Source organism: Aeromonas sobria (assembly GCF_006243315.1).
GTDB classification, from domain to species: domain Bacteria; phylum Pseudomonadota; class Gammaproteobacteria; order Enterobacterales; family Aeromonadaceae; genus Aeromonas; species Aeromonas sobria_A.
Map to the genome: position 1 here is coordinate 1 of NZ_NKWE01000019.1, position 57671 is coordinate 57671.

Annotated in this window: 53 protein-coding genes and 4 pseudogenes (1 of these 57 running past the window's edge); 12 read left to right on the forward strand and 45 right to left on the reverse strand. The window is 56.5% G+C overall.

Annotated elements, in window-relative coordinates; translation table 11 throughout:
* The 6 genes and pseudogenes from CF137_RS04865 to CF137_RS04890 form a co-directional block, all read right to left on the reverse strand.
* A pseudogene (locus tag CF137_RS04865) lies at positions 1–533 on the reverse strand (IS5 family transposase); the annotation flags it as partial.
* Positions 534–834: 301 nt separating this feature from the next.
* Positions 835–1863: pseudogene (locus tag CF137_RS04870) on the reverse strand (IS110 family RNA-guided transposase).
* Between the two features lie 103 nt (positions 1864–1966).
* A pseudogene (locus CF137_RS04875) lies at positions 1967–2215 on the reverse strand (transposase); the annotation flags it as partial.
* Positions 2216–2282: 67 nt separating this feature from the next.
* Positions 2283–2480, reverse strand: a pseudogene (locus tag CF137_RS04880) (NAD-dependent epimerase/dehydratase family protein); the annotation flags it as partial.
* Positions 2481–3069: 589 nt separating this feature from the next.
* Positions 3070–6219 (reverse strand): efflux RND transporter permease subunit, encoded by a 3150-nt coding sequence (locus tag CF137_RS04885; protein ID WP_139718230.1) that lies wholly within the window; start codon positions 6217–6219, stop codon positions 3070–3072.
* 17 nt (positions 6220–6236) lie between these two features.
* On the reverse strand, positions 6237–7430 hold the full coding sequence (locus CF137_RS04890; protein WP_139692390.1) for an efflux RND transporter periplasmic adaptor subunit: 1194 nt from the start codon (positions 7428–7430) through the stop codon (positions 6237–6239).
* A gap of 140 nt (positions 7431–7570) precedes the next feature.
* Between CF137_RS04890 and CF137_RS04895 the strand changes: the two genes are divergently transcribed.
* The 6 genes from CF137_RS04895 (at position 7571) to CF137_RS04920 (ending at position 11611) form a co-directional block, all read left to right on the forward strand.
* Entirely contained in the window at positions 7571–8209 is a 639-nt protein-coding gene (locus tag CF137_RS04895) for a TetR family transcriptional regulator (protein ID WP_139718231.1), read from the forward strand.
* 115 nt (positions 8210–8324) lie between these two features.
* Positions 8325–8888, forward strand: coding sequence for a methyltransferase domain-containing protein (locus CF137_RS04900; protein ID WP_139718232.1), 564 nt, complete (start codon positions 8325–8327; stop codon positions 8886–8888).
* A 192-nt stretch (positions 8889–9080) separates the two neighbouring features.
* Positions 9081–10262, forward strand: a complete 1182-nt coding sequence (locus CF137_RS04905) for a dicarboxylate/amino acid:cation symporter (RefSeq protein WP_139718233.1) — start codon at positions 9081–9083, stop codon at positions 10260–10262.
* A 234-nt stretch (positions 10263–10496) separates the two neighbouring features.
* A complete protein-coding gene (locus tag CF137_RS04910) occupies positions 10497–10811 on the forward strand; it encodes a DUF134 domain-containing protein (protein ID WP_139718234.1) in 315 nt (104 codons plus the stop codon).
* The gene (locus CF137_RS04915) at positions 10808–11383 is read left to right on the forward strand and encodes a NifB/NifX family molybdenum-iron cluster-binding protein (protein WP_139718235.1); all 576 of its coding nucleotides are present in this window, start codon (positions 10808–10810) and stop codon (positions 11381–11383) included. Before CF137_RS04910 ends, CF137_RS04915 begins: the two co-directional genes overlap by 4 nt.
* Positions 11384–11425: 42 nt before the next feature.
* Positions 11426–11611, forward strand: a complete 186-nt coding sequence (locus CF137_RS04920) for a hypothetical protein (protein ID WP_139718236.1) — start codon at positions 11426–11428, stop codon at positions 11609–11611.
* A 206-nt stretch (positions 11612–11817) separates the two neighbouring features.
* On the opposite strand, the gene CF137_RS04925 is transcribed toward CF137_RS04920, so the two are convergent.
* The gene (locus tag CF137_RS04925; protein ID WP_139718237.1) at positions 11818–12933 is read right to left on the reverse strand and encodes an HD domain-containing phosphohydrolase; all 1116 of its coding nucleotides are present in this window, start codon (positions 12931–12933) and stop codon (positions 11818–11820) included.
* 264 nt (positions 12934–13197) lie between these two features.
* On the opposite strand from CF137_RS04925, the gene rimO reads away from it, so the two are divergent.
* Positions 13198–14526 carry a 30S ribosomal protein S12 methylthiotransferase RimO gene (rimO, locus tag CF137_RS04930; protein WP_139718238.1) on the forward strand — a complete coding sequence of 443 codons (1329 nt, stop codon included), beginning with the start codon at positions 13198–13200 and terminating at the stop codon, positions 14524–14526.
* Between the two features lie 246 nt (positions 14527–14772).
* On the opposite strand, the gene CF137_RS04935 is transcribed toward rimO, so the two are convergent.
* The 29 genes from CF137_RS04935 to fliE form a co-directional block, all read right to left on the reverse strand.
* Positions 14773–15159, reverse strand: a complete 387-nt coding sequence (locus CF137_RS04935; RefSeq protein ID WP_139718305.1) for a DUF2802 domain-containing protein — start codon at positions 15157–15159, stop codon at positions 14773–14775.
* A gap of 19 nt (positions 15160–15178) precedes the next feature.
* Entirely contained in the window at positions 15179–15667 is a 489-nt protein-coding gene (locus tag CF137_RS04940) for a chemotaxis protein CheW (protein ID WP_042020306.1), read from the reverse strand.
* A 69-nt stretch (positions 15668–15736) separates the two neighbouring features.
* Positions 15737–16603: a chemotaxis protein CheW gene (locus tag CF137_RS04945; RefSeq protein ID WP_139718239.1), complete on the reverse strand. Its 867-nt coding sequence runs from the start codon at positions 16601–16603 to the stop codon at positions 15737–15739.
* Positions 16600–17394 carry a ParA family protein gene (locus tag CF137_RS04950; protein WP_042020303.1) on the reverse strand — a complete coding sequence of 265 codons (795 nt, stop codon included), beginning with the start codon at positions 17392–17394 and terminating at the stop codon, positions 16600–16602. The genes CF137_RS04945 and CF137_RS04950 overlap by 4 nt, the downstream gene beginning before the upstream one ends.
* Before the next feature lie 4 nt (positions 17395–17398).
* Complete coding sequence (locus CF137_RS04955; protein ID WP_139718240.1) at positions 17399–18316, reverse strand: flagellar motor protein MotB; 918 nt, start codon at positions 18314–18316, stop codon at positions 17399–17401.
* Between the two features lie 2 nt (positions 18317–18318).
* Positions 18319–19056, reverse strand: coding sequence for a flagellar motor protein (locus CF137_RS04960; protein ID WP_162515848.1), 738 nt, complete (start codon positions 19054–19056; stop codon positions 18319–18321).
* A 2-nt stretch (positions 19057–19058) separates the two neighbouring features.
* Complete coding sequence (locus CF137_RS04965) at positions 19059–20174, reverse strand: protein-glutamate methylesterase/protein-glutamine glutaminase (RefSeq protein ID WP_139718241.1); 1116 nt, start codon at positions 20172–20174, stop codon at positions 19059–19061.
* Between the two features lie 32 nt (positions 20175–20206).
* Entirely contained in the window at positions 20207–22384 is a 2178-nt protein-coding gene (locus tag CF137_RS04970; protein ID WP_139718242.1) for a chemotaxis protein CheA, read from the reverse strand.
* Positions 22385–22395: 11 nt separating this feature from the next.
* Positions 22396–23136, reverse strand: coding sequence for a protein phosphatase CheZ (locus CF137_RS04975; RefSeq protein WP_101319331.1), 741 nt, complete (start codon positions 23134–23136; stop codon positions 22396–22398).
* Between the two features lie 12 nt (positions 23137–23148).
* Positions 23149–23520 (reverse strand): chemotaxis response regulator CheY, encoded by a 372-nt coding sequence (cheY, locus tag CF137_RS04980; protein ID WP_005298814.1) that lies wholly within the window; start codon positions 23518–23520, stop codon positions 23149–23151.
* A gap of 123 nt (positions 23521–23643) precedes the next feature.
* Positions 23644–24363, reverse strand: coding sequence for an RNA polymerase sigma factor FliA (locus CF137_RS04985; protein WP_101324034.1), 720 nt, complete (start codon positions 24361–24363; stop codon positions 23644–23646).
* Positions 24356–25240, reverse strand: coding sequence for a MinD/ParA family protein (locus tag CF137_RS04990; RefSeq protein ID WP_042020291.1), 885 nt, complete (start codon positions 25238–25240; stop codon positions 24356–24358). Before CF137_RS04990 ends, CF137_RS04985 begins: the two co-directional genes overlap by 8 nt.
* A complete protein-coding gene (flhF, locus tag CF137_RS04995; protein ID WP_042020290.1) occupies positions 25233–26657 on the reverse strand; it encodes a flagellar biosynthesis protein FlhF in 1425 nt (474 codons plus the stop codon). Before flhF ends, CF137_RS04990 begins: the two co-directional genes overlap by 8 nt.
* A gap of 16 nt (positions 26658–26673) precedes the next feature.
* The gene (flhA, locus tag CF137_RS05000) at positions 26674–28776 is read right to left on the reverse strand and encodes a flagellar biosynthesis protein FlhA (RefSeq protein WP_101324033.1); all 2103 of its coding nucleotides are present in this window, start codon (positions 28774–28776) and stop codon (positions 26674–26676) included.
* Between the two features lie 107 nt (positions 28777–28883).
* Positions 28884–30014, reverse strand: coding sequence for a flagellar biosynthesis protein FlhB (flhB, locus tag CF137_RS05005; protein WP_101346474.1), 1131 nt, complete (start codon positions 30012–30014; stop codon positions 28884–28886).
* A complete protein-coding gene (gene fliR, locus CF137_RS05010; protein WP_042020286.1) occupies positions 30007–30804 on the reverse strand; it encodes a flagellar biosynthetic protein FliR in 798 nt (265 codons plus the stop codon). Before fliR ends, flhB begins: the two co-directional genes overlap by 8 nt.
* Positions 30801–31070, reverse strand: coding sequence for a flagellar biosynthesis protein FliQ (gene fliQ / locus CF137_RS05015; protein WP_042020284.1), 270 nt, complete (start codon positions 31068–31070; stop codon positions 30801–30803). Before fliQ ends, fliR begins: the two co-directional genes overlap by 4 nt.
* A 25-nt stretch (positions 31071–31095) precedes the next feature.
* Complete coding sequence (gene fliP / locus CF137_RS05020; RefSeq protein ID WP_042020282.1) at positions 31096–31869, reverse strand: flagellar type III secretion system pore protein FliP; 774 nt, start codon at positions 31867–31869, stop codon at positions 31096–31098.
* Positions 31856–32236, reverse strand: a complete 381-nt coding sequence (gene fliO, locus CF137_RS05025; RefSeq protein ID WP_042020280.1) for a flagellar biosynthetic protein FliO — start codon at positions 32234–32236, stop codon at positions 31856–31858. Before fliO ends, fliP begins: the two co-directional genes overlap by 14 nt.
* Positions 32233–32625, reverse strand: coding sequence for a flagellar motor switch protein FliN (gene fliN, locus CF137_RS05030; RefSeq protein ID WP_042020278.1), 393 nt, complete (start codon positions 32623–32625; stop codon positions 32233–32235). The genes fliO and fliN overlap by 4 nt, the downstream gene beginning before the upstream one ends.
* Before the next feature lie 49 nt (positions 32626–32674).
* Positions 32675–33745, reverse strand: coding sequence for a flagellar motor switch protein FliM (gene fliM / locus CF137_RS05035; protein WP_101324029.1), 1071 nt, complete (start codon positions 33743–33745; stop codon positions 32675–32677).
* Positions 33746–33753: 8 nt separating this feature from the next.
* Positions 33754–34269 carry a flagellar basal body-associated protein FliL gene (gene fliL, locus CF137_RS05040; protein ID WP_139718243.1) on the reverse strand — a complete coding sequence of 172 codons (516 nt, stop codon included), beginning with the start codon at positions 34267–34269 and terminating at the stop codon, positions 33754–33756.
* Between the two features lie 57 nt (positions 34270–34326).
* Positions 34327–36267, reverse strand: coding sequence for a flagellar hook-length control protein FliK (locus CF137_RS05045; protein WP_139718244.1), 1941 nt, complete (start codon positions 36265–36267; stop codon positions 34327–34329).
* A gap of 67 nt (positions 36268–36334) precedes the next feature.
* Positions 36335–36775 carry a flagellar export protein FliJ gene (fliJ, locus tag CF137_RS05050; RefSeq protein ID WP_042020272.1) on the reverse strand — a complete coding sequence of 147 codons (441 nt, stop codon included), beginning with the start codon at positions 36773–36775 and terminating at the stop codon, positions 36335–36337.
* Positions 36776–36802: 27 nt separating this feature from the next.
* Positions 36803–38134: a flagellar protein export ATPase FliI gene (gene fliI / locus CF137_RS05055; protein ID WP_042020271.1), complete on the reverse strand. Its 1332-nt coding sequence runs from the start codon at positions 38132–38134 to the stop codon at positions 36803–36805.
* A 50-nt stretch (positions 38135–38184) separates the two neighbouring features.
* On the reverse strand, positions 38185–39006 hold the full coding sequence (gene fliH / locus CF137_RS05060; RefSeq protein WP_139718245.1) for a flagellar assembly protein FliH: 822 nt from the start codon (positions 39004–39006) through the stop codon (positions 38185–38187).
* Between the two features lie 67 nt (positions 39007–39073).
* Positions 39074–40135: a flagellar motor switch protein FliG gene (fliG, locus tag CF137_RS05065; RefSeq protein ID WP_042020268.1), complete on the reverse strand. Its 1062-nt coding sequence runs from the start codon at positions 40133–40135 to the stop codon at positions 39074–39076.
* On the reverse strand, positions 40128–41837 hold the full coding sequence (gene fliF / locus CF137_RS05070; RefSeq protein ID WP_162515849.1) for a flagellar basal-body MS-ring/collar protein FliF: 1710 nt from the start codon (positions 41835–41837) through the stop codon (positions 40128–40130). Before fliF ends, fliG begins: the two co-directional genes overlap by 8 nt.
* A gap of 46 nt (positions 41838–41883) precedes the next feature.
* Positions 41884–42201 carry a flagellar hook-basal body complex protein FliE gene (gene fliE / locus CF137_RS05075; RefSeq protein WP_033135920.1) on the reverse strand — a complete coding sequence of 106 codons (318 nt, stop codon included), beginning with the start codon at positions 42199–42201 and terminating at the stop codon, positions 41884–41886.
* Positions 42202–42355: 154 nt separating this feature from the next.
* On the opposite strand from fliE, the gene CF137_RS05080 reads away from it, so the two are divergent.
* Positions 42356–43267 carry an AraC family transcriptional regulator gene (locus tag CF137_RS05080; protein WP_193556558.1) on the forward strand — a complete coding sequence of 304 codons (912 nt, stop codon included), beginning with the start codon at positions 42356–42358 and terminating at the stop codon, positions 43265–43267.
* A 66-nt stretch (positions 43268–43333) separates the two neighbouring features.
* Entirely contained in the window at positions 43334–45085 is a 1752-nt protein-coding gene (locus CF137_RS05085) for an amidohydrolase (protein ID WP_139718246.1), read from the forward strand.
* A 91-nt stretch (positions 45086–45176) separates the two neighbouring features.
* Here CF137_RS05085 and befA read toward each other — a convergent pair whose 3' ends face one another.
* The 3 genes from befA to CF137_RS05100 all read right to left on the reverse strand — a co-directional run bounded on the left by befA (position 45177) and on the right by CF137_RS05100 (position 48664).
* Positions 45177–45962: a beta cell expansion factor BefA gene (gene befA, locus CF137_RS05090; protein WP_101319315.1), complete on the reverse strand. Its 786-nt coding sequence runs from the start codon at positions 45960–45962 to the stop codon at positions 45177–45179.
* 244 nt (positions 45963–46206) lie between these two features.
* Positions 46207–47646 (reverse strand): pyruvate kinase, encoded by a 1440-nt coding sequence (pyk, locus tag CF137_RS05095; RefSeq protein WP_042020263.1) that lies wholly within the window; start codon positions 47644–47646, stop codon positions 46207–46209.
* A gap of 163 nt (positions 47647–47809) precedes the next feature.
* Complete coding sequence (locus tag CF137_RS05100) at positions 47810–48664, reverse strand: MurR/RpiR family transcriptional regulator (protein WP_172954099.1); 855 nt, start codon at positions 48662–48664, stop codon at positions 47810–47812.
* 312 nt (positions 48665–48976) lie between these two features.
* Between CF137_RS05100 and glk the strand changes: the two genes are divergently transcribed.
* Positions 48977–49984: a glucokinase gene (glk, locus tag CF137_RS05105; RefSeq protein WP_139718247.1), complete on the forward strand. Its 1008-nt coding sequence runs from the start codon at positions 48977–48979 to the stop codon at positions 49982–49984.
* A gap of 204 nt (positions 49985–50188) precedes the next feature.
* Here the strand turns inward: glk and CF137_RS05110 are convergent, their stop codons facing one another.
* Positions 50189–50689, reverse strand: a complete 501-nt coding sequence (locus CF137_RS05110; RefSeq protein WP_101319312.1) for an SRPBCC family protein — start codon at positions 50687–50689, stop codon at positions 50189–50191.
* Between the two features lie 161 nt (positions 50690–50850).
* On the opposite strand from CF137_RS05110, the gene CF137_RS05115 reads away from it, so the two are divergent.
* Positions 50851–51273, forward strand: coding sequence for a GNAT family N-acetyltransferase (locus CF137_RS05115; RefSeq protein WP_139718248.1), 423 nt, complete (start codon positions 50851–50853; stop codon positions 51271–51273).
* Here the strand turns inward: CF137_RS05115 and CF137_RS05120 are convergent.
* The 5 genes from CF137_RS05120 to CF137_RS05140 all read right to left on the reverse strand — a co-directional run bounded on the left by CF137_RS05120 (position 51263) and on the right by CF137_RS05140 (position 56961).
* On the reverse strand, positions 51263–51781 hold the full coding sequence (locus CF137_RS05120) for a hypothetical protein (RefSeq protein WP_139718249.1): 519 nt from the start codon (positions 51779–51781) through the stop codon (positions 51263–51265). The genes CF137_RS05115 and CF137_RS05120 overlap by 11 nt on opposite strands.
* A 10-nt stretch (positions 51782–51791) precedes the next feature.
* On the reverse strand, positions 51792–52583 hold the full coding sequence (locus CF137_RS05125) for a winged helix-turn-helix domain-containing protein (RefSeq protein ID WP_240038513.1): 792 nt from the start codon (positions 52581–52583) through the stop codon (positions 51792–51794).
* Positions 52584–52856: 273 nt separating this feature from the next.
* The gene (locus tag CF137_RS05130; protein ID WP_139718251.1) at positions 52857–54383 is read right to left on the reverse strand and encodes a methyl-accepting chemotaxis protein; all 1527 of its coding nucleotides are present in this window, start codon (positions 54381–54383) and stop codon (positions 52857–52859) included.
* A gap of 63 nt (positions 54384–54446) precedes the next feature.
* Complete coding sequence (locus CF137_RS05135) at positions 54447–55178, reverse strand: substrate-binding periplasmic protein (RefSeq protein WP_101324010.1); 732 nt, start codon at positions 55176–55178, stop codon at positions 54447–54449.
* Positions 55179–55722: 544 nt separating this feature from the next.
* Positions 55723–56961: a uracil-xanthine permease family protein gene (locus CF137_RS05140; protein WP_101319302.1), complete on the reverse strand. Its 1239-nt coding sequence runs from the start codon at positions 56959–56961 to the stop codon at positions 55723–55725.
* A gap of 305 nt (positions 56962–57266) precedes the next feature.
* Between CF137_RS05140 and CF137_RS05145 the strand changes: the two genes are divergently transcribed.
* Positions 57267–57671: the 5' portion of a Hint domain-containing protein gene (locus CF137_RS05145; protein WP_139718253.1), read on the forward strand. It continues 534 nt past the right edge of the window; only the first 405 of its 939 coding nucleotides appear in the window; its start codon is at positions 57267–57269; its stop codon lies off the right edge, out of view.

Sequence of the window (57671 nt, forward strand, 5' to 3'; positions counted from 1 at the left end):
GCCATCAACTGCTTGAACCGATACATCGCCGTCTCTGCCAGCGAGCGCCGGTGATATCCCGATATCTTCTTCCAGTGCGCTAACCCTTCCTTTCGCATTACCAGTACAGCCTCATTCCGCGGGTGTCCCTTTTTCCATAACCCTGCGTTGTTCTTGCGAGGTGGGATACAAGCTGTCGCCCCTTTACGCAAGATAAGCTGATGGCTGGCTTTGCTGTCATAGGCGCCATCCGCATAAACATGTCCAAGCTTGCGCCGCAAAGAGTTGAGCAGAGTCGGCAGTACCTCGGCATCATGGACATTTTCCAGCGAGACTTCCGCCGCCACGATATCGTGGGTCACCGGGTCTACCGCCAGATGCAACTTGCGCCAGACTCGCCGCTTCTCAGCGCCGTGTTTTCTGACCTTCCACTCGCCTTCACCAAACACCTTCAGCCCGGTTGAGTCGATAACCAAGTCGGTAATGCGCCCCTTTGGGGGCTGTCTATAAGCCACCGTCACCGTACGTGCCCGCTTGCTGACACATAGATGGTTGCCCCGGTTTGCCAAGCCCTCAATCAATGAAAGTGAGTCAGGTTGAGATTGCAGCCATAGATCCGGATTTCACCGAGGCAACAGCCTCTATCCCTGATGGAATTCGCTGACTGGCTCCTCTATCAGCTAAACGCACTTATTAGTGCCCTGTGTCTGTCGGGTTTTGCCAGTCTCGGTCTGACCTGCCTCGCCATCACGTCATGATCGCCCGTGCAATCGGTGGTACTTTCTAACGCTGGTTGTTAACTCGATACTTTGTCACGCTTGCGATGAAACACAGTTCTTTTGCTGACTATTGTGCTCAGGCCGCTACTGCGTAATCAGCATCGTACTCGCGCTCATGGGCAAGTAATGCCCAGATGATGCGTGCATTCTTGTTGGCCAGTGCCACTACCGTTACATTATGGTTACGTCGCTCCATGACCCCCGCAAGCCAGCTTCCTGCGTACCCCGTCTTACGCTCAGCGACCCGGAGCACGGCGCGAGCACTGTGGATCAGCAGTGTGCGTAAATAGATGTCACCGCGTTTGCTTATCCCCAATAGGGTCGGCTTGCCGCCGCTGGAATATTGCTTGGGTACCAAGCCCAGCTAGGCTGCTAGCTGGCGGCCATTTTCGAACTGCTTTGCATCGCCGATAGACGCAACCAGTGCACTGGCCGTGAGAGGACCAATACCTGGCATCTTAGCCAGCTTCTGGCTTGCCGAGTTTTCTTTGTGCCAACACCAGATCTGCTCTTCCAGTTCATTCACCTGCTTGGTGAGCTCTTTGAGGTGCTCCCCTAAACGCTCAATTAATTGACGAAAAGTTCCGGGTAGGTCGTTCTCTGCGTCCTCCAGGATCTCGGGCAATCGTGGGCTAATGTGTGCAATACCTTTAGGGACAATGATGCCATGTTCTGCCAGCAGACCCCTGATTTGATTAGCTTGCGCCGTTCTGGCTTTGACGAACCCTTGCCTTGCGCGATGTAGCGACAACACGGCTAACTGCTCGCCATTTTTTATTGGCACAAACCGCATATTGGGTCGGGTGACGGCTTCGCAGATAGCTTCTGCATCCGCAGCATCGTTCTTGTTGGTCTTCACATAGGGCTTCACGAACTGCGGCGCCATCAGTTTGACGGTATGCCCCATTCCTTGCAGTTTATTGGCCCAGTAATGGGCACTGCCGCATGCCTCCATGCCGATCAGGCTAGGAGGAAGATTGCTAAAGAATGAGAGCATCTGATCCCGCTTCAACTGTCGCTTGAGGGTCGTCTTGCCATGTTGATCAACGCCATGTAATTGGAAGAGATGTTTTGCCAGATCGATGCCGATAGTCGTAGCTTTCATGGTGGTCGCCTCTCTCATCAGTGGGAACTTACATTCGCCACTTTGGCACTCAGATGCCGTTTTGGGGAGGGGCGACCATCCCATTAGCTATAGCACAACGGCACATTTCGAACAGCGAGTCGAGTAGTCCCTGAGTGGCCCGCAGAGTGAGGTTGAAAATCCCCTTGAGCATCAGGAAGGTACAGATGGTCTGGTCAGTGTAAAGCTGGCTGCGGCCCCGCCGCCCATGATGGTCGTGGTGAAACCAGTTGCTCATGGCCTCGGCATCAACCCAGAAGGTGAGTGAACCACGATTAATCAAAGACTTGTTGTATTGAGGCCAGTTGGTGATGGGGTGAAGCGACGTGCCCATGATGCAGACTTGAAGAGGATGGTGGTGATCAGATCACCGCGCCCTCAGTTAGTTCCATTCAAGCTGCATCGATTTGGGCAACAACGCCGATATCCACTTGTTCAAGCGCATAACGATCACTTACCGATACATCGGTTAAGGATTCCAGATTGCCAGCATAGGTGAGTTTATCAAGGTTGATAACGGAATCCTGAGTATCACGGATGATATAGCGCACAACTGCAGAGCCGATAAAGCCTGCGCCACCGGTCACTAAAATTTTCATAGGAAATATGCTCTTATAACAGAAGGAGGATTCATTTGAGATCAAGATTGTTGCTCGGGGGAAATACGATGCAGGAACTCAAAGGAGTGCATAGATATTTGCAATCTAATACATATCACCGGATGGGCAGGGCGCTCATTATTTGAGCTCAAATCGACAAAGGACATGGCTACCGCACTGGGTTGCAGCCCCCAGTTTGCTGATTTTAACCACATTGCTCAAGCTGTTGGTCATCATGTCCTCCAGCATTTAATTGTATTTTTGGCGCTATGCATCGCTAGGCGATCACAGATTTATCGTGATATTGCACACCACACAGACCCGATTTGATGGCGGATTCTATCTCGTATCCCCCCCATATGAACAGCAAAAACTACCTCATTGGGGGTCAATTTGAAGCTGAACACGAGGCCGATCACAGCCAGCTCGTACGTTCTGCTACTTACTCGAACAATCGGTAAAACGAACCTATCGGCAAGCTCAGAAAAAACAGGGCAACCCATAGGGTTGCCCTGCTTGATTGTCAGCCAGACCAAACTAAGCTGGCTGTTTATTGCTCGTAGCTCAGATCTGCCTCACCTGCCGCCCATCAGTCATGTTTTGACTCATGGGCATGGGTCAGGCGCGCTTCTTTGCTGCTGTGTTTGGTGAAGTAACGCATCACCAGCACGAAGAACAGCGGTACAAAGAAGATAGCCAGCACGGTGGCGCTGATCATCCCCCCCATCACGCCGGTACCGATGGCGTTGCGGCTGCTGGCGCCAGCGCCGGAGCTGATCACCAGCGGCAGCACCCCGAGAATAAAGGCGAGCGAGGTCATCAGGATCGGGCGCAGCCGCAGACGCGCCGCCTCCACCACGGCTTCACCCAACCCCATCCCCTTGTCATAGAGCTCTTTGGCAAATTCCACGATCAAAATCGCGTTCTTCGCCGACAAACCTATGGTGGTCAGCAGGCCCACCTGGAAGTAAACATCGTTTTCCAGCCCCCGCAGGGTGGCAGCCAGAATGGCCCCCAGCACCCCAAGCGGCACCACCAGCATCACCGAGAACGGAATGCTCCAGCTCTCGTAGAGGGCCGCCAGACAGAGGAACACCACCAGCAAGGAGATAGCGTACAGCGCGGGTGCCTGTGAACCAGCCTGACGCTCCTGGAAGGAGAGCCCGGTCCACTCGATACCCACCCCTTCCGGCAGCTGTTTCACCATCTGCTCGATGGCGGCCATGGCATCACCAGTACTCTTGCCGGGCGCCGCTTCACCGACGATCTCCATCGCCGGAACGCCGTTGTAGCGCTCCAGACGCGGCGAGCCGAAGCTCCACTCGCTGCTGGCAAAGGCGGAGAAGGGCACCATCTGACCGGCACTGTTGCGCACATACCAGAGCTTGAGATCTTCCGGGTTCATCCGGAAGGGGGCATCCGCCTGCAGGTAGACCTTCTTGATCCGGCCACGGTCGACGAAGTCATTGACGTAGGACGAACCCCAGGCTGCAGCCAGGGTGTTGTTGATATCCGCGATGGAGAGCCCCTGCGCCAGCGCCTTCTCGTAGTCGATCTTGATATCGAGCTGCGGCGTATCTTCCATCCCGTTCGGGCGCACCCGCACCAGGGTGGGATCCTGCGCCGCCATGCCGAGCAGCTGGTTACGCGCTGCCATCAGCTTGTCGTGACCGATACCGCCGCGATCCTGCAGGAAGAAGTCAAAACCGGTCGCCGTCCCCAGTTCCGGGATCGGAGGCAGGTTGAAGGCGAACACTTGCGCCTCCTTGATGCTGAACAGATAGCCCATGGCACGACCGATGATGGCATTGGCGCTGCGATCCGGGCTCTTGCGCTCGCTCCAGTCCTTGAGCTTGATAAAGGCCATACCCGCGTTCTGGCCACTACCGGCGAAGCTGAAGCCCGACACGGTCAGCACAGAATCAACGTTATCCTTCTCGTTTTTCAGGAAGTAGTCGCGCATGTCTGCCAGCACCACCTCGGTGCGCTGCTTGGTGGCACCTACCGGCAGTTGCACCATGGACATGATGACCCCCTGATCCTCTTCCGGCAGGAAGGAGGTGGGCATCCGCATAAACAGCACCGCCAGTACCGCCAGCATGGCGCCGTAGATCAGGCTGTAACGCACGCCCTGCTTGATCACCTTGCGCACGCCGCTCTGATAGCGGTTGGTACCGGCATCAAAGGCGCGGTTGAACCAGCCGAAGAAGCCGCGCTTGGCACCAAACTCGCCATGTTTCATCGGCTTGAGCAGGGTGGCGCAGAGCGCCGGGGTCAGGATCAACGCCACCAGCACCGACAGCACCATGGCCGAGACGATGGTCAGCGAGAACTGGCGATAGATGGCGCCGGTCGAGCCGCCGAAGAAGGCCATCGGCACAAACACCGCGGAGAGCACCAGGGCGATCCCCACCAGCGCGCCGGTGATCTGGGTCATCGACTTGCGGGTCGCTTCCAGCGGGGAGAGATCCTCCTCACTCATCAGGCGCTCCACGTTCTCCACCACCACGATGGCGTCATCCACCAACAGGCCGATGGCCAGCACCATACCGAACATGGTGAGGGTGTTGATGGAGAAGCCGAACGCCGCCATCACCCCGAAGGTACCGAGCAGTACCACCGGCACCGCAATGGTCGGGATAAGGGTGGCGCGGAAGTTCTGCAGGAACAGATACATAACGCAGAACACCAGGAAGATCGCCTCGATCAGGGTCTGCACCACCTCCTCAATGGAGATCTGCACAAACGGCGTGGTGTCGTAGGGGTAGACGATCTCCATGTTGGCCGGGAAGTAATCCGACAACTCATTGAGCTTGGCCCGCACCTTCTCGGCGGTATCCAGCGCGTTGGCACCGGTGGCCAGCTTGATGGCGACCGCCGCGGTGGACTGGCCATTGTAGAGCGCCTCGGCGTCATAGCTTTCGCCCGCCAGCTCGACCCGTGCCACGTCTTTGAGCCGTACCTTGGAGCCATCCTGATTCACCCGCAGCAGGATGTCGTTGAACTGCTCCACGGAAGAGAGACGAGTCTGCCCCATGATGGTGGCGGTGAACTGCTGATCTTTCACCGATGGTGTGCCGCCCAGCTTGCCGAACGCCACCTGGGCGTTCTGCGCCTTGATGGCCGCCTGCACATCAACCGGTGTCATCTGCACCCGGTTGAGCTTGTTGGGATCGAGCCACACCCGCATGGAGTATTGGCTGCCGAACAGGGTGATTTCGCCCACCCCGTCCAGACGGCTCAGGGGCTCCTTGATGTTGGAAACCACATAGTCCGCCAGATCGTCGTTCTTCATGCTGCCATCGCTGGAGATGAAGGCGGCCACCATCAGGAAGCTGCTGGAGGTCTTCTGTACCCGGATCCCCTGCTGTTGCACCTCTTGCGGCAGCAGTGACATCGCCTGCTGCAGCTTGTTCTGCACCTGCACCTGGGCGATATCAGGATCGGTCCCCGGCTGGAAGGTGAGGGTTACCGACACCCGACCCGCAGAGTCAGACTGGGAGGACATGTAGAGCAGGTGATCCAGCCCGGTCATGTTCTGTTCGATGATCTGGGTTACCGAGTCTTCCACCGTTTTGGCAGACGCCCCCGGATAGCTGGCAGAAATACTGACCGCCGGCGGCGCAATGCTCGGATACTGGGCGACCGGCAGTTTGATAATGGCCAGGCTGCCCGCCAGCATGATCACCAACGCGATCACCCAGGCAAAAATGGGTCTGTCTATGAAAAATCGAGCCATGAGGCGACTACTCCATCCTACTTGTTGGCCGGGGTGTTGGAAGACGCCTGAGCAGACGGTGCATCAGCACCCTGCTCAGCGGGATTAACCACGGCGCCCGGTCGTACTTTCTGCAAACCAGCCACGATCACCCGCTCGCCAGAGGTGAGCCCTGACTCCACCACCCAGTTGCTGCCGACGACCCGGCTCAGCTGCACGTTGCGCAGCTCCACCTTGTTGTCAGTGGTCACTACCATCACGGTGGCTCCGCCATTGGGGGTACGGGAGACCGCGGTTTGCGGCACCAGCAGCCCTTGCGCCCGCTCACCCTCTTGCAGGGTGGCACGCATAAACATGCCTGGCAGCAGCAGTTGATGAGGGTTGGGCACAATCACCCGCAGGGTCACCATGCCGGAGGTCTCATCCACGGTCACGTCGGAGAACTGCAACGAGCCCTCTTCGCCATAGGTGCTGCCATCTTCCAGCTGGAAGGTCACCTTGGCCCCTTTCTGCTCGTCCTGGGTCAGCTTGCCCTCGGCGACCAGTCGCTTGAGGCGCAGCAGATCAGCGGTGGACTGGCGCACATCCACATACATGGGGTCGAGCTGCTGGATGGCAGTGAAGCTATCCGCCTGCTGGGCTGTCACCAGCGCACCCTCGGTCACCGCAGATTTGCCGATGCGACCACTGATGGGGGCTGTGATGCGGGTGTAACCGAGATTGATCTCGGCGGTGCGCAGGGCAGCCTTGCTCGCCATGATCTCCGCCTTGGCCTGCTTCCAGCTGGCATCGGCGTCGTCATAGTCCTGACGACTGATGGAGTTGACCTTGAGCAGCTCCTGATAACGTTTGGCTTTGAAGCGGGCACTCTGCTCGTTGGCCTCGGCCTTGGCCACATTGGCCCTGGCGCTGGCGACCGCCGCCTGATATACAGCCGGATCGATCTGATAGAGCAGATCACCCGCCTTCACATCGCTCCCCTCGGTAAAGAGGCGCTTGAGGATGATGCCGCTCACCTGCGGACGCACTTCGGCCACCCGCAGCGGGGCGCTGCGGCCGGTCAGCTCAGTGGTCAACATCAGCGGGCCACTCTGCAGGGTCACCACGTTGACCGCAGCGGGGGGCATGCCGCCCTGTCCTTGGGGCGCGCCGCCCTTGTCACCACAACCTGCCAGCAAGCCTGTAGCCAGCAAGGCAAGACCAACTGAACGAGCAAGAATATGTTTATGCATGAAACACCTGAGCCTTTGCCAGTCAATGAACAATCAGGGCCACATGGGCCCTGTTGGTAAATAGTCTAAAGTTGAGGCAATATACATACATTCATAAATGTATGTAAGTGACTTTTTACTTGCATGAGGCACAGATTTCAATGGCCAGACGAACCAAAGAAGAGGCGCAGCAGACCCGCGGCCATATCATGAACACGGCGCTGGATCTGTTCTGCTCTCAGGGCCTGGCCAAGACCAGCCTGACCGACATCGCCAGGGCGGCCGACCTGACGCGCGGAGCCATCTATTGGCACTTCAAGAACAAGGACGAGCTCTTCATTTCGCTCTGGGAAGAGCTCTGCAGCCCCCTCGCCCACCAGCTCGATGCCTGCCTCAATACCGATGAGGCGGATCCGCTGGGACAACTGCGTCTCTTCTTCGAAGGGGTGCTCCACAATTTCATCCACAATCCGGCCCAGCGGCAGATGTTCACCATCCTGTTCAATCTCGAATCGCTGGAAGGGGAAGCCATCTCCCTGCGCGAACATATCCGCAGCCAGTCCGGCCACTTTTTTCAGGATCTGGAGACAACCTTGGCCAATGCGATACGACGGGGCCAGCTGCCTGCCAACCTCAACCTGCAGCGCGCCGCCACCCTGCTCCACTGCACCCTGGATGGCTACATCATCAACTGGCTCCACTTTCCGGGGCGGATCGACCTGCAGGGCGAGTCCGGCTTCCTGATAGAGAGCATGTTCACCATGCTGGCCCAGCCCAACGGGCCTGCTTGCGGCCGCTAACGGCAACCGGCAACCGGCAACCCCAATGTGCCCCCACAAACCGGGGCCTGACCGCGCACTTTGGCAGTCAGGCCCCGATTTGTTAAAGTGTGCCCCCCTGCTTGAGGTAACCCCTGTGCCACACTCTGACGCCATCCCCGCTTCCCAACCATTGAACGACCAGCACGCCCACGCTCGGGCCACCTTTATGGCGCGCCTCAAACCCGGCGCTCACCTGCTCAATGGTCAATGCGGCACGGGGGAGGATCTGCGCTGGCTGCGTGCTGAAGGGTATGTGGTCACTGCCTGTGAAGAGGGGTTGGCCGACGCCAAAATCGCCTCGCAGCAATCCGGACAAGCGGTGCGGGTCGGCACCTTGGCTCGGATGCACTCGGTGCTCCCTTACGATGGCATCTGGCTGAGTCGCCCTCTTGATAGCGAAGCGGCCACCCTCGCCCCCCTGTTGCAACAACTGGCGACCCTGCTCAAAGCGGGCGCCCCGCTCTGTTTCCCCTTGCAGCCAAGCGGCGAGATGAGCCACGACCAGCTAACGCCGCATCTGCAGCAACTGGTCACCACATCCGGGATAGCGCTGCAACCGGCCCCAATGGGGGCCGCATCTGCCAGCACACCACCATACGCCAGTCAAAACGCCAGCCACTACGTCATGTTGCTGCGTGGCGATCATCCGGCCATCTAACGGGCTAATTCATCACGGATTTTTCAGTTCAACGCCAAACCGACAGCCAGTCGGCGATCTTGGCTATCGACAATATTTAACTCGGCGTTAACGCAGCAAAGGCAGACATAACACGGTTTATGTGTTAGAAAGTGTGATTAATATAAAAATTTAATAACAAAACAGACAATACAACCAACTCCGGATTTCCTTATGAAACTTGTCCTGAAACTCATTGCTGGCATCCTTGCCGGTCTCTTGCTCGGTCTCTACGCCCCTGAGTGGGTGGCGCGCGTGCTGTTTACGGCCAAGACGGTGATAGGTCAGCTGATCACCTTCACCATTCCGCTCATCATTCTGTTCTTTATCATGAGCGGCATCGCCAGCCTGCCGAAAAACTCCGGCAAGCTGCTGGGCAAAACCGTGGCCCTCTCCTACTGCTCCACCATTCTGGCGGGGCTGTTCGCCTTTACCGTGGCGAGCCACCTGATCCCGCAGCTCACCACCGCGGCCGAGCCCACCACGGCCACGGCTATCAAGCTCGCCTCCTACGTCAATCTGGAGATCCCGCCGCTGTTTGGCGTGATGTCGGCCCTGGCCGCTGCCTTCGTGTTCGGCATCGGCATCAGCGCCACCCAGGCCACCGATCTGCGCCGGGTCGCCGATCAGGGCCGTGACATCATCGACCGCCTGCTGGCCAAGGTGATCATCCCGCTGCTGCCGTTCTATATCGCCGGGGTCTTTGTCGAGATGACGGTAGAAGGCACCGTATTCGCCACCCTGAAAACCTTCGGCGTGGTGCTGGTGATGGCGATCCTGATGCACTGGATCTGGCTCTCGTTGCTGTTTATCGGCACCGGTCTGGCCCTTGGCCGCTCACCGGCCCAACTCATCAAGAACATGCTGCCCGCCTACTTCACCGCGCTGGGGACCATGTCGAGCGCCGCCACTATTCCGGTCGCCCTGCAATCGAGCAAGAACAACGGGGTGAGCGACGGTATCGCCAACTTTACCGTACCGCTGTGCGCCACCATTCACCTCTGTGGCTCCACCATCACCCTGGTGACCTGCGCCACCGCGGTGATGTTCCTCTCCGAGCATCTGGCCATTCCGGGCATCGAGACCATGCTCCCCTTCATCATGATGCTGGGGGTGATCATGATTGCCGCCCCGGGCGCCCCGGGTGGTGGCGTGATGTCGGCGCTGGGCCTGCTCACCTCCATGCTGGGCTTCGGTGAAGCGTCCATCGCCCTGATGATCGCCCTCTATCTGGCGCAAGACAGCTTCGGCACCGCCTGCAACGTCACCGGTGACGGCGTGATTGCCCTGTGGGCGGATCGCTTCGCCAACGGCAACGAGAGCGCAGCCCCTGTGGCCGAGGCCGAACAGGCGTAAGCTCGCCGGGAAGGCACCCGCCATCCGCTGTAAAAACCACAGGCCCGAACCATGTTCGGGCCTGTGTCGTTTCTGCCTCCTTCTCTGCTCTTCCCGGTTCTTCTCTGCCTTTCTCTTTCCCCCTTTACCCCTCTCTGCCGTAAACAGCACTGGCGCAGCCCCCTGCACCCGACAAAAATATTGGCATATGCCAGATACAGGCGTATATGTAGCATATGCCAATTAGGAGCCACCATGCCAAGACCCAAGATTGCCCGCCAGATCTGTGGCCGCCCCGCCAACAGCTGCTTCAAACCCAACGGCCGCCCCATGCATCAGCTGGAGCAGGTCACGCTGGCCCCTGACGAGTTCGAGGCGCTGCGCCTCGTCGACCTTCAAGGAATGCAGCAGCAGGAGGCCGCCCTAGTGATGGGCGTCTCCCGTCAGACCCTGGCCAATATCCTGAAAAAAGGGCGCAACAAGGTGGTGGAGTGTCTGAGTCTGGGCAAGGCGTTGATGATGCAACCCGCCGAGCCCGACCACCCAGCCAGTGGAGAAGAGCCGACATGAATGCAGTAACAACCATAACCACAAGCCCCTGCAACAGCGCCCTGATGCTGAGTCAGGGCATGCTAGCCGGGCACTTTACTCGTGCCGAGCAGTTGCAGATCCTAAGCCCCGAGGGGAACGTCATCATAACCCTTGCCAATCCGGCCGCCGCCGAAGGCTGTCACGGCAAGCAGGGATTGCTCGACGCCCTCGCCCATCATCAAGTGAGTCAGGTGGTGGTGCGCAATATCGGCGAGCGGATGCTGGGGCGCCTGCTGGCGGCCAATATCCGGGTGCTGCAGTGCCTCTCTGCCCGCCTGCCGCTGCCCGCGCTGCTGGCCCCCGCCAATCTGCAACTACTCACAGATGCCAGTCAGGGCCGCCCATCTCGCCGTCATCAGAGCAAGTCGGCGATCCGTGCCATCCAGCCTGTTGGCGCAGGCCATGCCAATTGCCATGGTGGCTGCAACAGTGGATCCGATCACTGTTGCGCCAGTGTTGGCAATCAGGCAGATAGCCCGCGGCAAGGCCATACTTGTTGTCACGGCAGTGAGGGCGCCCATCAACAGAGCGGTTGCTGTCATCAGCATTAATGCCATCACAGTGCATGTCATCACCACCAAGGAGAAAAGATCATGTCCATTTGGTTGTTGAGTCTGCTCGCCTCGTTCGTGCTGATCCTGGCCATGGGCACCATCATCTGGTGGCGCCAATACCAGCTTGCCCAGAAGCGAGCAGATAAAGAGGTGCGCCCCTGTGGCTGTTCCAGCGCCTGCGCTGATCATCTCTACCAAATCAACGAGCCGCCGCCCAAGTCATAAGCAGGCAGCTAATGGCGCGCTCAATGGCACGGCCACTGATACAAACCGATAAGCAAAGGGGACGCCTGATCGCGTCCCCTTTACTTAAAAGCAGCTGTTTATCACAGCTCGCCCTCTATCTACTTTTCCGACGGTAATCCCCCCGACAACCTTACCCACTCTGTTTTATGTTGCCCTTTTTAGCCCGCACTCTTTACCAAAGTGGGTCAATCCTCCTCGGCACCGGCTTCTGTTGAGGCAACCGGATCCTGGTACTGCAGATAGATGGCGTGAAAAGCGGCTTTGTTGTGCACTGCTGCTGCGACACAGACAGGATCAAACTGGCTACCGGCATGCTCCTCCAGATAGGCAAACGCCGTCTCGAATGGCCAGGGCTGCTTGTAGGGGCGCCCACTCGCCAGGGCATCAAACACATCAGCCACGGCGACAATACGGGCCTCCAGCGGGATAGCCTCCCCCGCCAGCCTCTGCGGATAGCCAGTGCCGTCAAAGCGCTCATGATGAAAGGTGATGATATTGCTCAGCATGTCGGTGTGATGAATGCCATCGAGGCCAAACTCGTTGATCATCAGGCTGATCATCTCCCGCCCCTTGCCGGGATGGATCTTCATGGTCTCGAACTCTTCCGGCGTCAGCTTGCCCGGCTTGAGCAGGATGGCATCCGGCACCGCAATTTTGCCGATGTCGTGCAGCTCAGAGAAGAGATAGATAAACTCCACCTCCTCATCGCTCAGTCCACAGGTCGGGGCCAGCGTCTTGGCGATCAGCCTGGAATAAGCCGACATCCGGTGCAGATGGTTGGCGGTCTCCTCATCCCGATAACGACTGAACTCACGGGCAGTCGCCAGCACACCACCAAGGGTATGAATTGAACCAAACTCTACTGCGATGATGGCAGACAGCACCTGGGCATAGGCTGACAGCTCTCTGCGGATCGGCTCATCGAAATAACCCGGTTCTATTGCATCGCAAAACAGAAAACCAAACAGCTTGCTGTTGAACAGCAGTGGCTCGGTATAACTGGAGGCATAACCCGCATCCAGCAGCTTGCGGCTGTGCTCCGAACCTGAGTGGCGCAGCACATCGAGATTGCCGATCACCCGGGGCTGCTTGTGCTCCGCCAGATAGCGCAGGGAAGGTACATCACTCAGCTTCACTTCATACTGCACCAGCGGAGAGTGCCCCTCGGTGCTGTGGGCGAAGGTCTTGAGCTGATCCGTATGCTGGTCGTAAATCGCGATGGCCACCCGACCCAACTTGTCAAAGCGCTGCCTGAGCGTGGCGTGCAGATTCTGCACTCTCTCGTCAAATGAATGTTCCATCCCCATCTCCATCCGTACAGCTTTGATAGGAGTATAGTGACCCCCATCCTGGCGGACCTGTCATATTAACCACGAAATCAATAGTAGTGGTGCGCACAGCAGGACTAATCGCCCTCACATCACGCCATCACTGGCATTAGCCGGTACGATTTGACCCTATCGAAGATATTGTTCGGTTCTGCCATGCTGGCTGTATAGTTTTTGGTTAACCATTCCGGTAAAATTCGCGCCCTTAAAGAAGAGCCACCTAAGAGTGATTGAGCGATGTCCAACACAAAACAGGCCCCCAAAGTAGGATTCGTCTCCTTGGGTTGCCCCAAAAATCTGGTCGATTCAGAACGCATCCTGACCCAGCTGCGTACCGAAGGGTACGATGTGGTGCCCAGCTATGACGATGCCGAGCTGGTCGTCGTCAACACCTGCGGCTTTATCGACAGCGCGGTGCAAGAGTCGCTGGAAGCGATCGGTGAAGCGTTGGCCGAAAACGGCAAGGTGATTGTTACCGGTTGCCTCGGCGCCAAAGAGAACCAGATCCGCGAGATCCACCCCAAGGTGCTCGAGATTACTGGTCCCCACGCCTATGAAGAGGTGCTGAGCCACGTCCACAAATATGTAGCCAAGCCGGAGCACAATCCCTTCACCAGCCTGGTGCCCGCTCACGGTGTAAAACTGACACCGCGCCACTACGCCTATCTGAAGATTTCTGAAGGCTGCAACCACCGCTGTACTTTCTGTATCATCCCCTCCATGCGCGGTGATCTGGTGAGCCGTCCCATCGGCGAAGTGCTGGCCGAAGCCAAGCGCCTGAAAGAGGCGGGCGTAAAGGAGATCCTGGTGATCTCTCAGGACACCTCCGCTTACGGCGTTGATCTGAAGCACCGCACCGGTTTTTACGATGGCATGCCGGTCAAGACCAGCATGGTCGCCCTGTGCGAAGAGCTGGCCAAGCTCGATATCTGGGTGCGTCTGCACTACGTCTACCCCTACCCGCACGTAGATGACGTCATCCCGTTGATGCGCGATGGCAAGGTATTGCCCTACCTCGATATTCCACTGCAACACGCCAGCCCGCGCATCCTCAAACTGATGAAGCGCCCGGGTACTGTCGAACGCACTCTGGAGCGCATTCAGAAGTGGCGTGAAATCTGCCCCGAGATCACCCTGCGTTCTACCTTTATCGTCGGCTTCCCCGGCGAGACCGAAGAAGAGTTCCAGATGCTGCTGGACTTCATCGACAAGGCGGAGCTGGATCGGGTCGGCTGCTTCAAATACAGCCCGGTTGAAGGGGCATTGGCCAACGAGCTGCCGGATCCGGTGCCGGCAGAGATTCAGGAAGAGCGCTTCCAGCGCTTTATGGAGCTGCAACAGCAGGTCTCTATCCGCAAGCTGGCCCGCCGAGTCGGTAAAGAGATGATGGTACTTATCGACGAAGTGGACGAAGAGGGCGCCACCGGCCGATCCTTCGCTGACGCACCGGAGATAGACGGTCTGGTCTACCTCAACGGTGAAACCAGCCTAAAGCCAGGTGATATGGTCAAGGTGCGGATTGATGAATCTGACGAATACGATCTGTGGGCGAGCCTGATCAGCTAAGCCACTGGAAATATCAAAAAAGCGCCTGCGGGCGCTTTTTTATATTCTGATGTTGCACCATACAGCACGAGAAAAGTGCGGCGAACCAGTTAGCCACATTCACCATGCCACTACAATGCTACTGCAGGTACTGCAGGTACTGCAGGTACTGCAGGTACTGCATCAATATCTCTGCCAGTTTCTACACATTAATGTGAACACAACAGGCCCAATAAAGTTCAGGAAGGCCATTGCCTTCCTGAATCCTCAAGAGCGACCTTTGCGCAACGATATCAAGAGCTCTGCTTCTGCCTTTGGCAACTCGCATTCACTCATGACCTCATCCAGATCAGCACCCAGTTCGACCATCTTGGCTGCACGACTGTAAAGCCGTCGTTCGGGATCTTGCATTGTCAGCTCTTGCTGACGATCATTGACCTGCTGCATTGTCCCTTCTACTGACTGCAAGCGCTGCCCCATGCCTATCGCCCCGGTATGAAGCTCCATCATCTGCTTGCGCAAGCTCTCTAGTTGACCCTGCAGGGTCGTCACGCTCGCCTCGGACTCCTGTTTGTTCCGCTTGCTTTGGAACCAGATATAAAAAGCAAACAGCAAGGCAATCAGGGACAACCCCAAGGCAACTATCTCGATTATCAAAACATCACCTTATTCATCAGAGGGAACCGATATCTTCCCACTCTTCATCAGAGAGCAGCTTGTTCAAGTCAACCAGGATCAACAGTTGCCCATCACGGTTACTGACCCCCTGAATGAACTTGGCGCTCTCCTCGGTCCCGACAGCGGGTGCTGCATCAATTTCAGAGGAACGCAGATAAACAACTTCCGCCACACTGTCCACCATGATGCCGATGACCTGCTTTTCGGCCTCGATGATCACAATGCGAGAATTTTCACTGACATCACCGGATGGCAAGCCAAAACGGGAGCGCGTATCGATGACAGTCACCACATTGCCACGCAGGTTGATGATCCCTAGCACATACTCGGGCGCACCAGGAACAGGCGCGATTTCGGTGTAGCGCAACACTTCCTGAACCTGCATCACATTGATGCCATAGGTTTCGTTTTCCAGTTGAAAGGTTACCCATTGCAGCACTTCATCTTCGGCCAGATTCTGTGCGATATTGCGCTTTCCTGTCATGTTTTTATTCCTTTTATGAAAATGTCTACTGCTAAAACTAGCAATAAAACAGCTCGATTGCAGAAGTTATCAGCGACCTTCTATGTTAACCCCACGCTCCAATAACAAGAGCAGTTCACGGACATGTAGCAGGGCGCACATTTTTTCTTTGACCATGCCAGCCAACCAGGGGCGCTTACCCTCCTGATGTCGCCACTTCACCTGGTCCCGGTGTAATAACTCGGTTCCTTTCAGATGATGACAGGCTAGTCCCCAAGGGGATTCACCGAGCATAATCAAATATTTGTAACTATCCATCTCCAGATGCTGGCCGGGCATGACCCACTGGGCCGTATCTACCACATTCATCTTCTGCTCGCGGGAAGTCATGAGCCCCTTGTACCAAGCTGGTTGGCCGAAGAGGGAGGTGATCTCGCCCAACTGATGGATCCCGCCAAGTTCGGTCAGAGGAACAGCGAAAGTAACGCCAGCGACTTCAAAAAATAGCGCCTGAAACTCTTTGCCGGTATCAATATTCTCCCAGACAACCGGAGCGCTAGCTTCTATCGGAGCTACCTCCAGCGCGGTCTCGGTCAGGATAGTGGTATGTGGTTCCACGACCGCAGGAGACATGATCTCTGCAGGCCATTCCTGTTCTACCGGTAACAATGACTCTTCGGTTACTATCTCCAGCGGAGCTGTAACTGTGACCTCATGCGTAAACAGATCATTTTCGAACTGAACTTGCCCAACCTGTGCAAGCAACTCTCCCAACTGGGCAAGACGCGGGTCATTCTCCAGATAGGGGGCCACCACCAGATCAGGTATGCTCTTGCGCTGCATCTGCAGTACTGGTGTCGGCGGCTCCTCCTCCACCTCATCCGGAACCAGCGGCTCGTCGAGTAGCAAGGAGTGAAAATAGTCATCCATCGCCCGCACTTGGATGGTATCGCTCATGGCATTACCTCATGCATTCGCTGCCGCTCGAGGGAGTCTAGATAATTGAGCAGTGTCTCGTAGGCATAAGTCCCACGGCTCCCGGGGGAATAAATGGACGGTGGAATATGCAGCAAGCTGGCATCGCGAAACTTGGTATCAATCGGGATCACTGCATTCCATACCGAGTCACCGTATTGATCCTTGATCGATTTCAAGGTCATCAGAGAGGCGCGTGTTCGTTTATCAAACATGGTCGGGATAACGGTATAACGAAACTTGTCCCGCTTGGAACGCTGCATAATCTCGAATGTTTTCATCATTCTTTCCAGCCCCTTCAGAGCCAGAAATTCGGTCTGGACAGGCACTAGAATGCGATCACAAGCAGCCAACGCATTGACCATCATCACCCCCAGTACTGGCGGGCAATCGATTAACACATAGTCGTACTGATCTTGAATCCGTAACAGCGCTCGCTTGATAACCAGTCCCATCCCCTCCCGATTACCCATCACTCTATCCAGCGTGGCAAGGGTTATTGAGGCCGGCAATAGGTGAATATTCTCGAACTGGGTTCGCAGTGTGAGTTTATTGACCAGCTCGGCGGTCGGTTTGACCGCTTGAAACAACTCATAGAGGGTGCCATCCAGCCGATCCGAATCAAAGTCAAGATAAGCGGTCAGGGACGCATGAGGATCAGTGTCTATCAACAGCACCCGTTGGCCACGTTGGGCCAGGATCCCGGCAATCGAGACCACTGTGGTGGTTTTACCCACTCCCCCCTTTTGGTTGGCAACCGTCCAAACAATCACGTTATCAATCCTGCCTTGTTGTTATGCGTATGCCACCACCGGGCAAGGAGATCACCTTGATCTTTCCCACATCCACTGCATTGTTCACTGCTGGTGCCGGTTCAGCAGCCACCGGGCTGACAACGGCAGGAGCAGGGGGCACCCAGGCAAACTTCGAAATAGCGACCACCACTTTGCGATTCTGTAACCGCCCCTGCTCGCTACCATTGTCGGCGAAGGGGGAAAACTCACCATATGCTTCGAAAGCCAGCCGCTGGGGGGCAATGCCATTTGTGACCAAGCCACTGAGCACTGCCTCTGCTCTCGCGGCAGAAAGCACCCAATTCGAGCGATAAATTTCATTATTAATCTGTTGGTTATCTGTATAGCCCCTGACTCTTACATAGTTATCGACCGGTTTTAGAATACTTGAAAGAGTATTAATGATGGGCGCTGCATTTGGTCCCATGAAGGCGCTACCGCTGCTAAACAGCAATCCGGAGCTCAGTTCTATGGTCAACCAGTTTTCATCTTGCGTCAGTTTGACGATCCCTGCGTCCACCAACGATCCCATGCTCTGTTGCAACTGCACATCGAGAGTGGCCAGTGTGGTGCCATCTTGCTGGATAGGAATACCAGAAATAGGGGCAAGTGAAGGGGCTTGCGCTGCAGGTCCGTCCAATAGTGAAGGTTCAGCAGAAACAGCATTGTTTAGCAGTGTATTGCCTTGGCCGTCCAACACACCGGCGTTATGGGAGGGGACTACATTAAATGCCTGGCTCATGCCATCAATGACTGCACGATATTTGTCCTTATTTACTAGCGCCACGGAATAGAGCACCACAAAAAGAGCAAAGATCAGCGTCATATAATCGGCATAGGAGACCAGCCAGCGATCAAGATGATCACCTCCCTGCAAGTGCAACCGATAGCGCTTGCGCATGGTTACTCTCCCTTCAGATAGGCCCTGAGCCGACGTTCAACCTGCATACCATTCTCCCCATGAGCGATGGCCAACAGCCCTTCGAGAGTCATCTCCTGAAACAGTCCGTAGTGGTAGTGAAAGGCGCGTAACCGGTTGGCGATGGGCAGATAGATCAGGTTGGCAAACCCCACACCATAAATGGTTGCTACAAATGCCACTGCGATACCAGCCCCCAATACTGAAGGATCTTCCAGATGAAACATGGCCTGGATCAAGCCCAGCACGGCACCGATGATCCCGATGGTCGGACTGTATCCGCCCATGGACTCGAATACCCTGGCAGCATGCTCATTGCGCTCCTGTTCGATATCGATGTCTGCTTCAAGCAACATACGAATATCGTCGGTAGATACACCATCAACAATCATACCAAGCCCTTGACGGGTAAAGTTGTCCTCTTCCTGCTCGGCTTGGTTCTCTAGCGCCAGCAACCCCTGCTGGCGAGCGAAAACAGCCCAGGATTGCAGCCGCTCGGCTTGCACAGAAAGATCTTGTCGCGGGGGGGTAACAATCCATAACAGTTGCCGCAGAGCCAGCAGGATATATTTGGCGGGAGTCTGCAATATCACGGCGCCGAAGGTGCCGCCCAGCACAATCAGGAAGGCCGGCCCATCCACCAGAGTCAGCAGTGAGCCGCCATGCCACAGCTGGGCAATAGCCATAGCCCCCAACGCCAGGAGCAGACCAAGCAACCCCATGATTAGCGCCCCAACTCAACCAGAATACGCTGGGCCACTTTGTCCAGAGGAAGTGATTCGCTGGCAATACCCGCTTTGGCAACAGCCTGCGGCATGCCATACACCACGCAGGAAGCCTCATCCTGTGCCCAGATGGTAGAGCCCTGCTCTTTCAGCAGTCGAGCACCATCACGACCATCAGCCCCCATTCCCGTCAGCACTATGGCTAGCACCTTATCGCCATAGGTTTTGGCGGCAGAAGCAAAGGTGATATCCACGCAAGGCTTGTAGTTCACCTTATCATTGCCATCAATGATCCGGATGCGGGCACCGGCGCCACGCCCCTCTAGCAACATCTGCTTGCCACCGGGAGCCAGGTAGGCATGACCTGGTTTGAGCACATCACCATCCTCGGCTTCCTTGACGCCAATTTGGCACAGACCATTAAGCCGAGCAGCAAACGCAGCCGTGAAGGTCGCGGGCATATGTTGAATAAGCAGGATCGGATGAGGGAAATCCCCAGGCAACTTGGTCAGCACATTTTGCAGTGCCACAGGCCCACCGGTAGAAGTACCAATCGCCACCAGCTGGTATGTCTTGCCACTGCGCTTGAATGACGCTGTTGTAGCAGGGCGCAGCGAATCAGCTTGACGCTCCGTAGCCCTGGGCGCGGCACTACCCAATGGAGTGCGAGCAACAGGCTCCGGAGCTTTGGGACGAGCAGACGGAGCCATCAAGAAGCGCTTGCGGGAGATCTCCTTCACCCGCTGCTGCAACAATTTGACCGCCTCGTCCTTGTCTCTGGCGATGTCCTCAAACTTTTTGGGCAAAAAGTCGAGAGCTCCGGCATCCAGCGCATCAAGGGTTGATTTAGCCCCCTCATGGGTCAGGGAGGAGAACATCAGAATGGGGGTCGGACACTTTGCCATGATCTCCCGCACCGCACTGATGCCATCCATCACGGGCATCTCGATGTCCATGGTGATCACATCAGGGCGCAGCAAGAGCGCCTTGTCCACCGCTTCCCGTCCATTCTGGGCCGTGTCGATCACCGTCAGCATAGGATCCTGATTGATGATTTCACTTACCCGACGGCGAAAGAAGCTCGAGTCGTCGACAACTAATACCTTGACTGCCATTGTTATTTTTCTAACTCCTTGGGCCTGAGCTATTAATGTCTACGCGCATATGCTTTGAGCAGACTCGGCACATCCAAAATCAGGGCAATCCCGCCATCACTGGTAATAGTTGCGCCAGCCATACCGGGCGTGCCTTGCAACAGGTTATCCAGGGGCTTGATCACTACCTCTTCTTGGCCAATCAGGCTATCGACTACAAAGCCAATTTGCTGAGTGCCGATCTGCACGATCACCACATGGCCAGTATCCTGACGAGAGCGCTTGTTGGAGCCGCGGATCAACCATTTATGCAAATAAAAGAGCGGTATCGCCTTGTCACGCACAATGATGGTGAGTTGACCATCAACCATGTTGGCTTTTTTCAGATCCAGGTGAAAAATCTCGTTCACGCAGCCAAGGGGCAACGCAAAGGTCTGCTCACCCACTTCCACCATCAGGGTCGGCAGGATTGCCAGCGTCAGGGGAACCTTGATCTCAAGACGGGTGCCTTTACCCCAAGTTGAATCGATATGCACCGAACCGTTGAGGCTGACAATGCTGGTTTTTACCACGTCCATCCCGACACCACGGCCGGAGATGTCCGAGATCTCTGATTTTGTCGAAAAACCCGGAGCAAAAATCAGGTTATAGGCATCATTGTCACTCATTCGAGCAGCACTATCTGCATCCAGTACACCACGATTGATGGCAATGGACTTGAGCTTCTCAGGATCCATTCCCGCCCCATCATCTTCGATGCAGAGCAGAATATGATCGCCTTGCTGGGAAGCACTCAGGGTAATCGTCCCCTGCCGAGGCTTGCCTGCCTTTTCGCGCACATCCGGCATTTCGACCCCGTGGTCGCAAGAGTTGCGCACCAGGTGAACAAGCGGATCTGCCAGTGCTTCCACCAGGTTCTTATCCAGATCGGTCTCTTCACCGACCATGACCAACTCAATGTCCTTTTTGAGAGTACGCGCCAGATCTCGCACCACGCGCGGGAAGCGACCAAATACCTTCTTGATTGGCTGCATGCGGGTTTTCATCACCGCACCTTGCAGGTCAGCAGTCACCACATCCAGATTGGCGACCGCCTTTGACATGTCTTCATCGTTACTCGCAATCCCCAAGCTCACCAAGCGGTTACGCACCAGTACCAACTCGCCCACCATGTTCATGATGACATCCAGGGTCTTGGTATCTACACGTACAGTGGTATCGCTTTGCACTGCATTTTCGGCGGGCGCGGCCTTGGCAACTGGGGCTGGCGCTTTTACGGGTGCCTCTACGGGTTTGGCAGGGGAAACGGGCGCCGGTTTACTGACCGGCACTGCAGGTGGGATAGGCGCGGCCTGCTTAGGTGGTGCCGGTGGCGTAACCGCAACAGGAGGCTGTGCAGCAGCCATTGTGGTTTGAGGTGCCTGACCACGCCCATGCAACTCATCAAGCAGACGTTCGAACTCATCATCATCGATCAGTGCATCAACCTCTTTTTGCACCGATGCCAATGGATTAACCTCTGGCGCTCCAATATGTGCGCCTTGACCATGGAGCTGGTCCAAGAGGGCTTCAAACTCATCATCAGTAATATCACCGGTACCACCGGCAACAGGGGCCGAGACCGCAGCAACCGGAGTTGGCGCGCCTCCGGCACCATGCAACTCATCCAGCAGACGTTCAAATTCATCTGCTGAAATTTCATCTATAGAGCCACCGCCATTAACAGGCAAGGGTTCAGCGATCACCTCTAGCTCGACAGCCGCTTCGACGATCTCCGCTGATCCAGTGCTCTCGGTTGGCGAACTATTATTCGCCGAAGCAGTTAGCAACTGCTCCTCGCCCTCCGGCTTGCAGAGTTCATGTAAGTCATGCAGGACTTCAGCAGAAGCGGGGCTTGGCGGTTCGCGGTTTTGAACTTGGGCGAACATGACGTTAATGGCATCCAGCGCTTGCAGGATTACATCCATCAACTCAGCGGTGACTGAACGTTTACCATTGCGCAAGATATCGAATACGTTCTCCGCACCGTGGCATACGTCAACCAGTTCACCCAACGACAGAAACCCTGCTCCACCTTTTACGGTATGGAAACCACGAAAGATGGCATTTAACAGGTTCTTGTCATCAGGCCGCTTTTCCAAGTCGACCAGTTGTTCAGACAACTGTTCCAATATTTCGGATGCTTCGACCAGAAAGTCTTGCAGTATGTCTTCATCAACTTCGAAGGCCATGCGTCACTCCATTAGAATCCCAGGCTAGACAGCAGATCGTCCACATCATCCTGACCATTAACCACATCGGCACGCGTCTCAGGGTTCATGATGGGGCCTTCTGCTTCAATCCCGTTAACAGGAAGGCTGCGAGTTGAATGCTCTGCAGAGGCTTCACCACACATGGTCAGCATTTCAATTAATTTTGTTTCAACTTCCTGAACCAGTTTGATGACCTTGCGGATCATCTGACCGGTCAAATCCTGAAAATCTTGCGCCATCAGGATCTCTGTCAGCAGTTGTCTTAATTTATCGGCATCTGTGGCTGAAGCCTTAATAAAATCATCAAGTTGGTGACATAACGCTTTGAACTGTCCCAGGCTCATGTCGCGGGACATCAACGCATTCCAGTTCGGCAGCACCAGCTGAATATTGTCATTAAGGCGATCCGCTATCGGCAGACTCGCTTCCACTGCATCCATGGTTCGGTTAGCAGCCTTGTCCGTCATATCTATAACGTAGCTGAGGCGTTCCCGCGCATCAGGGATCTCATGCGTAGCCAAATCGGGAATACGGGGGTCGAGACGAAATTCTTGCAGTGAATTATGTAGTTGTCGGGTCAGCTGACCTACTTTGTCAAACAGATCGGCTGCGTTGGGGGCACACACATCGGCAAGCAGTTCATCGGCCAGCTCAAATTCATCCTGTTCTAAATGAGCAACAAGCATCCTTGCCTGGTCGAGCGAAATCATTGCTCTCGTTTTGGCCATCATCCCTGCAGCTCCTTAGCCGATACGTTCAAAAATTTTATCGAGCTTTTCTTTGAGCGTTGCTGCGGTGAAAGGCTTGACGATGTAACCGTTGACGCCAGCCTGTGCGGCTTCGATGATCTGCTCACGCTTGGCTTCCGCCGTGACCATCAGTACCGGCAAATGCTTGAGCTTGTCATCAACGCGAATGGCCTTAAGCAGGTCAATCCCTTGCATGCCGGGCATGTTCCAGTCGGTAACCACAAACTGAAAATCACCGTTTTTCAGCATCGGCAACGCTGTATTGCCATCGTCCGCTTCATGGGTATTGTTGAACCCCAAGTCGCGCAGCAAGTTCTTGATAATCCGGCGCATCGTTGAAAAATCGTCAACAATGAGGATTTTCATGTTCTTGTCCAAAATTCCCTCCTAAATAGCCACCAGAGTGGCTCACTTACATGATGCTAAAGACGGGTTGTGTCGTGCGGATTATGCCCTAGAGTTTCATCTCAGTGTAGCCAGTACAAACACTTATAGATGCCAATCTCTCAAACGAGCACGTAATCTGTGCATTGCCTGGCTGTGGATCTGGCTGACACGGGACTCACTCACGTTCAAAACGTCGCCAATCTCGCGTAAATTTAGCTCTTCATCGTAGTAAAGAGAGAGAACCAACGCTTCTCTCTCGGGTAAGCGACCAATTTGCTCAGATAATGCAATTTGAAATCGCTCCGCTGCCAATTCATCAAATCCGGTGCCTGCAGGCCCATCATCAGGGTGCCCGATCACATCCTCACTGATCCCCAGATCTTCGATACCAATAATCTTGCCGCATGAGACATCCTGCAGCATGGCGTGATAGTCATTGATGGAGACACCCATCTGGACCGCCACTTCGGTATCCCGAGCATCCCGTCCATGAGCCTGTTCGACATTCTCGATAGCCTCGGCAATAGCGCGACTGTTGCGATGCACAGAGCGCGGCACCCAGTCGCCACGACGAATTTCATCGAGCATGGAGCCACGGATGCGGATCCCGGCGTAGGTTTCGAAGCTGGCGCCCTTGCTACCGTCAAAATTGCGAGAAGCTTCGAGCAACCCAATCATACCTGCCTGGATCAGGTCATCCAGCAAGACACTGCTGGGCAGGCGAGCCAACAAATGCTGGGCAATTCGCTTGACCAGAGGAGCATGGCGCTCCACCAGCACATAGGAATCCTGATGACGCAAGTACGCTTGGGCTTTATTCACGGGAACCTTCCTGTGTCGTGGCCGGTTTTTGCAACAAGTTTTCCAGGAAAAACTCCAGGTGACCACCTGGCTGGTTTGGCACCGGCCAGCTCGCCGCCTTGTTGGCCAGCGCCCGAAATGCCAGCGCAGCTGGCGACTTGGGAAACGCTTCAACAATCAGCTTCTGTTTGCGCACTGCCGCACGTAAATTCGTGTCGTAAGGCACGCAGGCAACCAGCTCCAGTGAGGTGTCGAGGAAGCGGTCTGTCACCCTGGTCAACTTGGCAAAGAGCTCCTGCCCTTCACGCAGGCTGCGCACCATGTTGGCCACAACTTTAAAGCGAAACACGCCGTGATCCTTGGAGAGGATCTTGATCAGGGCATAGGCATCGGTAATGGAGGTCGGCTCATCACACACCACCACCATGATGTCCTGAGCGGCACGGGTGAAACTCAGCACCATGTCGGAGATCCCCGCCGCCGTATCCACCATCAGGATATCGACCTGGGTCTTCATCTCGCTGAACGCCCTGATCAGCTCGGCATGCTGCACTGACGAGAGCTCCACCATCGATTGGGTGCCCGAGGTCGCGGGTACAATCATCATGCCATAAGGGCCTTCGACAATGATGTCATCTATGGTGCATTCGCCAGCCAGTACATGAGAGAGGTTGCGATGAACCCGCAGCCCCAGCATGACGTCGACGTTGGCCAACCCCAAGTCAGCATCCAGCACCAGCACCCGTTTACCTTGGGCCGCCATGGCTCCCGCCACGTTCAGGGTCACGTTGGTCTTGCCAACGCCACCCTTGCCACCGGACACGGCGATTACTTTTACTCGATTGTTTTGACGCATTTTGCGCAGACCACTCGCCTGATCCATATGTATGTTACTCATAAAACTCCGAATCTTCGGCCTCGCCAAAGCCTGCGCCCCAGAAATAGGGCTCTTCTGTTTCTCGCTCCAGCGAGCCCATGGCCGCTCCGACGAGTTGCGCCGCATTGGCAACCTGAATATCTTCCGGAACCCTTTGCCCGTCAGTGATATAGCTGATTGGCAAGGCATTCTGGATACACACGTTTATCACTTCGCCCAGGTTCAGACTCTCGTCCAATTTGGTAAGTATGCAGCCGCTCAATGGGATCCGCCGGAAATGGTCCACCGCTTCCTGCATCACCCGACGCTGGGAGGTCGCAGACATCACCAGATAACTGCGGATCCGTACCTTGGCATTCTTGACCAGGGTATCGAGCTGCTCGGTCAAGCGGATATCCCGCTGGCCAACCCCGGCCGTATCGATGAGCACCAGACGCCGATGACGGAACTGATAGAGTGCAGTGGCCAGCTCTTCGGCATCACGCACCTGCCGCACCGGGCAACCCATGATCCGGCCATAGGTCTGCAGCTGTTCATGGGCACCGATCCGGTAGTTGTCGGTGGTGATCAGCGCCACCTGCTCGGCGCCATACTTCATGGCAAAACGTGCCGCCAGCTTGGCGATGGTGGTGGTCTTGCCTACCCCGGTCGGGCCTAGCAGCGCCACCGCTCCCCCCTGACGTAAAATCTCGTCTTCACTGATCTTGAGCTGACCCGTCAATACCTCTGCCAGCTGTGCCATGGCCTGGTGGATGGACATATCCTCGGGGATAAGCCCCGCCAGTTGATCGGCAAACGCATCATCAAAGCCCATCTTCTTGAGCTCTTTGATCAGCAATGCCCGCATTGGCTCACGGCGCTCTACCTCTTGCCACATCAGCCCGGAAATCTGGTGTTCCAGCAACTTTCGGATGCTGGCCATCTCCTTGCGCATCCCTTCCATCTCTTGTTCGCGAGGTGCAGGCTGCGCGGGCCGGCCCAGCGTTGCAGCCCTGGCTTTTGGCTTGGCGGGCTCAGGAGCTGCGCCCCACTGCCCCTGTTCGGCCAATGTTCTTGGCGCGGTATTGGCTGCCGCAAGGCCAGCTGACTGGGTGCTGCTCATGGCGGCAGCGTTGCCCGGCTTGAGCTTTTGCTGGCGAGCCAGCAATGCGGCCAGGGTATCGGCATAATGTTCGTTCTGCTCCTTCGCCTGAGTCGGTTCAGGGCGAGTCATCTGCCGTCCGGCAGACGAAATATTGACGCTCTCGTCATTCAGTTGACGGCGAACCGGCGCATCTTTAGGCCCCGGGACCTGGGATTGATAATCGACTGCGGCGACTATCTCGACCCCACCGGTGACCTTCTTGTTGGACATGATCACCGCATCGGGCCCGAGAGTCTCCTTGACCTCGGCCAGAGCCGTTCGCATGTCCTTGGCAAAAAACCGCTTAATCTTCACCCGTCATCTCCGCTAACTAGTTCTGCCCTACTGCGCTGACGATGCGAATCTGCTTGTCGTCGGGCACTTCCTGATAAGACAGAACGCGCAATCCAGGAATGGCATTCTTGACAAATTTCGCCAAGGTATTACGCAAGATCCCCGATGTCAGAAGCACGGCTGGCTGGCCTTCCAGTTCTTGTCGTTGCGTGGCTTCCACCAGTGATCGCTGCATCCGCTCGGCTAGGCCAGGTTCAATACCGGCACCATCACCGCCACCTGCCTGCAGGGATTGATGCAATATACGTTCCAATTCCGGCGCCAAAGTAATCACCGGCAACTCGGGATCCGGGCCGGCAATCTCCTGCACAATCAGGCGGCGCAGGGCAATCCGGCAGGCAGCTGTGAGCACTTCCGGATCCGGGCTGCGCGGCGCGTATTCAACCAGGGTCTGCAGGATAGTGCGCATATCGCGGATTGGCACGCCTTCATTGAGCAAATTCTGCAATACCTTCACAAGGTTACCCATACTGATCACTTCCGGCACCAACCCTTCCACCAGCTTGCTCTGGTGTTTGCCAATCATGTCGAGCAGCTGTTGTACCTCATCATGACCCAGCAACAAGGCTGCATGGTTGGTGAGGATCTGGCTCATATGGGTTGCCACTACAGTGGCAGTATCCACTACTGTATAACCCAGTGTCTGTGCCTGGGACACCTGATCTTTGGCAACCCAGACCGCTTCCAGTCCAAAGGCGGGATCCTTGGTGGCAATCCCCTGCAGCTGACCAAACACCTGACCCGGATTGATAGCCATCTCTTTGTCATGGTAGACATTGGCCTCGCCGGTGCTGACCCCCATCAAGGTGATGCGGTACTGGTTAGGCGCCAGATCCAGGTTGTCGCGAATATGCACGGCCGGCACCAGAAAGCCCAACTCTTGCGAGAGCTTCTTGCGCACCCCTTTGATCCGGTTGAGCAATTCCCCACCCTGGTTGCGATCCACCAGCGGGATCAGCTGATAACCCACTTCAAGGCCAATGATATCGACCGGCATCACATCGTCCCAGCTCAGCTCTTTCTGCTCATGGGGCTGTTCGTTGGTAGCAGGCATCAGCTCACCCTTGGCGACTTTGGCCGCTGCCAGCTTCTCGCGGCGCAACAACCACCAGGCGCCTGCTGCAGATACCGCCCCCAACCCCAAAAATGCCAAGTGAGGCATACCCGGCACCAGACCCATCATCAGCAGAATGCCGGCAGAGATAATCAGCGCCTTGGGATTGTCAAACAACTGACCCAGTACCGCTGTGCCCATATCCTGATCGGTATTTTGCCGGGTCACTATGATGGCGGCGGCGATAGAGAGCAACAGCGAGGGGATCTGCGCCACCAGGCCATCACCGATGGCCAGCAAGGTGTAAATCTCTGCCGATTCCGCGAAGGTCAGCTGGTGCTGCATCATCCCGATAATGAAGCCACCGATGATGTTGATAAAGAGGATCATGATGCCCGCGATGACATCCCCTTTGACAAACTTGGAGGCACCATCCATCGAGCCGTAGAAGTCGGCCTCCTGCGTGACCTCTTGCCGACGCTTCCTGGCTTCTTCCTGATTGATGAGGCCGGCGTTCAAGTCGGCATCGATGGCCATCTGCTTGCCCGGCATCGCATCCAGGGTGAACCGGGCGCTCACCTCCGCGATCCGCCCAGCACCCTTGGTAATGACCACAAAGTTGATGATGATCAGGATGGTAAAGACGATGATACCGACCGCATAGTTGCCACCGATCACCACCTTACCGAACGCCTCGATCACATGGCCCGCCGCTGCGGTGCCATTATGACCTTCCAGCAATACCACCCGAGTTGACGCAACGTTAAGCGCCAACCGAAGCAGGGTGGCGAGCAGTAACACGGTGGGAAAGGCGGCAAATTCAAGGGGACGGCGGGTGTAAACGGCAACCAGCAACACCACAATGGAGAGCGCAATGTTGAACGAAAAGAGCACATCCAGCATCAAAGGTGGAATGGGCAACACCACCATACCCAAGGCGGCCAGTACCAGTAACGGAGTACCGAACCCGGTGGTCAGTAACCCTCTGTACTCTTTCAATCGGCCCAAAGATGCCTTGAATTCCATCGTCTTTCTCAATTTCAACGTGCTGGTGTCAGATTAATGCAAGCATCAAGCCAAAACACCAAGGCATTGAAATTAAATGATTTTATTATTATTGCGTCAGAAGTTTGTCATTTTCGGTATTCAGTCGGGATGGGGAGGTCTTTGGCCAGCGTCTGAGGACGGCGTCCCTGACCACGACGGAATTTTTTCAGTTGGAAGACATAGGCAAGCACTTGGGCAACCGCCGCAAACAGCCCTTCCGGGATCTCATGGCCAATCTCGGTGGAATGATAAATAGCCCGGGTCAACTCAGGTGAGGGCATAATCGGGATCTCGTATTCCCTGGCTATCTCCCTGATCTTCATTGCGATTTCATCAGTGCCCTTGGCCACTACCTTGGGTGCGGCTCCGGGTTTGCCTGCATCATACTTGAGCGCCACCGAGTAGTGGGTCGGGTTGGTGATCACCACATCGGCCTTGGGCACATCCCCCATCATCCGGCGCATCGCCATCTGCATCTGCAACTGGCGGATCTTGCCCTTCACCTCAGGCTTGCCTTCGCTGTCCTTGAACTCGTCCTTCACCTCCTGCTTGGTCATCTTGAGCTGACGCATGTGGTTCCATTGCTGGAACGGCACATCGATGGCAACAATCGGCAGCAGGGCACAACAGAGGATGATCAACATCCAGAGAAACAGCTCAAGGGCGTCTATGATGCCGCCGGGGAATCCCTCCATGGAGAGGTTAAGCAGGTGATTGAACTGGCTGGAGAGCATCCACCAGGCAAACAGGGTAATAAACACCACCTTGGCGATGGACTTGACCAGCTCAATCAGCGACTGCACCCCGAACATCCGTTTCAAGCCACTGAGCGGGCTCAGTTTGCTCCATTTTGGCAGCATAGCTTCCGTCGAAAAATTCATCCCTCCCATCAGGGTGTTACCAATAAAGGCGGCAACGGCCACCAGGGCGAACAGCAGCCCCAGCGGAAGGATCAATTCCGCCAGAAGCGCGGGCACCATGGCGATCATGGCGTTGGGATCAAACGCCTGCTCCCGATCCAGGGTAAAGCCCATGGTGACGACTTTGATCATTGCGGTCGCCAGCGAGCCCTTGAGCATCAGCAGGCCGAATACTGCTGACAGCAGGACGCTGGCGGTACCCAGCTCCTTTGAACGTGCAATCTGCCCTTTATCACGGGCCTGTTGCAGTCGTTTGCCCGTGGGTTGTTCGGTACGTTCCTGATCGGTATCAGCCATGGGCACCGCCAAAGCATTGGGTGTTGATCAGCTCGCAGCTGACCTCTTGTACCCGCTCCCACATCATGTCGAAATGGCCGAGGAAACCACCAATGGTGAGCCAGAGGATCAATAGACCGGACATCATGCTGACCGCAAAACCGATACTGAAGATGTTGAGTTGCGGCGCGGCCCGGGTCATGACGCCAAAAGCAAAGTTGATCAGCAGCAGCGCAACGATGGCGGAGAGCGACATCACCAGCGATGCCTGATACATCACCCCGAGAAAGCCGATCAGGGTGCGGATCGCTGGCAGAGACAGCCCGCTGTCCGATACTGGCAACGTCTCAAAACTGAGGATCACCAGCCGCAGCATGATCAGATGACCATCCAGCGCCAGAAACACCAGGGTTGCCAACATCAGATAGAACTGACCCACCACGGGGGCCGACTGGCCATTCATCGGGTCCACCAGAGTGGCGAATCCCAGACTGGTCTGCATGGCAATGACCTGACCGGCCATCACGAAGCTCTCCATCAGAAACTGGGTCATCAGGCCGAGGGCAATACCGATCAGCAACTGCTGGCCCAAGACCAGAAAGCTGCCAGCAGAGAAGAGTTCGATGGGGGGCATTTTCGGCAACAGGGGGGCAATCAGAAAAGTGATGGCAAGGGCCAGCCCCATCCGTACTCGCGCAGGGGCGAGGCGGCTGCCAAATACCGCCATCACCATCAGCAGACTACTTACTCGTGCCAGCGGCCAGAGAATGGAAGACAACCACTCCATGATCAGAGCGGTTGTATAGGTCATCCCACCACCTCGGGGATTTGGTTCACCATCAACACGAAGAAGTCCATCAGACTCTGTAAGCCCCAGTGAGCGCCCGCTCCCAGCGCAAACAGGGTCACGATAAGACGTGGCAGAAAACTCAGGGTCTGTTCGTTGATGGAGGTGGCCGCCTGGAAGATGGCGACCACCAGCCCGATGGCAAGACTGGGCAGGATCACGGCACATACCATGATGGTCACCAGCCAGAGAGCCTCGCGAAAAACGTCGACAAAGGTTTCAGGACTCATATTCGAGCTCCTTGCTCCACACCGGCTAACCGGCACCCAGTCCGAAACTGTTGGCCAGTGACCCCAAAATGAGGTTCCAGCCATCCACCATCACAAACAGCATCAGTTTGAAGGGCAGCGAGACGATCATCGGCGAGAGCATCATCATCCCCATCGCCATCAGGATACTGGCCACCACCAGATCGATGACCAGAAATGGCAAAAACAGCATAAAGCCTATCTGGAAAGCAGTTTTCAGCTCGCTGGTCACAAACGCCGGGATCAGCACTCGCAGTGGCACCTCGGCAGGCTTCTCCACCTGCACGTTGGCGATCTCCATAAAGGTATTGAGATCCTTGATCCGGGTCTGGGCCAGCATGAACTGATGGATAGGCAATGTGGCACGCTCCAGCGCCTCCTTGGCTTGAATGGTTTCGGCCAGATAGGGTTGCAGCGCCTCATCATTAATCCGGTCCAGCACCGGCGACATGATGAAGAACGACATAAACAGCGCAATGCCGATCAGTACCTGGTTGGAGGGGCTCTGTTGCAAACCGATCGCCTGACGCAAGATACCCAGCACCACTATGATGCGGGTAAACGAGGTCATCATGATCACCATGGCTGGCAAGAAGGAGAGCGCGGTCATCAGCGCCAGCACTTGCAGGGTCAGGCTGTACTCCTGGGAGCCATCCCCCATGGTCTTGACGGTCACCGCCGACATGGCGTCTTGTGCCAGCGCGGGCCAAGAGCAAAATAGTGGTATCAGCAGGCTGACCAGCAGCCCCATTTTCAGCAATAAGCCGTTAGCTTTTTTCATGCTTACCCATCAATTTGCCAAGCTGCTGGGAAAACGCCTGTGGCTGGCTCTCGTCCAGCGGCTCCTCCAGCCGACAGAGGAAGTTGACCTGTTGTGGCGTCACCCCGACCAGCAGTTGCTGTTCACCCACCTTGACCACCAACAGCTTCTCTTTGTACCCCACCGGCAACGAGGCGATGACTCTCATCTGCCCGCCTCCCATGGCGGTCGCCAGCTTGCTCTTTTTGAGCAGAAAACCCAGCACCAAAATGAGGCCAATCACCATCAAGCTGGAGAGCAGCCAGGAGCTCAAACTGGGCGCGTTGGCTGATGCCCCTGTCTCGGCAAAAGCCGGTACAGGCAGCAGTAACAACAGGAGGCGCATCATTTGAGCTTTTTGATCCTTTCAATCTGGCTGATAACGTCGGTCAGACGGATACCAAACTTGTCATTCACCACCACCACCTCGCCGTGGGCGATCAGAGTGCCGTTTACCAGCACGTCCAGCGGCTCACCCGCGACGCGATCCAGCTCCACCACCGAGCCCTGGTTCAGCTGCAGCAGGTTGCGAATACTGATCTGGCTACGGCCCACCTCCATCGCGATGGTCACCGGGATATCGAGAATAGTGTCGAGCTTGCGCCGCTCCTCAGCACTGATGGGAGCATCATCTTTCAGCTCTTCCAGCGGGGCCGGTTTGGCTTCTGCAATGACCTGCTCCTCCAGTGCCGCAGCCCAGGCATCAGCCATCAAATCCTCTTCCTCAGTTCCGCTCATCTTGTTTCCTTATGCTACTTCGTGACCGTTTATCGCAATAAACCGTCGATTATCGCTGTTGATCTTCGATACTGCGCTCGAGCTCTTCCAGCTCGGCCTCGCCATCAATACGTACACCGCCCCGGGTCACCAGATGCATCTCGGTCTTTACCCCTTCCGGGCGCTTGAGTTTATCGGTTATCTTGAGCGCCACATTGTCCTTGGTACGCCCCATCTTGGCGTGGAAGGTCGGCAAGTCTTCCACATAGACCAGCAGATTTTCCGGCATATCGACCGGGATGATATCGCCAGGTCGCAGCTCCATCAGTTCACGCAGGGTCAGCTCGGTTTCCAGCAACTTGGCCCGCAGCTCGACCTTGACGTCCATGATCTCGTCGCGCAGCGCCTTGCTCCAGCGCACGTCAGTGTCGCCCTTGTCACTCTGCACACCGGCATCCAGCAGTTCGCGGATCGGTTCCAGCATCGAGTAAGGCATGGCCACGTGAAAGTCACCGCCACCACCATCGAGCTCGATATGGAACGAACTCACCACAATCACCTCGGTTGGGCTGACGATGTTGGCCATCGCCGGATTCACTTCAGAATCGAGGTACTCAAAGCCCACATCCATCACCGGTGCCCAGGCATCCTTGTAATCTTCGAACACCAGTTTGAGCAGCATCTGGATAATGCGCCGCTCGGTCGGGGTAAATTCGCGCCCTTCGATCTTGGCGTGATAACGACCATCGCCGCCGAAGAAGTTTTCCACCAGGATAAAGACCAGCCGCGCCTCCATGGTGATCAGTGCCGTGCCCTTGAGCGGACGAAAACGCACCATGTTGAGACTGGTCGGCACGAACAGGGTGTGGACGTACTCGCCAAACTTGAGCATCTGCACCCCGTTGATAGAGACCTCGGCGGTACGACGCATCATGTTGAACAGGCTGATCCGCATGTGGCGGGCGAAACGTTCGTTCACCAGCTCCAGCGTCGGCATGCGACCACGGACGATGCGGTCCTGGGAGGAGAAGTCAAACTGGGCAACGCCGGGATCCCCCGCCGAGCCTATCTCCTCCTCTTCGACATCATCGACACCGTGCAAGAGGGCATCAATTTCGTCCTGACTTAACAGATCGCTCACGCTTCCACCTACTGCATCACAAAGCCGGTAAACAGCACTTGTTCGATAACGGGGGAAGAGACCAGGTCCTTGAGCACCCGACGGCACTCTTCCAGTGAATCCTTACGCAGCTTCTCCTTGCCTTCAAAGGTCATCAGCTGCTCGGCACTGGCCGCGCTGAATACCCGCAGCAAAGTACCTTCAATAAGGGGAATATTCTGTTTGGCCAGGGTCTCGTCGGCCGTGCCGCGCACCATCAGCTGGATCTTAATCTGCACCAGCCGATCCCGTTGGGCACCCGCCACGTTGAATACGAAGGGGCGTGGCATCCCCACATAGAGGGAGGGTTGAGGTGCTTCTACCTTGGGCTTGGCCCCTTCTCCTTCGGCTGCTTCTGCGGGTGGTTTCTCGGAGCCGGAGAGCATCAGGAAGGCACCCGCGCCACCACCGCCCAGCAAAATGACCGCCAGAGCAATGATAATGATCAGCTTCTTTTTTTTACCCGCAGCCGGGTCTTTTAGCGTCAATTCGGTATCGTCTGCCATCCCTTGTCCACCCTAGTCTCAAACTTGTTCGATATCATAAACTTACTCGGGATTGCATCAAGCATAGAAATCAATTGCACTGCTGTTTTCCGATCCCACCAGCACACTCAGGGTCGACGTTGTGATATTTCCCTCATCTTGCCTGTTACCTGAACTCGACTGACCACTACCCTGCCCCTGCTGACCCTGTCCGGTAAAGGTTGGCTGGCCCTGTTGTTGCTGTTGCTGCTGTTGTGACTGTTGCTGAACCTGGGTCTGGCCAAGCTGGATCCCCTGTCCTGCCAGCATCTCCCGCAGTCGGGGCATCGACTGCTCCAACATCTCGCGAGTCTGCCCATGTTGTACCACGAAATGCACGTTGGCCTGGCTGTCGGCACCGATCTGGATCTGGATTTTCATCTTGCCAAGGCCAAGGGGATCGAGCTGGATCTCCGCCTGCTGCAGTTTTTCAGCCAGCATCACGTTGACCTTCTGGTGCAACTCGGCGGGTGCCTCCTGACCGGCCAGCTTCAGATGAGGTAATTGTGCTGGCTCACGGCGTAATGTGCCCTCTGCAGCGGGAGCCCGGCTGTCGGCCACCTGAGCCTGGCTCTGGGTGTGCTGACTATGTTGTACCGTTTGGCTCTGGCTGCTTTCGCTGCTCGATGCCGTGGCAAGGAGGCTCTTGTCCACCTCAGCGGCCTTCGGTTTTACCTCCAACTGCACCGCTTTGCGTACCTCGTCGGTGCCCGTCACTTCCATCTGCTTGATGCCAGCTGAAATGCTCGACAGCGGCGCTTGCGGCCCCTGGGATTCGGCCTGTGCCAACACCTGCTGCGGCGCTACCATCACCGGCGCGGCGGCGCTATCGATTTGGGCCGTAACATTGGGCGTCACGCTGCTCTGGGCTGCGGCACTTGCTGCGGCACTTTCTGCAGCACTTTGCGCCGTCTTCACTTGCGCCGCCCCTTGATTGGCTGATGCGGCAGTGGCTGGTTGCGGGCTACCCTCGGCAGCACTCTTCTCTGTCCCCTTGCCAGCTGCACCACTGCCCTCTGCGGTAACAGCACCCGCCTCAGGCTGCTTGAGCCCCTCGCTGAATGCCTTGAGGGCTGCTCCCTGAGTCGCGGCTTGCGCCGCCTGCCCCTTACCGGTCACTGTGCTGCTGGCTGCGGGGTCGGATTTTCTGTCGCCAGCTTCTTTCGCTGCGAGTGACTCACCGGGTTTGGTGGTGCTTGTCGACTCATCGACCGGCAACACCTTGGCCAGCTGGGCCATCCGCTCTGCCACCGTGAGAGGCTTGGTGTGCTTGCCATCTGCCCCGAGGGTTTCTCCCTTGGCAGAGACTTTCTCCCCGGACTGCCCATCCGGGGTGGTTGCGGCATCTTCCCCCTCAGAGGGGAGGGTGGCGGAAGAGGCATCGCCCTGCGCCACCCCTCGCGCCGCAGAGGGCGATACCGTGGTATCAAGAGTCGATTTTCCGGTCGTTGTCAGCGGCGATTGCGCCTCGGCCTGACTGGCTAGCTGGCGGGCAATCCTTGCTGCGGCAGGGGCCAGCTCGCTTTCATCAAGCGCAATCTCGTCCTGCTCACCCTGTTGCGGCAACGGATTGCCGTCTACCGCAGTGGCGCTCTGTTGGGGCGCCATCGCCAGCTGGGGCGTCACTAGCGAGGTATCGAGCTTGAGGGAGTCTTGCAGACGCAGCAGAAAGTCGGTGGCTGGGACCTCCTCCACCTTGTTGTCGGCGTCAGGATCCTGCTCCTTGCTGGTCTCTTCTTTGGGAGAGGTGCTCTCGGTCGCCAAAGATTTGGCTGATCGGACATTGTTACCGCCCTGAGTGGCCTCGGCGGCGCCCTGTTCGCTGTTCTGGGCCTTGGCAATCAGGGTAGCGAAATCACCCTTGCTGTCGCTGCTGGTTCCCCCATCGATGCTTTTGCTCTCGACGGAACCGCTCAAAGGCGCTTTATCCAAACCGTTAGCCACAGTTGGGGGAGCTTGTGTCAACAGTGTCTGCATCATGATGGGATCCCTGAATTCTGGCGGCCCCCAAAGCGATGGCCCCCGACTATGTCCAGATCAAAGCAAGTTACAGGCCAGCTTGATGAAAGCGGCGCAGCATGGCGTATTCATCCAGCATTTTCTGCTCCTGACGCTGGGCTTTCTGCTGCTCGCGGCCCGCCTGCTTCTTCAACAACAACTCGACAGCCTTACGCCGCTGTTGGGCCGCCAGCCACTCTTCACGGCGCAACTCCAGCGCCTGACGCACCTGCAGCACCCCTTCGTACTGCTGGGTAGCCGCTTGCTCAAGCTTGCTGATAAAAGCGTGATACTGAGTGTTTTGCTGGGCGGTGATCCCTTGCAGACCGCGATCGGTCCACTGCTGGTGATAGATCTGACGATATTGGTTAAGGGCGTTTTGCTGATCCATGAACAGCTTGAGATCCTGCTGCGCCTTCACCAGCGCCAGCGCACACTGCTGCTCCGCCTCCACCAGCCGATCAGCCAACAATAGCAACCCTTTACTCATGGCCGACCTCCTCCATCAACGCCGTTATCAACGCATCAGTGGCATGGCCACCATCTGCAAGGCTTGCAGGCCATCATCATAGTGAATGACCTCGCGCATTCCCTGTTGCAAGAACTGATCCAGATAGGGTTTTTGAATGATGGCGCGGTCGATGCGGGGATCGGATCCCTGGCTGTAAGCGCCGATGGTGATGAGGTCCCGGTTCTGCTGATAGAGGGAGTAGAACTGCTTGAGGGTACGCGCCAAATCCATATGTTCCGGCGAGGTCACCATGGGCATGACCCGACTAATGGATTTTTCGATATCGATGGCTGGATAGTGGCCCGCATCGGCCAGCTCGCGCGACAACACTATGTGGCCATCAAGGATCGCCCGCGCCGCATCGGCGATGGGATCTTGCAGGTCATCCCCCTCGGTCAGTACGGTGAAAAAAGCGGTGATGGAGCCCTGGCCATCACTGCCGTTACCCGCCCGCTCCACCAGCGCCGGTAATTTGGCAAACACCGATGGCGGGTAGCCCTTGGTTGCTGGCGGCTCACCCACCGCCAGTGCGATTTCACGCTGAGCCTGGGCGTAACGGGTCAGCGAATCCATCAACAGCAGCACGTTGAGCCCCTGATCACGAAAATACTCGGCGATCGCCAGAGCGGTTTCACACCCCTTGAGCCGCATCAGCGGCGAGGCATCGGCTGGCGCCGCCACCACCACGGAGCGGGCACGCCCCTCCTCCCCCAGAATGTCTTCGATAAACTCTTTCACTTCCCGGCCCCGCTCACCAATAAGACCCACCACCACCACGTCCGCCACCGAGCCACGGGTCATCATGCCAAGCAGCACCGATTTACCGACACCGGAACCGGCAAACAGCCCCATCCGCTGGCCCTGCCCCACCGTCAACACGGCGTTGATGGCGCGCACCCCTACGTCCATCGGTTGATGGATCGGGCGGCGGGAGAGCGGGTTGATGCGGTGCTGGGCAAACTGCACCGTTTGAGAAGAGAGAATGGGGCCGAGACCATCCAGCGGCTGCCCGATACCGTCGATGACCCGGCCCAGCAAATTCATGCCAACCGGAATGCCATGCTCCTCGGTCATCGGCACCACCCGGGCGCCAGGAATAACCCCCTTGAGCTGTTCGCTCGGCATCAAAAACAGCCGATCACCGGAGAAGCCCACCACTTCGGCCTCCAGCTCGCCATCTTGAGTATCAATGCGGCAAAGGGCACCGATCGCCGCACTACAGCCGATGGCTTCCAGCGTCAGACCCACTACCCGGGTTAATTTACCGGCTACGGGGGGCTTGGGGGCAATACCGCGCACCCGATACCCTTGCAATCTGGTGAGTAACGAGCCGCTCATCTGGCCTCCTGAGAGATAAAAGATTCAGCCGGACAAGAGCCCGGCCTTCGTTATGGACGAGCGTCCTGCGAGACCGGATTTTGCGATGACGAATTGTCCCGCAAAAAGTTGCGCAGCAGCTGTTCGATGCGTCCCGTGAGGGTCAAGTCGATGCTGGAGAGTACCGTTGCCAGCTGCAGATCACCGGGGGAGAGGGTGGGATCGCTCTGCAATCGCCACTGACGCTTGGCACACTCTTCCGCACCGAATGCCTGCTCAACCCGGGCGAGGTCATCGGGATGGAGCATCAGGGTCACCCCCTGTTCGGCGGCAGGGAGCAGCGCCACCCCCTGTTTCAGCGCTTCCAGCAAGATGCGGGGAGAGGTCTCTGCTTCATGGCGAATAAGTGTACGTGCCAGTTGCATCACCAGCGAGATGAGCTGCTGCTCCACCGCCTGATCCAGCTCACTCAGCGGAGTGGCAAGGCGGGAAACCAGCCCCTGCCAGTGGGCGATCTCCTGATCCACCAGGTCGCGCCCCATGGCAAGCCCCTCTTCTTTGCCCTGCTCCAGCCCAACCTGGTGCCCCTGTTGCAGCCCTTCCAGCTTGCCCTCTTCTTGTCCCTTGGCAAAGCCAGCGGCATGACCTTCGGCCATCCCCTCTTCCCAGGCAGCCTGGCGGATCGCCTCCAGCTCTTGGGCAGTAATACTCGGCAGCGGTTCCGGTTCTGGCTCCGGCTCAACGACCTCCTCCTCCTGCTGATACCAGTCAGGCGCAAAACCGAGGGCATTGGTCTCGACCGCCGCTTCGACCTCCATCTGTGGCCAGCCCCACGCCTCTACCGGAGCATCTTCCCCGTCAGGACGCACGTAGCCACGCAGTTTGTTATTCATTGCTTGAGGTACCCCTTGTCACAGCCTGATGCCATATCTGCACGACCGTACCTTGATGACCCATGGTTTAGAGGAACTCCTCACCGCCACCGCCACCCAACATGATCTCGCCAGCATCAGCAAGACGACGGGCGATGGAGAGGATCTCTTTCTGGGCGGCCTCCACTTCGGAGACCCGGATCGGCCCCATGGCCTCCAGATCGTCCGCCAGCATTTCCGCCGCACGCTTGGACATATTCTTGAAGATCTTCTCGCGCATCTGATCGTCGGAGCCCTTGAGCGCCCGTTGCAGCAACTCGCCCGGCACTTCCCGCAGCATGGTCTGGATACCGCGGTCGTCCACATCGATGAGGTTTTCAAACACGAACATCAGATCCTGAATTTGCTGGCTCATCTCTTCATCCGACTCGCGGATAGAGTCCATCAGCTGGCCTTCGATGTTGGTATCCAGATAGTTCATGATATTGGCGGCTGCTTTCAGGCCACCCATCTTGGCTGCCTGAGCACCCGCCGCACCGGCAAACTGTTTCTCCATGATGTCGTTCAGCTCTTGCAACGCCGCCGGTTGCACCTCTTCCAGGTTGGCGATCCGCATCACCAGATCCAGCCGCACCTGCTCCGGGAACTGGCTCAGGATCTCGGCGGACTGCTCCGGCTCCAGATAGGAGAGCACGATAGTCTGGATCTGCGGGTGTTCGTTCAGGATGATACTGGCCACCTGACGAGCATCCATCCACTTGAGCGAATCGAGGCCGCGGGAGCCTGAACCCAATATGATTTGATCCACCAGATTACTGGCTTTGTCCTCGCCAAGGGCCGCCACCAGCGCCTTGCGCACGAAATCTTCGCTGCCGATACCGATGTTGGTGTACTTCTGGATATCGTCGATGAATTGACGGTGCACTGCCGCTACCCGATCGTGACTGAAGTCAGACATGGAGGCCATCGACATACCGAGCCGCTGCACCTGCTTTGGCTCGAGATGGCGAAAGATTTGGGCGGCATCCTCTTCATTGAGGCTCAACATCAGTACCGCTGCCATCTCTATGCCGGACATCTGATCGAGGATCTGGCGCTGGCCGTCGGTGATGTCATTACCGATGACTTGAGTCTTCTTTTCTTCAGGCATCTTTGTTGGTTACCCATTCTTTAATGACCTGAGCGGCCAGATCCGGTTCGTTCGCCACCAGCGCACGCACCGCCTTGAGCAAGTCTTCATCGCGGTGCAGATCAGGCAGCTTCAGCTGACCATCGCGCACACCGAATACCTGATCGCCCTCCACTTGAGCGGACAGCAGGCTCAACTCGTCATCGCCCCCCAGCACAGTGTGGTTGTCAAAATCCACTTCCCCTTCCGGTTTGGCATCCGGATAGAGCAGTCGCTTGAGCATGGGGCGAACCACGGTGACAATCAATACGATAATCACCAGCACTGACGCCGCTATGCGTACCGCACGCCAGAACCAGGGCTGTTCGTAGATCGGCAGGTCGGCGACACTTTCCAGCTCGGGGCGATTAAACGGAATGGCGACCACCTCAAGGGTATCACCCCGGGTCACATCAAAACCAAGGCCACCACTCAGCAGACGGCGCAGGGTATCGATTTCGGCCTGGCTACGGGCCTCACGGGTCACAGCACCATCCGCTCCGGGCACCGCTTTGTAATCGACCGCCACCGAAACGGTCATGCGGCGAATGCCACCCATCTGGCGACGGGTGTGACTGACGGTGGTATCCAGTTCGAAGTTGCGGGTCGCCTCTTTGCGTGAGCGGCCAGAGGCTGCAGCGCCGGCACCATCAGCAGTGGCCGCCTGCTCGGGAATGTTGGACGCAGCGGGCGGCTGGTTGGAGAGTGCCCCCGGCACTCCGCCGCTACTACCATTGGCGCTGTTCTCTTCCATGGTCATTTCAGAGCGCACCGCAGGCAGATCCGGGTTGTAAGTCTTGCGGGTTTGCTCTTGCTGGGAGAAGTCGAGGGAGAGATCCACTTCCGCCGTATAGTTGTCGGCACCCAGCACCGGGATCAGGATGGCGTCAATTTTTTGCTTGTACTCGATCTCTTGCTTCTGCTGCATGGCAAACTCTTTGCGAGTCTGGGCAGAGACCGGGTCTTGCGAGCCGGAGTTGAGCAGGCGGCCATTCTGGTCGGTGACGGTTACCCGAGTTGTCTCAAGGCCGTGTACCGCAGAGGCGACCATGTCGACGATGGAGTCCACCTCACCCTGCCCCAGCGCCGCCCCTTTCAGGTTGAGCACCACGGTGGCACTGGGTTTGCGCTCATTGCGGGCAAACACGTTGTCTTTCGGGATAGCCAGCAGCACTTGTGCCTTGGCCACATTCTGGAACTGCTCGATGGCGCTCGCTAACTGGCGCTCGCGGCTCAGCTTCAGACGCTCGCTCTCCATCCGCTGGCTGACGCCGAAACTGGAATCTTTCAGCAGGATATCTTCACCACCATTGGTGGCATCAACGACATTGGCGAGACCGGCACGGGTCAGGGCCAGCTGGATAGTGGGGTAACTTTCAGCGCTGACCAGTACGCTCTTGCCATCCACTTCATAGGGGATCTTTTGCTGATCGAGGAAGTCGAGGGTCTTCACCAGCTCCTGGGTGCTGTAGGTGCCGAGGGGACGCATGTCCGGCTCCTTGCCCCACAACAGGATGAAGACGGCAATGGCCAGACAGATGGCAAGCCCCAGGATCAGGGTGATTTGCCGCAGCACATCGGTGTTGGACAGAAAGCCCAACGCCGAACTTTTCTGCTCATTTTCATCAAGGGCGGCAGTGCCCTCATCGTTCATCAGCAGATCGCCGTTTTGGTCAGTAGCCACGATTTATGTCCTTATTGCTGACATGTTCATGATGTTCAGTAATCACTTATACCGGCATGTTCATGATGGTCTTGTAGGCATCGACCATCTTGTTGCGCACCTGTACTGTGGCTTCAAAGGCGATGGACGATTTTTGGCCTGCAATCATCACCTCGGCCAGATCCACCGACTTGTCGCCCATATCGAAACGGGTACGCAGATCATTGGCGGCGCCTTGCAGCTCGTTGACGTTGCCGAGCGCCTGTTGCAGCAGCTGACCAAAGTCGGAGGTGACCGGACGACCGGGCTGTGCCAGCGGCGTTGCGCCTGCTTCGATCTTGAGCGCCTGCATCTCTTGCATCAGGCTGCTTGCACTTATTTCCATTTTCCATCCCCAGACAAATCATTGACGCTGACAGCCAATAAGCAATTAGAGTGCCAATGCGTTAATAGTACGGCGAGGATGAGTGGCCAGACCAGGCCGGACGGGTTCGACAACGGCAGGTGGCTCTGATTAAATCCGACTCTGACGCCCAATTTTGCTGGCTGGCAAGGAGTCCGCTCTGGATTATCGCAAACCTGTGTTCAAGGCGATGGACTACATCAGCCACCATCTGGATGACAACCCGAGTCTGGATGAAGTCGCAACTGCGGCCGCCATCTCCACCTTTCACTTCCACCGCATTTTCAAGGCGATGGTCGGCGAGACCATTGCCGGCTTTACCCGGCGCCTGCGCATGGAGCGCGCCGCCCGTCGTTTACTGGCCTCCCCCCAGAGCGACATCACCACCCTCGCGCTGGCCGCCGGGTTCTCCAGCTCACAGAATTTCGCCAAGGCCTTTCGCCTGCACTTCGCCATGAGCCCCTCGGAATACCGCCAGCAACAAGGGGGAAACTGGAAAAGCAAGATTGGAAACGATCCCCTGCCCTTTGAAACCTATGATGGCCTGGTCATGCACCCGGTCACCGAACACCCGGGTCTGTTGCAGGGGGCAAGCGTCAAGCAGATGCCCGCCCGGCGCGTGGCATACATGCGTCGCCTGGGCCCCTATGGCAAGGAGACCTGCGAACAAGCCCATCGGGATTTGCTCGCGCTGTTCGCCTCAGACGAGGCGATGACACCGGCGGGCACCCTGAGTCTCTATTGGGATATCCCCGATATCACCGATGAGACGCGCTGCCGTACTGACGTCTGCATCGAGCTGGGGCCAAAGATCTCCGCTGGGCGCCAGTTAACCACCCAGACCATCGCCGCCGGCCCCTATGCGGTGTGTCAGTTTATCGCTCGCGGCGATCAACTGGTCGCCAGCTGGGAGACGGCGTTTCGCTGGGTAGTAGGCCAAGGGCTGAACTGCGACGATCGCCCGTGTTACGAGCAATACCACGCAGGCACGGACCCCGACCGGGATCATTACGTGTTTGATATCTGTATCCCGCTGATCAACCGATAAGCCGATACCCCATTTCCATTTACCCACTTCGGCGCCTTCGGGCGCCGAAGCGACGGAGTCATGCCCATGAATATCAAAACGCTGTTGCTCGCCAGCCTGCTGGTGACGCTTCCGGCTGCCGCCAATGCCCAGTCACAGAGCCAGACCCTGATCTTTGGCGGCACCATCTACAGCGGCGATCCGGCGAACCCTCACCCGGAGGCGGTCGGCATTGAAGGTAAAAAGATCGTGGCGGTCGGCAGCTATCAGGAGGTCAGCACCCGCCTCGGCAGCCACGCCAAGCGCCTTGATCTGCAAGGAAAGTATCTGATGCCGGGGCTTATCGACAGCCATGTTCACGCGGCATTTGCCGGCTTTCAGGGGATGACGGTTAACTTTCCCGATGCCATGAATGAGGTTGAGCAGCTGCAACAATTTCTGACCCGCAGCAAGGATGATCCCCACCTGACACTGGGGGATGTGCAGCTATACAGCAATGTCTCCCTCGACTACTGGCATCAGCTCTCCCTGCTCGATCAGGTGTTTAATAGCCCACAATACCAGCTGATCCCGGTGGTGCTGGCCGGTTCGGATGCCCACACCGGTTGGGCCAATCAGGCCATGCTGCGCAAGGCAGGCATTGATGCCAAGGCCCTTGCCGGCCGTTATGCCCAGCTGAAAGGCAATTTTGGCCTCACCCCATCCGGCCAGCTGAGTGGCTTTGCCTCGGAAGGCGGGTGGGATGCCATCCTCAAAGCCTTGCCACCCGTCAGCGACGAGACGATTGCCAGTGCCATCATGACCGCCGCCAAGCAGCTCAATCAGGTGGGCATCACCGCCTGGATGGACCCTATCAGCAACATTCGCCCCCTCGCGCCCATCTTCAACGCCGAGCCAGATCGCCGTGACACCGGCCTGCTGCCGGCGTACAGCATGCTATCCCGGGAAGGCAAGCTGACCGGCCATGTATCCGCGCTGGCACTGGTGGGGATCCATGCCTCGCCCGCCATCATTGATGACGTATTGGCGCTGCAGCAGCAGTTTCAAGATGCACCGGACGTCAAACTGGTGGGGATCAAGATCCTGCAAGATGGCGTCATCGAGTTTCCATCCCAGACCGCCAAGTTGAGCGAACCCTACCTCAACCGCCCCGGTTACAGCGGCAAAGACGATCTGGACAAGCAGCGTTTCAACGAGCTGATCCGCACCGCGGATGCTCATCAACTGATCGCTCATTTTCATGCCATCGGCGATCGGGCCGTCCGTGAATCCCTCGATGCCATCGCCTATGCCCGGGCCCACAATCAGGATCACCGCCTGCTACACAGCATCACCCATCTGGAGGTGGTGAGCCCGGCCAGTATTGCCCGCTTCAAACCGCTCAATGTGGCCGCGTCGATGCAACTGCTGTGGGCCGGGAAAAACGTAGCGACCACCATGCTGCTGGAGGGGAAAGTACCCCCGGCCCTGCTGGCCCGCCTCTATCCGGCAGGCAGCTTGCTGCAAAGCGGCGCCATTATCGCCGGTGCCAGTGACTGGCCGGTCTCCAGCCCCAGCCCTTTCCTCGCCATGTATACCGCGATCACCCGCCAGGGGGAGCTTGGCTTGCTGCCCCCCGCCAGCGAACAGATCAGCCGTCAGGCTATCTTGCAGGCGTATACCCTCAACGCCGCCAAGGTGATTGGGCAGGAGAAAGAGATTGGCTCCATCAGCGCAGGCAAGAGTGCTGACCTGATCTTGCTGGATCGCAATCTGGAGCAGGTGGCGAGCGAGCAGATCAAGGAGACCAAGGTGCTCTGGACCATGTTCAAGGGCAAGCAGGTCTATGTAGCCCGCTGACCCCGAGAAAACCAACAGGCCCGCATTGCGGGCCTGTTGGCGGGATTACGGCAAGCTTATGGCGTGCAGTGAGCAACCTATAACGACGAGATTAGCGGCTCGTTTCCGTCAAGTCCTTGTCAATCCAGTACTTGGAGCCAGAGATATTGGCATCGAGCAGCAAGCCCTTCTCGCCAATCTGGTAGATCGCCATGCCGCCATTGTATTTGGCGGTCAGCTCGGCGCTCTCCTTGCCAGCCACCACACCCACTTCCGAGGTGGCTTCCCAGCCTTGGGTCACGAAGGCATCGAATCTGGCCTTGTCTTCAAACAGGATCACCTGCTGATAGAACTTGCCGCCAATCCCGGCCGCCAGACCCGCACCAAACATCTTCATATAGGTGTGCTTGCCGTTTTTGCGATTGACCGCCACCCCGGCCCCCTGATTGGTATGCAGCATCAGGGAGAACTTGCGCGAATCGAACACCGCATAGCCATAAGCCTTGTCAAACAGCAACTTGGCTGATGGCTGCTCGTTGAACAACCGGATCAGCGCAGTGTCGGCCATGGTATTGAGCGCGACTCTCGCCTCTTTCGCCGTCTTGGGGTTGAGCATCTCGTTGAGCTCCTTGTCGGCGGCCTTCAGCCACTCCTTGCCGGTCGCGATACTCTTGTCGGTCCAGACCCCGGCGGTATTGAAGGCATCCTCACCCCAGGCCGAGATAGAGTCCCAGCTCTTCTTGGAAAAATCGCTGACGTCCTGCCACACCTCTTTGCCCGTTTCACTCACCGCGGCCCCCAGATCAGAGGCTGCAGCCTTGAGTTTTGCCCAATCGGCATAGCAGGGCGAAAATGCCAGACTCAGTGATAAGGCCAGCAGCCAGTTACGCTTTTTCATCTTCTTGCTCCCGTTCAGAGTGAGGGACCTTGTGACGCACCCGCGATCCGGCACATGGCTATGCGGCCGCCATCCGGGGTGCTTTTTATCCGGTTCATGTCTGCATTATCAGGAGGACCGGTGATCGAAGCAATCATTGAGTCCTTCACCACCCGATGCTGACGGCTGAGTTCCCCAGTAACAGTCATAAAAAAAGCTGCCCGCCAGTGGCGAGCAGCTTTGATAACACAGTAGATAGCAGCCGTTATTCGACCATCATCACCTTGCAGGTGTTGGTACTGCCCACGGTTTCCATCTTGTCACCGTGGGTCAGCAGCACCATGTCGCCACTCTGTACCAGGCCTTTGGCCTTGAGTACGTCCAGCGCGTCGCGGCACACTTCGTAGACCGGCTTGGTCTCGTCGCCGTCAAACATCACCGGGGTGACGCCACGGTAGAGGTTGGTCCAGGCCAGAGTCTTGTTGTGGGGAGACATGGCGAAGATCGGCAGACCGGAGCTGATACGGGACATCAGCAGCGGAGTGGTACCAGATTCGGTCAGCGCCACGATAGCCTTGACCCCTTCCAGGTGGTTGGCGGCATACATGGTCGACATAGCCAACGCCTCTTCCACCGAGGTGAAGGTATAGCTCATGCGGTGATTGGAAACGTTCAGGCTCGGGTGCTTCTCGGCACCGACACAGACGCTCGCCATGGAGGTGACTGTCTCGATAGGGAACTGACCAGCGGCGGTTTCAGCGGAGAGCATCACCGCATCGGTACCGTCCAGCACGGCGTTGGCAACGTCCATCACTTCGGCACGGGTCGGCAGCGGAGCATTGATCATCGACTCCATCATCTGGGTCGCAGTGATGACCACACGGTTCAGACGACGGGAATAACGGATCAGCTTTTTCTGCACGCCAACCAGCTCGGGGTCACCGATCTCGACCCCAAGGTCACCACGGGCGACCATAACGGCATCGGAACCGAGGATGATATCTTCCATCGCCTCATCGGTAGCGACGGTTTCAGCGCGCTCCACTTTAGCCACAATCTTGGCGTTAGAACCGGCTTCGCGGGCCAGCTCGCGAGCATAGCGCAAGTCATCGCCACAGCGAGGGAAGGAGACTGCCAGATAGTCCACGTTCATCAACGCAGCGGTCTTGATATCTTCTTTATCTTTCTCGGTCAGGGCTGGCGCGGAGAGACCACCGCCTTTTTTGTTGATGCCCTTGTTGTTGGAGAGCGGCCCGGCCACAGTCACTGTGGTATGAATACGGGAACCTTCAACCTGCTCGACTTTCAGCTGCACCCGACCATCGTCCAACAGCAGGATATCGCCGGCGATCACATCGTCGGGCAGACTCTTGTAGTCAATGCCGACCTGCTCCTGACACCCTTCGCCCTTACCAAGGGCTGCATCGAGAATGAATTTGTCACCGATAGCCAGATAGACCTTGCCATCCTTGAAGGTGGATACCCGAATTTTCGGGCCTTGCAGGTCACCCATGATGGCAACGTGGCGGCCAAGCTTGGCAGCAATCTCACGCACCTGGTTGGCACGCAGAATATGGTCTTCCGCAGTACCATGAGAGAAGTTCATCCGCACCATGTCGGCACCGGCAAGAATGATCCCCTCAAGGATCCCTTCGCGGTCGGTAGCCGGACCAAGTGTGGTAACAATTTTTGTACGTCTAGGCATGAAAAACTCCAATGTGAAGTGGATATAACTTGAGATTCTGCCCTATCGAGCCCATGGCTCGATGCACCCGTTTGCAAACCATCTGGGTGGTTTTTGTTATTAAATTACAATACTACACCACTGCGCGGGGCAGTGACAGCCGGGGGCTAACGCCCCCGCCGATTCAGGAAGAGTGCGGGGTTTCGAAGCGGGATTCGCGCAATCCCTCTTTCACTTTTTTCAGATTTTCGCGAAATTTCATCCCCCGGCGCAGGGTAAAACCGGTCGCCAGCACATCCACCAGCGCCAGCTGGGCGATGCGGGATGCCATCGGCATATAGACATCGGTATCTTCCGGCACATCCATGGAGAGCACCAGATTACACTCACGGGCCAGCGGGGAATCTTTGGCGGTCATGCCGATCACGGTGGCATCGTTCTCGCGTGCCAGCGCGGCGATCTCGACCAACGCTTTGGTGCGACCGGTGTGGGAGATCAGCACCACCACATCCCCTTCGCTACCGTTGATACAGCTCATCCGCATCATGACGATATCTTCAAAGCTCACCACGGGAATATTGAAGCGGAAAAATTTGTTCTGGGCATCGCGGGCAACGGCAGAAGAGGCCCCCAAACCGAAGAAGCTGATCTTCTTGGACTGGGTCAGGATATCGACGCAGCGGTTGATGGCGGAGATATCCAGGCTGTTCTTGGCCGCATCCAGACAGGCCATGGTGGATTCGAAGATCTTGGCGGTGTAGGTATCCGGGCCATCTTCCGCTTCCACATGACGATTAACATAAGGGGTGCCATTGGCCAGACTCTGGGCCAGATGGAGTTTGAAATCGGGAAAGCCTTTGGTATCGAGACGACGGCAAAAACGGTTGACGGTCGGTTCACTGACGTCGGCCATCTTGGCCAGGGTGGCGATGCTGGAGTGAATGGCCGTCTGGGGAGAGGCCAAGATCACCTCGGCAACCTTGCGTTCCGATTTACTGAAACTTTCCAAGTTGTTCGTAATTTTATCAAGGGTATTCATCATCACCACCAGGCGTTTTTGTAATTTAGCTTCAGTGTCTCTGCACTGAATCTACGACTAAGCATGCTGCCAATCAAGCTAAGGACTATACAAGACAAGCGGTTATCGCAACTAACACCTGCCATACAAAGTATGACTCATCTCTAATTATTTCGTACTTTTCGTTACAAAACGTCACCTCACCATGAAAACGCTTACAAATGTTGCAAAGCAACAACACTGTGAGCAGCCGCACGTTTGTGTCGATCCAGCGAGTTAGCGCAGCCCAAGCTCGGATAGAATATACAGTCACCCTCTAACAATAATCTCGGGATGCAACGGTCGTCCCAACCCTGTAACGAAGGAGTAGTTATGCAGCATACCCACGCGCTGGTCGGCGATGTCGGCGGAACCAATGCACGCCTGGCTCTGTGTGAGCTGGCCACCGGTACTATCTCGCAAGCCAAGACTTACTCTGGTCTGGCCCATCCCAGCCTTGAAGCCGTGGTACGCCTCTATCTGGACGAACACCACGCACAGGTGAGCGAAGCCTGCATCGCCATCGCCTGCCCCATCAACGGTGACTGGGTCGCCATGACCAACCACAGCTGGGAATTTTCTATCAGCGAGATGCAGGGTAATCTGGGGCTGGAGCGCCTGCAGGTGATCAATGACTTTACTGCCGTCTCCATGGCGGTGCCGGTACTGGCAGCAACGGATCGTATCCAACTGGGCGGCTCGGCACCGGTCTCTGGCAAACCTATCGCCATCTATGGCGCGGGCACCGGCCTTGGGGTCGCTCATCTGGTGAGGGCGGGCGAGCAGTGGTTGAGCCTGCCGGGTGAGGGTGGCCATGTCGATTTCGCCGCCAACACCGAAGAGGAAGATGCGGTGCTGCAGGTGATGCGGAGCGAATTGGGCCATGTCTCGGCCGAGCGACTGCTATCCGGGCCTGGTCTGGTCAACATCTATCGTGGGCTGGTGAAATCCGATGGCCGTGAGCCTGAACCGTTCGCCCCCAAAGATATCACCGAGCGCGCACTGAGTGGCGAATGTCTGGATTGCCGTCGCACCTTGAGTCTGTTCTGTGTGTTGATGGGGCGCTTCGCCGGTAACTTGGCCCTCAACATGGGCACCTTTGGTGGCATCTATATTGCTGGCGGCATAGTCCCGCGCTTTCAGGAGTTTTTCATCAGCTCGGGTTTTCGAGTGGCCTTTGAAGACAAGGGACGCTTCAAATCCTACCTCAAAGATATCCCGGTATTCCTGATCACGCACGAAGGGCCGGGGCTGCTCGGTGCTGGTGCTTATCTGCGCCAGTCGATGGGGATCTCTATCTGATTAACCTGTGGTACGAGGCGGGATCATCGCTGGTTCAGCCTCGATTCAGTGTGAATGGCATAAAGTAGCTGCACGTAACCAAGAGGGTTGTACTTCACAAGGAGTGGAAAGCGACTCTCATCCGCTGGATACGTTTGTCACCTGACAAGCCTGAACTGTTTCAACCGGCCTTTTGGCCGGTTTTTTTTATCTTCAATTCCGCAGTTACTGTGCCAGCGCCTTCAATTGTGACTTATCGGGGGGATTGTTCCAATCGATGGGGCCGTGGGTAAAACGGTACTGCAAGCGCGGCAAACTGATCTCCAGCCACTCTTCCCGAAAATAGGCAAAACCCTGATCCCAATCAGGATCATTGGCCCAGCCGGTTTGCAAAAAGTGCAGCCGGGTCCCCTGCCCTTCAGGCACAAAGTGCAAGCAGACATGGGTTTTCTGCAAGCGAATATGGGGGAAGGTGGGCGGAAAATTCCAACTGAAGCTGAGTAAATCATAAGGCATCACCGCCATGACCCGGCACCCTTCACTGCCCCGTTCGCCCAGCGGGGCATCGGGCCTGAAGTAGATCTCGAATGGGCCATTCGGTTCGGCCACCATCAAACACTCGGGAGCCAGAAAACTGCGCAGACCGCTTTCTGTCGTCCAGGCATGCCAGACATCGTCTATGTGTGCCGGCACAAAAATATTGCCTTCAATCTGTTTATTGTCCATAAATCAGCGATCCTCAAGCCATCCATACAAGAGCTTCCGGCAGTATAGCCCCATGCCAAATATAATGGACAGTGGTTAATCACACCCTTGTCACTTACATCAAGTTGACGTGTCACTGTGCAATAACATCAGCTAACAATCACTGAACCCGGGAGGTCATCATGATCAGACTCATGGTAGAACAGGATATTCCCCAGCTGGCCCAGCTGTTTTTAAAGATCCGGCGACAAACCTTTCACTGGGTCGAACCCGCTCAATTTCAGCTTGATGATTTTGCAAAGCAGACCGAAGGCGAACGAGTCTGGGTAGCCGAGCATGGGGCAAACATCTGTGGCTTTATTGCCATCTGGCAGCCTGACAACTTCGTCCATCATCTGTATGTTTCAAGCGACTGGCATGGTCAGGGGATCGGGCGAGCGCTGCTCGATCACGGGTTGGCTGATACCGCTAAACCCGGCTCGCTCAAGGTCGCGACCCTTAATACCGCAGCATTGGCTTTTTATCATCGCCTCGGCTGGATAAGCAGCGATGAGACCGGTCACTGTGACGTCACCGGTCCCTGGTGCAAGTTGATCAGAAACTAGCGGGTCGCCCAGCGCCTGCACTTTGCGACTGAACAGGCACCAGCGGTGCCGGGGGGAAGAACCAGCGGTAGAGATCGAACCAGCCATCTCGCTGGGCAATCACGACCTCATGCACCGGATCACGCTGGAAGATCGCCACCTTGTTTTCGGTCAGCGGCACCCAGGCATAGTTGACCAACGCATATTGCGACTGGATCAGGTTGTACTCATTGAGATAGGAGTCATCGTTACCCGACTCGTGCAGCTGGGTACGACTGTCGATGAGGTAAACAAGCTGGTTGAAGAAGGTAAATTGAAAGCCGGTCACCCGCCACTTCTCCTTGGTCGCCTCCTCCTCTTCAATCACGGTGATTTTTCCCCAGCGACACACCCCGTGATAGTTGACCCCGTTGGCCGACATTTTCAGATCGTAATGACAGCCCAGACTGTTGATAAACATCCCGACCATAAACAGCAGCACGACAAGCAGTGGCAACAGCAGCAAGGTATTTTTCAGCGTTCGTTTCATCAGACATCCCTTACAGCGTTTTTTCGAGCTCTTCATAGGCGAGCACACGCACTTTGTGGCCGGAGACCAGCACCAGCGATGCAGGCTTGACCGTCGGCACTTCGCTCTTGGCTTCCATCTGACAAACGACGCCCGTCGGCGAATCAGCACAGCGCACATGTAGCCACTCAAAATTCAGATAACCGACAGCAAACAACACCAGCACAACTAGAGCCAGATTGATGTAAATCAGCCCCCTGGCCAACAGCGGCCGACCAATGCAGCTTAACAATGCAAGCTTGAGACGCTGCCCTATCGAACGGGAAGTGACAGAGGAAATCTCGCCAGTGACCTCATTGACGGGCTGAAGCGATAGCATTGCTTCTGTGGGCGTCAAAACAGGTGGTTCGTTCTCGGCAACAGGCTCGGAGTGTGGAATCGCCTCGATGGGTGCCAGCTTGCCGTAATAGGTTTTCACCTTGCAGTTGAGATGCAAGGCGTAGCCTTTTTTCGGAGTGCTTCTGATATCCAACGTCTGAGGGGATGATGCGAAGTGGCGGCGAATATTGGCGATAGCCACGTTAAGTGAGTTGGGGCTGATGGGGCGGCCCAACCAGCCAATATCGAGCAGCAGATCCTTGTCGCACACTTCGTCATGGTGATCGAGCAGATAGCTGAAAATGAGGCTCTCAGCCGATGACAAGCGCACCACCCTGGCGCTTTGCACCTTGTCCTTGTCGGCACCAAAAATCAGCTCTCGTCTTTTGACATCAAAGACATAATCACCAAAGTGGTAGGCAGATACACTATTGCCTGCCGTCATACCAGCCACCTATTATCTGCATCATCATGAAAAAGGGGATCCCACGCCTGATAATGCCAATGACGACTCAGGGCTTGCTGAAATTAGGCGAAATTCTAATAGGTCAGGATCCACGGCACAATAGATGAGCATTAGCATCGCCAGAGAAAATAGCCCCATGCGTCCAGCATGGTCGTACTGCGCGGCTCCACGCTGAATATCCCTGCTTATAGCGAAGATCTATGATGCCCCAATGGACAACAACATATCCAATGGGGCTGATATGACAGGATCTTAAACCCGAAACTGCTTGAGTAGACCATCAAGCTGGGCCGATAGTTGACGCAGGTCGCTACTGGCTTCGGCAACTTGTGCCACTCGCGCTGCGCTCTCGCTATTGAGTGTGGCAATGCGGTTGACGCTGTGGCTTACGCCTTCTGCCACCGAATGCTGCTCTTCCGATGCCTGGGCAATGTAGATATTCATCTCGCGGATCAAACTAACCTGACTTTTTATCTTCTCCACCGAGTTCTGCACATCTGCCGCCTCGATACCCGCACGGGATGCTTTCTCCTGACTTTGCTGCATGCCCACACCGACATTCTGGGTGGCCTGTTGCAATCGCTTGATGCTGGCACTGATCTCTTCTGTTGACTGACGAGTGCGCCCCGACAGGGTACGAACTTCATCGGCCACCACCGCAAAACCCCGGCCCTGATCCCCTGCTCTGGCCGCCTCAATGGCGGCATTGAGGGCCAGCAGGTTGGTCTGTTCGGCAATCCCGTTGATCACCTCAATGATATTGCCAATGCTGCTGCTCTCGGTCGAGAGGGAGCGCATCAAGATGGCCACCCGTTCCACTTCACCCACTAATTGATGAATGGCCTCATTGGCATGCCCCGCCAGATTGTAGCCCTGCTCCACATAGAGATTGGCCTCATCTGTCGCGGTGGCAGTCCTCCCCGCATTACCCGCAACCTCCTGCACCGCTTGGCTCATCTCGGTAATGGCAGTGGCGACCTGATCCAGCTCGGATTGCTGGGCGTCACTGCCAACACGAGTATCTGCCGAGAGGACGTCACAGCGTTCGGCGTTTTGCAGCACCCCGGCAGAAAACTCATTAATCTCCGCCACCATCTCCTGCAACTTGGCAATGAAGAGGTTGATGTTGGTGGCCAGCGCCCCCATTTCATCCTGACGGCGGATCTTCAGACGTCTGGTCAGGTCCCCTTCCCCTTTGGCCAGATCGAACACCGCCTGATTCATCTGATGGAGTGGCCTCAGCACATTGCGGTGAATTAGCACCATCAGCAGCACAATGATGCAAAGATCGAGCACCACGATTTGCCAGACGGTGGTGATCAACTGCTGACGCAAGTGGGCCTGAATAGCAGCATCACTGGTTTGCACCAACAATCTGGCCACTGTGTTTTTCTGACCGCTGTCGTCATAGACCAGATCGTAACCACCGTAGGCAGCGGTATCGGCAGGAATGGCAGTCACGGGGGCAATGGTACCCGCTGTGTCACGGGCAAACCCGGCTACCAGCTTCTCCTTGTTGACCACCAGCAGCGCACTGAGGATATCGGCCGCCAGCTCGGACTTGAGCGATGCCTCGATGAAGGCCGACTCATAATTCCACAGCGGGCCGGGCAGGGAGAGCTGCAGCCGACCGATGGCCTGTTCGACCAGCACGCTCTGTTTGCTGTAGCTCTCCGCCCTGGCAGCGCTGTAGTTGTAGCCACCAAACAACACCAGTAGCAGACTCACCGACAGAGAGGTCAACACGGCGATCCTGAACGTCAGACTTTTCCAATCCATGGTTTCCTCCCGGTTTACGGCAGCCGGAGCAGTGCCATTTACTGGCACTTGTTACAGATACTGTTACTGGTACTTGGCATTGATCTTGTCGATGGTGCCATCCGCTTTCATGGCGGCCAGGATCTCGTTGAGCTTGGTGATCAGCTCATCCGGCGTCTCCTTGTTAAACGCCAAACTCATCTGGGTTTCCTTGAACACAAACACTGACTTGGGGTTGGCAACCTTCTCCTTGGTGGCCAGATAGGGGGCCAGATATTGACCTGTCGCCCACAAGTCGATACGACCCGCTTCCAGTTTTTTCACGTTGGCGGTGTCATTGGCGGCCAGCTGCAACTTGGTGAAACCCTGCGCCTTGAGGTACTCGGCAGCTGCATCGCCGTTATAGCCCCCCACCGAATACTGCTTGGCATCTTCGAGTGACGTCACCGCAATATTGGCCGTCGCGCTGGAGAAAAAGACCCAGTTGTTATTAACCAGCGGCCCGACCCACTTGAACAGCGCTTCCCGCTCAGGAGTGCGCGTTGTTGAATAGAGCGCCGTGTTGGGGGTGCTGAGGGTATCTTCATAAGCCCGCTTCCAGGGCATCAGCGTCAGTTTGTATTCAACCTCAGCGCGCTTGAGCAGTTCTTCAACCACTTCGGTGGATAGCCCGACAATCTTGCCACCCTCCCCCTGCATGTTGAATGGAGGATAATCCTCCGTCATCACATTCAATGGCACAGCCTGAGCCGCACTCATCGTCATCACGGTAGAGACTGAAAAAATTGCACTTTTCCACAGCTGTTGATAGTTCATTGCAACCTCGCCTTGCTTGCCATTCATCCCTGAACACCCACCCCTGTTGGCTGGCGGTGCACTCCTGACCCGATACGGGTCATGCCGGCTTTCACGGCTCGCCGCTCACCCGATGTGCAGCAGCAAACAAATTCCGATTTCGCCAGCACGCGATTAAGCGCAACCGGCAAGACAGGCTCACGGTCAAAGAGAGGGGGAACAGGCCAAAGTAAGATGAAAAAATGCTGGATGGGGGCGGATAAGACCGATGACGTGCAACAGCGCCGTGGCAAAAGAGAGGCGCATCGATACATGGCGACGGCTTGGAAGAAAAATGATCGAAAACACCAACATCCATTTTATCATCCTGCTCAAGACAACCTCAGAGCCATACCTGCTCTTTAGCTAAGGTCACGAAAACAGATACGTCAAATGACAAAGCTAAACCGCTCATCCATCACCGGACTGCGGTGTGGCAATGGGATTTCGCTGCAGGATCCAGCCAAAAAAGGAGGCCACCCCAAGGTGGCCTCTTGCAGATCAACAGCCTGTGTAATGCCGGGACTTAATCCTTGGCGGCTTCCGTCACTTCCTCTTCAGAGTGAGCAGGCAGGATCAGATTGAGCAGGATGGCCGCCACTGATGCCAGACCGACACCGGCCAATGCGAAGTCACCGATCTTCATCTCCAGCGCACCCACACCAACCGTCAGCGTCACACCCACGATAGCGATGTTACGCGACAGCCCCATATCAACTTTGGACTCCACCAACGTCTTGAGACCGATAGCAGCAATGGATCCGAACAGCAGCAGCATGATACCGCCCATCACTGGCATCGGAATGGAGGTAAGCAGTGCATTGAACTTGCCGAAAAACGCCAGAATGATGGCGAATACGGCCGCCCAGGTCATGGTCACCGGGTTGAAGTTACGAGTAATCATCACAGCACCGGTCACTTCGGCGTAGGTGGTCACGGGTGGGCCACCGATGAAACCGGCAAAGCAGACGCCGATACCGTCACCGGCCAGAGTGCGGTGCAGACCCGGATTCTTGGTGTAATCCTGACCCGTCACCCCACCGATGGCCAGCACGCCACCGATATGCTCGATACACGGGGCGATGGCTACCGGCAGCATAAACAGGGCTGCAGCCCAGTTGATCTCCGGGGTTTCAAAGTGAGGCAGCGCTAACCAGGGGGTAGTGACCATCCCCTCAAAGCTCACCAGCCCCATAAATATTGCCGAGATATAGCCGACTACCACACCACTGAGGATCGGGATGAGCTTGATCCAACCTTTGCAGAACACGGCAGCGATCAGGGTCACCGCCAGTGAAATCCCCGCCAGAGTCAGCGCTGCACCGGCCGGAATAACTTGCTCGGCACCCGCACGCCCCATCGCCATGTTGCAGGCAACCTGCGCCACGGAGAGGCCAATTACCATGATCACCGGGCCGATGACGACCGGCGGCAACAACTTATGGACAAAACCCATCCCTTTTACCCGGATCAGCGCAGCCAGAATGAAATACATGAAACCGGCGGCAAACAGGCCAAACATGGTGGATGGCAATCCCCAAGTCTGGGTGGCGTAGATGATGGGGGCGATGAAGGCAAAGCTGGAACCGAGGAAAATCGGGACTTGGCGACGAGTGCAGAGCTGGAACAACAAGGTTCCCACACCAGCGCCAAGCAGGGCCATGGAGGGGTTCAATCCGGTGAGCAGGGGCACCAGAACCATGGCGCCGAACGCAACAAACAGGATTTGCAGCCCGGCGACACTTTGCTTGACTAAGGAAAACATGGATGTCCTTAATTTTTTGATAACTGACAGGGATATTTGACACTTTTCAGTTATCACAAGACTTTTTCAAGGCACAGAATGAACACAAAAGCGCCACTTGTTACCTTTTACTGCTTGGGGAGGGCATGAAACTGGCTTTTTAGGCGGGATTCGTTGCTACAAGCATCGAGTATGCGATTTTACGCATTATTGTGGCGAACGCCAATCGTTTTTCCATCATGTTTATTGTGTTCATGCTCAAAAATGCCACCATCAGAGGGCGCTCTATAATGGATCCTGTGAATCAAGATGGACAAGGAGTCCCCATGTCACAGCCCCCATTCAAGGCCAGCCAGCGCAGACTACTGATCGGCTCGGCTATCGCACTCGCCCTGTTTGCGAACCCGTTCAGTTATGATTTCACCCACAATGAGTGGCAAATGAATCAGGCCTATGCCAAGTCCTGCTTTATCGCCGGCACCCGCATCACGATGGCAGATGGTTCCATCCGCCCCATAGAGACGCTGCGGGCCGGTGAACAGGTGCTGGATCAGCATGGCGGCAGCAACCGGATCCTGGCGGTCGAACAGGTAATACTGGGCAAACGCAGACTCTACGGGATCAACCATCTGGCCCCATTCTTTACTGCAGAGCATCCTCTGCTGACCACTCGCGGCTGGGCGGCCATCGCACCTGCCATGACCCGAACCGAAAACCCGCAGCTGACGGTG

What these genes read in the sequence shown, in the direction of transcription:
- CF137_RS05100 (WP_172954099.1), bottom strand. Translation starts at nt 48,664, where the DNA reads ATGAATACCCTTGATAAAATTACGAACAACTTGGAAAGTTTCAGTAAA.
- CF137_RS05115 (WP_139718248.1), top strand. Translation starts at nt 50,851, where the DNA reads ATGATCAGACTCATGGTAGAACAGGATATTCCCCAGCTGGCCCAGCTG.
- CF137_RS04970 (WP_139718242.1), bottom strand. Translation starts at nt 22,384, where the DNA reads ATGGCCTTCGAAGTTGATGAAGACATACTGCAAGACTTTCTGGTCGAA.
- CF137_RS04920 (WP_139718236.1), top strand. Translation starts at nt 11,426, where the DNA reads ATGTCCATTTGGTTGTTGAGTCTGCTCGCCTCGTTCGTGCTGATCCTG.
- CF137_RS04910 (WP_139718234.1), top strand. Translation starts at nt 10,497, where the DNA reads ATGCCAAGACCCAAGATTGCCCGCCAGATCTGTGGCCGCCCCGCCAAC.
- CF137_RS05085 (WP_139718246.1), top strand. Translation starts at nt 43,334, where the DNA reads ATGAATATCAAAACGCTGTTGCTCGCCAGCCTGCTGGTGACGCTTCCG.
- glk (WP_139718247.1), top strand. Translation starts at nt 48,977, where the DNA reads ATGCAACGGTCGTCCCAACCCTGTAACGAAGGAGTAGTTATGCAGCAT.
- befA (WP_101319315.1), bottom strand. Translation starts at nt 45,962, where the DNA reads ATGAAAAAGCGTAACTGGCTGCTGGCCTTATCACTGAGTCTGGCATTT.
- fliO (WP_042020280.1), bottom strand. Translation starts at nt 32,236, where the DNA reads ATGATGCGCCTCCTGTTGTTACTGCTGCCTGTACCGGCTTTTGCCGAG.
- CF137_RS04955 (WP_139718240.1), bottom strand. Translation starts at nt 18,316, where the DNA reads ATGCGCAAGCGCTATCGGTTGCACTTGCAGGGAGGTGATCATCTTGAT.
- CF137_RS04915 (WP_139718235.1), top strand. Translation starts at nt 10,808, where the DNA reads ATGAATGCAGTAACAACCATAACCACAAGCCCCTGCAACAGCGCCCTG.
- rimO (WP_139718238.1), top strand. Translation starts at nt 13,198, where the DNA reads ATGTCCAACACAAAACAGGCCCCCAAAGTAGGATTCGTCTCCTTGGGT.
- CF137_RS04890 (WP_139692390.1), bottom strand. Translation starts at nt 7,430, where the DNA reads ATGCATAAACATATTCTTGCTCGTTCAGTTGGTCTTGCCTTGCTGGCT.
- fliJ (WP_042020272.1), bottom strand. Translation starts at nt 36,775, where the DNA reads ATGAGTAAAGGGTTGCTATTGTTGGCTGATCGGCTGGTGGAGGCGGAG.
- fliI (WP_042020271.1), bottom strand. Translation starts at nt 38,134, where the DNA reads ATGAGCGGCTCGTTACTCACCAGATTGCAAGGGTATCGGGTGCGCGGT.
- CF137_RS05110 (WP_101319312.1), bottom strand. Translation starts at nt 50,689, where the DNA reads ATGGACAATAAACAGATTGAAGGCAATATTTTTGTGCCGGCACACATA.
- CF137_RS04940 (WP_042020306.1), bottom strand. Translation starts at nt 15,667, where the DNA reads ATGACAGGAAAGCGCAATATCGCACAGAATCTGGCCGAAGATGAAGTG.
- fliN (WP_042020278.1), bottom strand. Translation starts at nt 32,625, where the DNA reads ATGAGCGGAACTGAGGAAGAGGATTTGATGGCTGATGCCTGGGCTGCG.
- CF137_RS04960 (WP_162515848.1), bottom strand. Translation starts at nt 19,056, where the DNA reads ATGGGGTTGCTTGGTCTGCTCCTGGCGTTGGGGGCTATGGCTATTGCC.
- CF137_RS04945 (WP_139718239.1), bottom strand. Translation starts at nt 16,603, where the DNA reads ATGAGCGATACCATCCAAGTGCGGGCGATGGATGACTATTTTCACTCC.
- fliP (WP_042020282.1), bottom strand. Translation starts at nt 31,869, where the DNA reads ATGAAAAAAGCTAACGGCTTATTGCTGAAAATGGGGCTGCTGGTCAGC.
- fliR (WP_042020286.1), bottom strand. Translation starts at nt 30,804, where the DNA reads ATGACCTATACAACCGCTCTGATCATGGAGTGGTTGTCTTCCATTCTC.
- CF137_RS05045 (WP_139718244.1), bottom strand. Translation starts at nt 36,267, where the DNA reads ATGATGCAGACACTGTTGACACAAGCTCCCCCAACTGTGGCTAACGGT.
- CF137_RS05130 (WP_139718251.1), bottom strand. Translation starts at nt 54,383, where the DNA reads ATGGATTGGAAAAGTCTGACGTTCAGGATCGCCGTGTTGACCTCTCTG.
- CF137_RS04990 (WP_042020291.1), bottom strand. Translation starts at nt 25,240, where the DNA reads ATGAGTAACATACATATGGATCAGGCGAGTGGTCTGCGCAAAATGCGT.
- fliQ (WP_042020284.1), bottom strand. Translation starts at nt 31,070, where the DNA reads ATGAGTCCTGAAACCTTTGTCGACGTTTTTCGCGAGGCTCTCTGGCTG.
- CF137_RS04895 (WP_139718231.1), top strand. Translation starts at nt 7,571, where the DNA reads ATGGCCAGACGAACCAAAGAAGAGGCGCAGCAGACCCGCGGCCATATC.
- fliL (WP_139718243.1), bottom strand. Translation starts at nt 34,269, where the DNA reads ATGGCAGACGATACCGAATTGACGCTAAAAGACCCGGCTGCGGGTAAA.
- flhB (WP_101346474.1), bottom strand. Translation starts at nt 30,014, where the DNA reads ATGGCTGATACCGATCAGGAACGTACCGAACAACCCACGGGCAAACGA.
- CF137_RS04965 (WP_139718241.1), bottom strand. Translation starts at nt 20,174, where the DNA reads ATGGCAGTCAAGGTATTAGTTGTCGACGACTCGAGCTTCTTTCGCCGT.
- CF137_RS04885 (WP_139718230.1), bottom strand. Translation starts at nt 6,219, where the DNA reads ATGGCTCGATTTTTCATAGACAGACCCATTTTTGCCTGGGTGATCGCG.
- cheY (WP_005298814.1), bottom strand. Translation starts at nt 23,520, where the DNA reads ATGAAAATCCTCATTGTTGACGATTTTTCAACGATGCGCCGGATTATC.
- CF137_RS05120 (WP_139718249.1), bottom strand. Translation starts at nt 51,781, where the DNA reads ATGAAACGAACGCTGAAAAATACCTTGCTGCTGTTGCCACTGCTTGTC.
- CF137_RS05125 (WP_240038513.1), bottom strand. Translation starts at nt 52,583, where the DNA reads ATGACGGCAGGCAATAGTGTATCTGCCTACCACTTTGGTGATTATGTC.
- CF137_RS04925 (WP_139718237.1), bottom strand. Translation starts at nt 12,933, where the DNA reads ATGGAACATTCATTTGACGAGAGAGTGCAGAATCTGCACGCCACGCTC.
- CF137_RS04905 (WP_139718233.1), top strand. Translation starts at nt 9,081, where the DNA reads ATGAAACTTGTCCTGAAACTCATTGCTGGCATCCTTGCCGGTCTCTTG.
- CF137_RS04975 (WP_101319331.1), bottom strand. Translation starts at nt 23,136, where the DNA reads ATGATGGCCAAAACGAGAGCAATGATTTCGCTCGACCAGGCAAGGATG.
- fliG (WP_042020268.1), bottom strand. Translation starts at nt 40,135, where the DNA reads ATGCCTGAAGAAAAGAAGACTCAAGTCATCGGTAATGACATCACCGAC.
- flhA (WP_101324033.1), bottom strand. Translation starts at nt 28,776, where the DNA reads ATGGAATTCAAGGCATCTTTGGGCCGATTGAAAGAGTACAGAGGGTTA.
- fliH (WP_139718245.1), bottom strand. Translation starts at nt 39,006, where the DNA reads ATGAATAACAAACTGCGTGGCTACGTGCGTCCTGACGGGGAAGATGCT.
- CF137_RS05140 (WP_101319302.1), bottom strand. Translation starts at nt 56,961, where the DNA reads ATGTTTTCCTTAGTCAAGCAAAGTGTCGCCGGGCTGCAAATCCTGTTT.
- CF137_RS05135 (WP_101324010.1), bottom strand. Translation starts at nt 55,178, where the DNA reads ATGAACTATCAACAGCTGTGGAAAAGTGCAATTTTTTCAGTCTCTACC.
- pyk (WP_042020263.1), bottom strand. Translation starts at nt 47,646, where the DNA reads ATGCCTAGACGTACAAAAATTGTTACCACACTTGGTCCGGCTACCGAC.
- fliE (WP_033135920.1), bottom strand. Translation starts at nt 42,201, where the DNA reads ATGGAAATAAGTGCAAGCAGCCTGATGCAAGAGATGCAGGCGCTCAAG.